Origin of the sequence: Delftia sp. WY8 (assembly GCF_018437695.1) — a bacterium.
Lineage (GTDB): Bacteria > Pseudomonadota > Gammaproteobacteria > Burkholderiales > Burkholderiaceae_C > Comamonas > Comamonas tsuruhatensis.
The window spans coordinates 1,824,089-1,881,759 of the sequence record NZ_CP049795.1; the positions used below are offsets into that span (position 1 = coordinate 1,824,089).

The 57,671-nt window shown below is 68.6% G+C and carries 44 protein-coding genes and 1 tRNA gene (2 of these 45 running past the window's edge); 31 read left to right on the forward strand and 14 right to left on the reverse strand.

What is annotated here, in order from left to right:
- Positions 1 to 976: the 3' portion of a gamma-glutamyltransferase gene (ggt, locus tag G4D77_RS08385; protein ID WP_154835135.1), read on the forward strand. It extends 845 nt beyond the left edge of the window; the window shows 976 of its 1,821 coding nt (coding positions 846–1,821); its start codon lies beyond the left edge, outside the window; it ends in the stop codon at positions 974 to 976.
- 96 nt (positions 977 to 1,072) lie between these two features.
- Here ggt and glxR read toward each other — a convergent pair whose 3' ends face one another.
- From glxR to gcl, 3 genes are all read right to left on the reverse strand, one after another.
- Positions 1,073 to 1,987 (reverse strand): 2-hydroxy-3-oxopropionate reductase, encoded by a 915-nt coding sequence (glxR, locus tag G4D77_RS08390; protein WP_016449780.1) that lies wholly within the window; start codon positions 1,985 to 1,987, stop codon positions 1,073 to 1,075.
- 51 nt (positions 1,988 to 2,038) lie between these two features.
- Positions 2,039 to 2,839: a hydroxypyruvate isomerase gene (gene hyi / locus G4D77_RS08395; protein ID WP_012204041.1), complete on the reverse strand. Its 801-nt coding sequence runs from the start codon at positions 2,837 to 2,839 to the stop codon at positions 2,039 to 2,041.
- 241 nt (positions 2,840 to 3,080) lie between these two features.
- On the reverse strand, positions 3,081 to 4,871 hold the full coding sequence (gene gcl, locus G4D77_RS08400; protein ID WP_016449782.1) for a glyoxylate carboligase: 1,791 nt from the start codon (positions 4,869 to 4,871) through the stop codon (positions 3,081 to 3,083).
- A 121-nt stretch (positions 4,872 to 4,992) separates the two neighbouring features.
- Here gcl and G4D77_RS08405 point away from each other — a divergent pair, with 121 nt between their 5' ends.
- From G4D77_RS08405 to G4D77_RS08415, 3 genes are all read left to right on the forward strand, one after another.
- Entirely contained in the window at positions 4,993 to 5,910 is a 918-nt protein-coding gene (locus tag G4D77_RS08405) for a LysR family transcriptional regulator (RefSeq protein ID WP_154835137.1), read from the forward strand.
- A 95-nt stretch (positions 5,911 to 6,005) separates the two neighbouring features.
- Entirely contained in the window at positions 6,006 to 6,344 is a 339-nt protein-coding gene (locus tag G4D77_RS08410) for an antitoxin VbhA family protein (RefSeq protein WP_227740815.1), read from the forward strand.
- Positions 6,334 to 7,257: a Fic family protein gene (locus tag G4D77_RS08415; protein ID WP_154835139.1), complete on the forward strand. Its 924-nt coding sequence runs from the start codon at positions 6,334 to 6,336 to the stop codon at positions 7,255 to 7,257. Before G4D77_RS08410 ends, G4D77_RS08415 begins: the two co-directional genes overlap by 11 nt.
- Before the next feature lie 42 nt (positions 7,258 to 7,299).
- On the opposite strand, the gene G4D77_RS08420 is transcribed toward G4D77_RS08415, so the two are convergent.
- From G4D77_RS08420 to G4D77_RS08430, 3 genes are all read right to left on the reverse strand, one after another.
- Positions 7,300 to 8,622, reverse strand: coding sequence for a glycerate kinase type-2 family protein (locus tag G4D77_RS08420; RefSeq protein ID WP_154835141.1), 1,323 nt, complete (start codon positions 8,620 to 8,622; stop codon positions 7,300 to 7,302).
- Positions 8,623 to 8,726: 104 nt separating this feature from the next.
- Positions 8,727 to 9,707 carry a tripartite tricarboxylate transporter substrate binding protein gene (locus tag G4D77_RS08425; RefSeq protein WP_154835142.1) on the reverse strand — a complete coding sequence of 327 codons (981 nt, stop codon included), beginning with the start codon at positions 9,705 to 9,707 and terminating at the stop codon, positions 8,727 to 8,729.
- 52 nt (positions 9,708 to 9,759) lie between these two features.
- Positions 9,760 to 10,872, reverse strand: a complete 1,113-nt coding sequence (locus tag G4D77_RS08430; protein ID WP_154835144.1) for a tartrate dehydrogenase — start codon at positions 10,870 to 10,872, stop codon at positions 9,760 to 9,762.
- 124 nt (positions 10,873 to 10,996) lie between these two features.
- Between G4D77_RS08430 and G4D77_RS08435 the strand changes: the two genes are divergently transcribed.
- From G4D77_RS08435 to G4D77_RS08470, 8 genes are all read left to right on the forward strand, one after another.
- Complete coding sequence (locus G4D77_RS08435) at positions 10,997 to 11,920, forward strand: LysR family transcriptional regulator (protein ID WP_012204035.1); 924 nt, start codon at positions 10,997 to 10,999, stop codon at positions 11,918 to 11,920.
- Between the two features lie 86 nt (positions 11,921 to 12,006).
- The gene (locus G4D77_RS08440; protein ID WP_012204034.1) at positions 12,007 to 12,684 is read left to right on the forward strand and encodes a GntR family transcriptional regulator; all 678 of its coding nucleotides are present in this window, start codon (positions 12,007 to 12,009) and stop codon (positions 12,682 to 12,684) included.
- Positions 12,681 to 13,637 (forward strand): allantoinase PuuE, encoded by a 957-nt coding sequence (puuE, locus tag G4D77_RS08445; protein ID WP_016452629.1) that lies wholly within the window; start codon positions 12,681 to 12,683, stop codon positions 13,635 to 13,637. Before G4D77_RS08440 ends, puuE begins: the two co-directional genes overlap by 4 nt.
- Positions 13,638 to 13,643: 6 nt before the next feature.
- Positions 13,644 to 15,419 carry a 2-oxo-4-hydroxy-4-carboxy-5-ureidoimidazoline decarboxylase gene (uraD, locus tag G4D77_RS08450; RefSeq protein WP_017406411.1) on the forward strand — a complete coding sequence of 592 codons (1,776 nt, stop codon included), beginning with the start codon at positions 13,644 to 13,646 and terminating at the stop codon, positions 15,417 to 15,419.
- The gene (locus G4D77_RS08455; protein WP_213757943.1) at positions 15,416 to 16,708 is read left to right on the forward strand and encodes a M20 family metallopeptidase; all 1,293 of its coding nucleotides are present in this window, start codon (positions 15,416 to 15,418) and stop codon (positions 16,706 to 16,708) included. The genes uraD and G4D77_RS08455 overlap by 4 nt, the downstream gene beginning before the upstream one ends.
- A 396-nt stretch (positions 16,709 to 17,104) precedes the next feature.
- On the forward strand, positions 17,105 to 18,592 hold the full coding sequence (locus tag G4D77_RS08460) for a nucleobase:cation symporter-2 family protein (protein ID WP_016449790.1): 1,488 nt from the start codon (positions 17,105 to 17,107) through the stop codon (positions 18,590 to 18,592).
- A 185-nt stretch (positions 18,593 to 18,777) separates the two neighbouring features.
- Positions 18,778 to 21,075 carry an NADP-dependent malic enzyme gene (locus G4D77_RS08465; protein WP_154835146.1) on the forward strand — a complete coding sequence of 766 codons (2,298 nt, stop codon included), beginning with the start codon at positions 18,778 to 18,780 and terminating at the stop codon, positions 21,073 to 21,075.
- Positions 21,076 to 21,189: 114 nt separating this feature from the next.
- Positions 21,190 to 21,277: transfer RNA gene (locus G4D77_RS08470), tRNA-Ser, on the forward strand.
- A 107-nt stretch (positions 21,278 to 21,384) separates the two neighbouring features.
- On the opposite strand, the gene G4D77_RS08475 is transcribed toward G4D77_RS08470, so the two are convergent.
- The 5 genes from G4D77_RS08475 to G4D77_RS08495 form a co-directional block, all read right to left on the reverse strand.
- Complete coding sequence (locus G4D77_RS08475; RefSeq protein ID WP_154835148.1) at positions 21,385 to 22,362, reverse strand: VOC family protein; 978 nt, start codon at positions 22,360 to 22,362, stop codon at positions 21,385 to 21,387.
- A 76-nt stretch (positions 22,363 to 22,438) separates the two neighbouring features.
- Entirely contained in the window at positions 22,439 to 23,275 is an 837-nt protein-coding gene (locus G4D77_RS08480) for a fumarylacetoacetate hydrolase family protein (protein ID WP_017405613.1), read from the reverse strand.
- A gap of 77 nt (positions 23,276 to 23,352) precedes the next feature.
- Positions 23,353 to 24,477, reverse strand: coding sequence for a porin (locus G4D77_RS08485; RefSeq protein WP_154835152.1), 1,125 nt, complete (start codon positions 24,475 to 24,477; stop codon positions 23,353 to 23,355).
- A gap of 145 nt (positions 24,478 to 24,622) precedes the next feature.
- On the reverse strand, positions 24,623 to 26,293 hold the full coding sequence (locus G4D77_RS08490; RefSeq protein ID WP_154835154.1) for an FAD-dependent monooxygenase: 1,671 nt from the start codon (positions 26,291 to 26,293) through the stop codon (positions 24,623 to 24,625).
- 16 nt (positions 26,294 to 26,309) lie between these two features.
- Positions 26,310 to 27,278, reverse strand: coding sequence for a Bug family tripartite tricarboxylate transporter substrate binding protein (locus tag G4D77_RS08495; RefSeq protein ID WP_154835156.1), 969 nt, complete (start codon positions 27,276 to 27,278; stop codon positions 26,310 to 26,312).
- Positions 27,279 to 27,504: 226 nt separating this feature from the next.
- On the opposite strand from G4D77_RS08495, the gene G4D77_RS08500 reads away from it, so the two are divergent.
- Positions 27,505 to 28,422 (forward strand): LysR substrate-binding domain-containing protein, encoded by a 918-nt coding sequence (locus G4D77_RS08500; RefSeq protein WP_154835157.1) that lies wholly within the window; start codon positions 27,505 to 27,507, stop codon positions 28,420 to 28,422.
- A 191-nt stretch (positions 28,423 to 28,613) separates the two neighbouring features.
- Positions 28,614 to 30,146 (forward strand): ArnT family glycosyltransferase, encoded by a 1,533-nt coding sequence (locus tag G4D77_RS08505; RefSeq protein ID WP_227740816.1) that lies wholly within the window; start codon positions 28,614 to 28,616, stop codon positions 30,144 to 30,146.
- A gap of 215 nt (positions 30,147 to 30,361) precedes the next feature.
- Here the strand turns inward: G4D77_RS08505 and G4D77_RS08510 are convergent, their stop codons facing one another.
- The gene (locus G4D77_RS08510; protein WP_013803729.1) at positions 30,362 to 31,021 is read right to left on the reverse strand and encodes a TetR/AcrR family transcriptional regulator; all 660 of its coding nucleotides are present in this window, start codon (positions 31,019 to 31,021) and stop codon (positions 30,362 to 30,364) included.
- Between the two features lie 60 nt (positions 31,022 to 31,081).
- On the opposite strand from G4D77_RS08510, the gene G4D77_RS08515 reads away from it, so the two are divergent.
- The 12 genes from G4D77_RS08515 (at position 31,082) to G4D77_RS08570 (ending at position 42,967) form a co-directional block, all read left to right on the forward strand.
- Complete coding sequence (locus tag G4D77_RS08515; RefSeq protein WP_154835159.1) at positions 31,082 to 32,290, forward strand: arabinose transporter; 1,209 nt, start codon at positions 31,082 to 31,084, stop codon at positions 32,288 to 32,290.
- Positions 32,283 to 33,056, forward strand: a complete 774-nt coding sequence (locus G4D77_RS08520) for a siderophore-interacting protein (protein WP_154835161.1) — start codon at positions 32,283 to 32,285, stop codon at positions 33,054 to 33,056. The genes G4D77_RS08515 and G4D77_RS08520 overlap by 8 nt, the downstream gene beginning before the upstream one ends.
- A 137-nt stretch (positions 33,057 to 33,193) precedes the next feature.
- The gene (locus tag G4D77_RS08525; RefSeq protein ID WP_154835163.1) at positions 33,194 to 34,630 is read left to right on the forward strand and encodes an amidase; all 1,437 of its coding nucleotides are present in this window, start codon (positions 33,194 to 33,196) and stop codon (positions 34,628 to 34,630) included.
- A gap of 16 nt (positions 34,631 to 34,646) precedes the next feature.
- A complete protein-coding gene (locus tag G4D77_RS08530) occupies positions 34,647 to 35,522 on the forward strand; it encodes a polysaccharide deacetylase family protein (RefSeq protein WP_016449802.1) in 876 nt (291 codons plus the stop codon).
- A 28-nt stretch (positions 35,523 to 35,550) separates the two neighbouring features.
- Positions 35,551 to 36,996, forward strand: a complete 1,446-nt coding sequence (locus tag G4D77_RS08535; protein WP_154835165.1) for an MFS transporter — start codon at positions 35,551 to 35,553, stop codon at positions 36,994 to 36,996.
- Positions 36,997 to 37,003: 7 nt separating this feature from the next.
- A complete protein-coding gene (locus G4D77_RS08540; protein ID WP_154835167.1) occupies positions 37,004 to 37,780 on the forward strand; it encodes an SDR family NAD(P)-dependent oxidoreductase in 777 nt (258 codons plus the stop codon).
- A gap of 11 nt (positions 37,781 to 37,791) precedes the next feature.
- The gene (locus tag G4D77_RS08545) at positions 37,792 to 38,550 is read left to right on the forward strand and encodes an SDR family NAD(P)-dependent oxidoreductase (protein ID WP_017405599.1); all 759 of its coding nucleotides are present in this window, start codon (positions 37,792 to 37,794) and stop codon (positions 38,548 to 38,550) included.
- A 182-nt stretch (positions 38,551 to 38,732) separates the two neighbouring features.
- Entirely contained in the window at positions 38,733 to 39,026 is a 294-nt protein-coding gene (locus tag G4D77_RS08550) for a hypothetical protein (protein WP_154835169.1), read from the forward strand.
- Entirely contained in the window at positions 39,023 to 40,066 is a 1,044-nt protein-coding gene (locus G4D77_RS08555; protein ID WP_154835171.1) for a CobW family GTP-binding protein, read from the forward strand. The genes G4D77_RS08550 and G4D77_RS08555 overlap by 4 nt, the downstream gene beginning before the upstream one ends.
- A 13-nt stretch (positions 40,067 to 40,079) precedes the next feature.
- Positions 40,080 to 41,270 (forward strand): ABC transporter substrate-binding protein, encoded by a 1,191-nt coding sequence (locus G4D77_RS08560; RefSeq protein ID WP_154835173.1) that lies wholly within the window; start codon positions 40,080 to 40,082, stop codon positions 41,268 to 41,270.
- A 63-nt stretch (positions 41,271 to 41,333) separates the two neighbouring features.
- Positions 41,334 to 42,386, forward strand: a complete 1,053-nt coding sequence (locus G4D77_RS08565; RefSeq protein WP_154835174.1) for a GntR family transcriptional regulator — start codon at positions 41,334 to 41,336, stop codon at positions 42,384 to 42,386.
- Positions 42,387 to 42,577: 191 nt separating this feature from the next.
- Positions 42,578 to 42,967 carry a hypothetical protein gene (locus G4D77_RS08570; protein ID WP_016449810.1) on the forward strand — a complete coding sequence of 130 codons (390 nt, stop codon included), beginning with the start codon at positions 42,578 to 42,580 and terminating at the stop codon, positions 42,965 to 42,967.
- Positions 42,968 to 42,979: 12 nt separating this feature from the next.
- Here the strand turns inward: G4D77_RS08570 and G4D77_RS08575 are convergent, their stop codons facing one another.
- Together G4D77_RS08575 and G4D77_RS08580 are read right to left on the reverse strand one after the other, a co-directional pair.
- Complete coding sequence (locus G4D77_RS08575; RefSeq protein WP_154835176.1) at positions 42,980 to 44,488, reverse strand: L,D-transpeptidase family protein; 1,509 nt, start codon at positions 44,486 to 44,488, stop codon at positions 42,980 to 42,982.
- The gene (locus G4D77_RS08580) at positions 44,488 to 45,825 is read right to left on the reverse strand and encodes a L,D-transpeptidase Cds6 family protein (RefSeq protein WP_227740817.1); all 1,338 of its coding nucleotides are present in this window, start codon (positions 45,823 to 45,825) and stop codon (positions 44,488 to 44,490) included. The genes G4D77_RS08575 and G4D77_RS08580 overlap by 1 nt, the downstream gene beginning before the upstream one ends.
- A gap of 480 nt (positions 45,826 to 46,305) precedes the next feature.
- Here G4D77_RS08580 and G4D77_RS08585 point away from each other — a divergent pair, with 480 nt between their 5' ends.
- From G4D77_RS08585 to G4D77_RS08605, 5 genes are all read left to right on the forward strand, one after another.
- Positions 46,306 to 51,267: a hypothetical protein gene (locus tag G4D77_RS08585; RefSeq protein ID WP_154835180.1), complete on the forward strand. Its 4,962-nt coding sequence runs from the start codon at positions 46,306 to 46,308 to the stop codon at positions 51,265 to 51,267.
- A gap of 82 nt (positions 51,268 to 51,349) precedes the next feature.
- On the forward strand, positions 51,350 to 51,874 hold the full coding sequence (locus tag G4D77_RS08590; RefSeq protein WP_016450685.1) for an OmpA family protein: 525 nt from the start codon (positions 51,350 to 51,352) through the stop codon (positions 51,872 to 51,874).
- A gap of 136 nt (positions 51,875 to 52,010) precedes the next feature.
- Entirely contained in the window at positions 52,011 to 55,172 is a 3,162-nt protein-coding gene (locus tag G4D77_RS08595; protein WP_154835182.1) for a UDP-N-acetylmuramoyl-tripeptide--D-alanyl-D-alanine ligase, read from the forward strand.
- Positions 55,173 to 55,271: 99 nt separating this feature from the next.
- Entirely contained in the window at positions 55,272 to 57,134 is a 1,863-nt protein-coding gene (locus G4D77_RS08600) for a peptidase domain-containing ABC transporter (RefSeq protein ID WP_154835184.1), read from the forward strand.
- Positions 57,131 to 57,671, forward strand: the start of a protein-coding gene (locus G4D77_RS08605; protein ID WP_154835186.1) for an HlyD family type I secretion periplasmic adaptor subunit. Its footprint extends 836 nt past the window's final position; only the first 541 of its 1,377 coding nucleotides appear in the window; the start codon lies at positions 57,131 to 57,133; its stop codon lies beyond the right edge, outside the window. The genes G4D77_RS08600 and G4D77_RS08605 overlap by 4 nt, the downstream gene beginning before the upstream one ends.

Consider the following 57,671-nt stretch of genomic DNA (forward strand, 5'->3'; position numbering starts at 1 on the left):
GGCGCCGCATGCGGGCGCCCTGTCGCTGCAGGATCTCAAGAACTACAAGGTGGTCGAGCGCGAGCCCGTGCGCGGCACCTATCGCGGCTACGAGATCGTGACCATGCCGCCTCCGTCCTCCGGCGGCGCCCACCTGATCCAGATCCTCAACATGATGGAACGCTGGCCCATGAACCAGTGGGGCGCCAACAGCGCACAGAGCATCCACTACATGGCCGAAGGCATGAAGCTGGCCTATGCCGACCGGGCCGAATACCTGGGCGACCCGGACTTCGTGACCGTGCCGCTCAAGGGCCTGACGTCCAAGCGCTACGCCGAGGCGCTGGCCGCCGGCATCGACCCCTACCAGGCGCGCGCCGGCAAGGACATCAAGCCCGGCAAGCCCCAGCCCTACGAGAGCGACCAGACCACGCACTACTCGGTGGTGGACAAGGCGGGCAACGCCGTGGCCGTGACCTATACGCTGAACACCAACTTCGGCAGCGGCATCGTGGCCAAGGGCACGGGCATCCTGCTCAACAACGAGATGGACGATTTCTCGGCCAAGCCCGGAGTGGCCAACGCGTATGGACTGGTCGGCGGCGATGCCAACGCGGTGGCCGCAGGCAAGCGCCCGCTGTCGTCGATGACGCCGACCATGGTGCTCAAGGGCGGCAAGCCCGTGCTGGTCACCGGCAGCCCCGGCGGCGCACGCATCATCACCACCGTGCTGCAGACCGTGGTCAATACCATCGACTTCGGCATGAACCCGGCCGAGGCCGCCGCCACGCCGCGCTTTCACCACCAGTGGACGCCCGACGAGCTGCGCGTGGAAAAGGGCATCAGCCCCGACACCGTGGCCCTGCTCAAGTCGCGCGGCCACAACGTTGCCGTGAAGGCATCCATGGGCCGCACGCAGACCATCCAGCTGCGCGACGGCATGCTCTACGGCGCCTCCGACCCGCGCAACCCCGACGGACAGACACTGGGCTATTGAAGCAAGAAAAAGCCGCGCCCGTTGCCGAGCGCGGCTTTTCACAACAGGGCGGCGCAAGGCCGCCCTCCCACCAATCGCGTTGTCAGTTGCGCGGCATCAGGCCGGGACCTTCTGGCCGACCTCGAAGTTGGCCTGGATCTCCAGCGCACGCACCATGCCCGAGTGGTCCCAGTTCGCGCCGCCGTGGGCCACGCAGCTGTTGAACAGCTCCTGGGCCTGGGCGGTGTTGGGCAGGGACACGCCGAGCTGGCGCGCGCTGCTCAGGGCCAGGTTCAGGTCCTTCTGGTGCAGCGAGATGCGGAAGCCCGGATCGAACGTGCGCTTGATCATGCGCTCGGCATGCACCTCCAGGATCTTGGACGAGGCAAAGCCGCCCAGCAGCGCCTCGCGCACGCGGGCCGGGTCGGCACCGGCGCGCGACGCGAACAGCAGGGCCTCTGCCACCGCCTCGATGTTCAGCGCCACGATGATCTGGTTGGCCACCTTGGCGGTCTGGCCGTCGCCGTTGCCGCCCACCAGGGTGATGTTCTTGCCCATGCGCTCGAACAGCGGCTTGACGCGCGCGAACACGTCCTCCGGGCCGCCGACCATGATGGACAGCGTTGCGTTCTTGGCGCCCACCTCGCCGCCGGAGACCGGCGCATCCAGGTACTGGGCGCCGATGGCCTCGATGCGGCGAGCGAAGTCCTTGGTGGCCACGGGCGAGATGGAGCTCATGTCCACCACCACCTTGCCGCTGCTGCCCTTGAGGCCGGCGGCCACGCCGTCCTCGCCGAACAGCACCTTCTCGACATCGGGCGTGTCGGGCAGCATCAGGAAGATGATGTCAGCCCGCTCGGCCACGCCGCGCGCGGTGGTGCACTGGGTAGCGCTGCTCTCGGCGATCTGCGCCGGGATCTTGCCCAGGGTGTTCACGAAGAGCTGGTGGCCAGCCGCCAGAAGGTGGCCTGCCATGGGCGCGCCCATGATGCCCAGGCCCACGAAACCAAGCTTGAGAGAGGATGCATTCATGCTGTGTACTCCTTGTCGTTTTTGAAAAGCTGAGAAAAACTCCGGCGGCGCTCAGGCGGCGACTGCCGCGCGCACGCTGGTGTGGGCGTCCAGCCAGCCCAGGCCCGATTCGGTATCGCGCGCAGGCTTGTACTCGCAGCCCACCCAGCCCTGGTAGCCGATGCGATCCAGGTGCGCGAACAGGAAGGGGTAGTTGATCTCGCCCGTGCCCGGCTCGTTGCGGCCCGGGTTGTCGGCCAGCTGCACGTGGCCGATGCGCGCCAGGTGCTTTTGCAGCGTGGCCGCCAGCTCGCCCTCGGTGCGCTGGGCGTGGTAGATGTCGTACTGCACGAAGGCGTTGGGCGCGCCCACCTCGTCGAGGATGGACAGGGCCTCGTCCGTGCGGTTCAGGTAGAAGCCGGGAATGTCGAAGGGGTTGATGGGCTCGATCAGCAGGCGCAGATTGGCCGCGCTCAGCGCCGATGCGGCAAAGCGCAGGTTGTCCACGAAGGTGCGGCGCAGCAGCGCGGCATCGGCACCGGCAGGCGCCTTGCCGGCCAGGCAGTTGAGCTGGGGCACGCCCAGCGCATGGCCATAGGTCACGGCCTTGGCCACGCCGGCGCGGAACTCGTCCACGCGGTCGGGGTGGCAGGCAATGCCGCGCTCGCCCGCATCCCAGTCGCCGGCAGGCAGGTTGTGCAGCACGATCTGCAGGCCGTGGGCGTCCACGCGCTCCTTGATCTCTTCGACCGTATGGGCGTAGGGAAACAGGAATTCCACGGCCTCGAAGCCGGCGCGCGCCGCGCGCTCGAAGCGGTCGAGGAAGGGCACCTCGGTGAACAGCATGCTGAGGTTGGCAGCAAAACGGGGCATGTCAGAAGTCTCCGGTTGTCGTTTGGTGGGTTGGGAGCGGCAGGGTACGCAAGGCGCCCCGCCGTTAAAAATGCCCAAGGGGCAATGGAAATCGGAACCCCCGAGTGCCTGCACCGCCCGCAATGCAGGCATTGGCGCAGCGCCAGCCAGGGATGCCAGGCAAGGGCCGCCCCGCAGCGATGGCGTCGTCCCCCTCCGAAGAGAGGGGGAAGCGGCGCAGCCGCTCAGGGGGTGCCTTGCGTCAATCCAGCAGGGCCAGGGCGCTGGGCACGTCGGCAGGCGCTGCGGCCAGATCCTCGAACTCGATCACGTTGTCGATCTCGGCGCCCATGGAGATGTTGGTCACGCGCTCCAGGATGACCTCGACGACGACCGGCGTGCGGTGCTCGGCCATCCAGGCCTCGGCCTGCTGCATGGCGGGCGCGAAGTCCTCGGGACGGTGCACGCGGATCGCCTTGCAGCCCAGGCCCTCGACCACCTTGACGTGGTCCACGCCATAGCCCTTGGACTCTTCCTTGTCGTCGACATTGATGTTGTCGAAGGCCAGCTGCACGCAGTAGTCGATGGAGAAGGCGCGCTGCGCCTGGCGGATCAGGCCCAGGTAGCTGTTGTTGACCAGCACATGGATGTAGGGCAGCTTGAACTGCGCCCCCACGGCCAGCTCCTCGATCATGAACTGGAAGTCATAGTCGCCCGACAGCGCCACGATCTTGCGGGCCGGGTCGGCCACGCGCACACCCAGGGCGGCCGGCACGGTCCAGCCCAGCGGGCCGGCCTGGCCGCAGTTGATCCAGTTGCGCGGCTTGTAGACATGCAGGAACTGCGCGCCGGCAATCTGCGACAGGCCGATGGTGGAGACGTAGCAGGTGTCCTTGTCCAGGCTGCGGTTCATGCACTGGTAGACACGCTGCGGCTTCATGGGCACGTTGTCGAAATTGGTCTTGCGCAGGTACTCCACATTGTTCTTGCGGGCCTGGCATTCGGCCACCCAGCCGCTGCGGTCCTTCAGGCGGCCAGCCGCCTTCCACTCGCGCGCCACCTCCACGAAAAGCTGCAGCGCCGCGCCGGCATCCGAGACGATGCCGTAGTCGGGCGCGAACACGCGGCCGATCTGCGTGGGCTCGATGTCCACGTGCACGAACTTGCGGCCCTTGGTGTAGACCTCGACCGAGCCCGTGTGGCGGTTGGCCCAGCGGTTGCCGATGCCCAGCACGAAGTCGGAGGCCAGCATGGTGGCATTGCCGTAGCGGTGGCTGGTCTGCAGGCCGCACATGCCGGCCATCAGGCGGTGGTCGTCGGGAATGGTGCCCCAGCCCATCAGCGTGGGGATCACGGGCACGTCCAGCAGCTCGGCGAACTCCACCAGCAGCTCGGACGCATCGGCATTGATCACGCCGCCGCCCGACACCAGCAGCGGACGCTCGGACTCGTTGAGCATGGCGATGGCCTTTTCCACCTGCTTGCGCGTGGCGGCAGGCTTGTAGACAGGCAGGGGCTCGTAGGTATCGATGTCGAACTCGATCTCGGCCAGCTGCACGTCGATGGGCAGGTCGATCAGCACGGGGCCGGGGCGGCCCGAGCGCATCAGGTGGAAGGCCTGCTGGAAGGCGCGCGGCACCTGGGCCGGCTCCAGCACCGTGGTGGCCCACTTGGTCACGGTCTTGGCGATGGAGGCAATGTCCACGGCCTGGAAATCTTCCTTGTGCAGACGCGAGCGCGGCGCCTGGCCCGTGATGCACAGGATCGGAATCGAATCCGCGCTGGCCGAGTACAGGCCCGTGATCATGTCCGTGCCGGCCGGGCCGCTGGTGCCGATGCACACGCCGATGTTGCCGGCCACGGCGCGGGTGTAGCCCTCGGCCATGTGGCTTGCGCCTTCGACGTGGCGCGCCAGGATATGGCCGATGCCGCCATGGTCCTTGAGCGCTGCGTACAGCGGGTTGATGGCGGCACCGGGAACGCCGAATGCGACGGTGACGCCTTCTTTTTCCAGCACGCGGACTGCGGCTTCGATTGCTTTCATTTTTGCCATGGGAGGTCTCCTTCAAATTGGAGTCAACTCTAGGCAGACAGGCCGATTGGCGGAACGCCTGCGCAGACCATAAAATTTATTCCGCACAGGAATAACTACCAATGAAAAAGGAGACAGCGCCATGGACAGACTCGATGCCATGCACATGTTCGTGCGCGTGGTGGAGACCAGCAGCTTCACCAAGGTCGCGCACGAATTCGCCACCACGCAGCCCACGGTCACCAAGCAGATCGCAGCCATGGAAGCGCGCCTGAAGGTGCGCCTGCTCAACCGCAACACGCGCGGCGTGAGCCTGACCGAAGCGGGCGCGCTGTACTACGAGAAATGCAAGGCCATCGTCAACGACGTGGCCGAGGCCGACAAGGTGGTCCAGGTGCGCCAGACCCAGGTGCAGGGCCAGTTGCGCATTGGCAGCTCGGTGGCCTTTGGCCGGCGCGTGCTGATACCGCTGGCGCTGGAATTCATGGCGCACAACCCCCAGGTGCAGGTCGACCTCAGCTTCGAGGATCGCTACACCGACCTGGTGGCCAACGGCATCGACGTGGCCCTGCGCCTGGGCAAGCTGGCCGACTCCAGCCTGGGCGCACGCACGCTGGGCGTGAACCCCTGGGTGCTGGTGGCCTCGCCCACCTACCTGCGCAAGCGCGGCACGCCGCGCCGCCCCTCCGACCTCAAGGAACATGCCACGCTGATCTACAGCAGCGTGCAGGGCAACGACATCTGGCGCCTGCGCAACGCCAGCGGAGAACCGGTCTCGGTGGCGGTCACGGGCCGGCTGCGCTCCAACAACCTCTCGGCCCTGCTGGCGGCCTCACGCTCGCACATGGGCATTGCCGCCCTGCCCCGCTACGTGGCCCATGACTCGCTGCAGGCCGGCCGCGTGGTAGAAGTCCTCAAGACCTGCCGCCTGCCCGAGCAGGAAATCCACGCCGTCTATCCCTCGCCGCGCCTGGTGCCGCAGAAGGTGCAGTCCTTCATCGCCTTCCTGCAGGGGCGGTTCGATGCCGAATGGTGGGAGACGCTGCCGCGCGGGGCGTGAGGCCAGGTGCTGCGCATTGGCAATGCAATGTATGTACATTGAGAAGAATGCCGCCCGAACGGCATGTCTGATTTCCGTCTTGCGAGGTGCCCGCCATGTCCAAAGAAGTGCAAATGACATTTCGTGTCGAGCCCGAACTGCGCTCGGAGTTTGCCGACGCTGCCTTGCTGGAAAACCGCCCTGCAGCACAGGTGCTGCGCGAGTTGATGCGCGCCTATGTCAACCAGTCGCGTGAGCGTGTCAGCGGCCCTGTAAACGCCGCCATTTCCGCAACGGAGAAACGTCGGCGCGAAGCAGCCGTCAACTTCGCCCGCGCGTCCATCGGACTGGAAGGCTTCACGCCTTCCGAAGCTGCTGAGACCGGCGCACGCCAATTTATCCGGGGTGATATCCAGCTTGCCGATTTCGTCCAGGTGAAGGTCAATGCGCGATGAGTTCCCGCCTGCATCCGCGAGCGCGTTGACTGCAGCGCAGCGTCAGCAACTCGAAGCCGATCACACATTCAAACGGCTTGTCGAGCTGGAGCTGGAGCCTGTGCGCGGCAGCTTCGACGCTGCCCACCTGAAGGCAGTCCACCATCGCATCTTCCAGGACTTGCCGGACGCCGGCTTCCACGAGGTCACGCCTGGCGAATTCAGAACACAGGTGCCCCATGGCCAGGACTGGATGAAGCAGCGCGGCCTATCGACCATGGGAGGCACTTTCCATGTCGTCTATTCACGCATGGACGACGCGGCCATGGCCAGACTCGACAAGGCCCTCGAAGAAGCCAGCCCCGACGAGCTGCGCGGCTTGAAGACTGCTGAATTCACGGCACGGCTTGCCAGGATGTACATCGAGTTGGACTACGCCCATCCATTCAGCGATGGCAACAGCCGAACGCTTCGCACCTTCACCAGGCAGCTCGCCAGGGAAGCTGGATATGAGGTCGATTGGGCACGATTCGGACACAGTGAGACCGGGCGTGATCTTCTCTATATCGCCCGCGACCGCAGCGTGAACGAGCTGGCGAAGCCGCACGTGCAGCACGAAAACACCATGCGAAAAATCCTGCGCACGCAGGACCGGCTGAAAGTCCATCCCGCCCTGCCCGACTTGCTGCGCGACGCAGTACGTCCGAGCCGCGCAGTGGCCTTTGAGCAACTGAACGAGCGGGAAGCGTTGAGCGAGCATCCCGAGCTGGAAGCGGCATACAAGACCGTGCATGCAGCAGCGACCCGCCTGGCCTCGCAGATGCCGGGCCATCCCGAGGCGCAGAAAGTCGGCATTCAGTCAGTCATGAACCATGTTCAGAACTGCCTGAACGCCGGGGAGACCGTCGACTTCGGCCATAGCCAGAAAAGGTAAAAGCGAACGCCAATGCACCTAATGGCTACGGCCCGGACCTCCTCAAAGAACCAGAATCGCCCGGAAGTCATTCACGTTGGTATGCGTGGGCCCGGTCACCACCAGATCCCCCAACGCATCAAAGAACCCATACGCATCATTGCGATCCAGGTACTCGGCAATCCGCATTCCCTGGGCCTGGGCCCGCGCCAACGTATCCGGTGACACGCGCGCCCCCGCATTGTCTTCCACGCCATCGATGCCATCGGTATCGGCCGCCAGCGCCCAGACCTTCTCCTGCCCCTGCAGGGCCTGGGCCAGCCCCATGCAGAACTCGCCCGCGCGGCCGCCGCGCCCCTTGGGCGTGCCGGCCGGGCGCTGCCGGATGGTGACCGTGGTCTCACCGCCGGACAGGATCACGCAGGGCTTTGCAAACGGCTGGCCGTGGCGGGCCACGGCGCGCGCCAGGGCGGCGTGGACCTTGGCGACTTCGCGCGATTCGCCCTCGATCTCGTCGGACAGCACGTGGGTGCGCAGGCCCGCCGCCTCGGCCACGCGTGCGGCCGCCTCCAGCGAGTGCTGGGGCGTGGCGATCATGTGGACCTCGTGGCCGTCGAAGCGCGCGTCGCCGGGCTTGGGGGTTTCCAGCTCGCCTGCCTCCAGCGCGCGGCGCACGGATTCGGGCACGTCGATGCGGTAGCGCGCGAGGATGGCCAGCGCGTCGGCGCAGCTGCTGGCATCGGGCACGGTGGGGCCGCTGGCGATGATGGAAGGGTCGTCGCCCGGCACGTCGCTGATGGTCAGCGTGACCACGCGCGCAGGTGCGCAGGCCGCGCCCAGGCGCCCGCCCTTGATGCGCGACAGGTGCTTGCGCACGCAGTTCATCTCGCCGATGGCGGCGCCGCTTTCCAGCAGGGCGCGGTTGATGCGCTGCTTTTCCTCCAGGTCGATGCCTTCGGCCGGCAGGGTCAGCAGAGCCGAGCCGCCGCCCGAGATCAGGCACAGCACGAGGTCGTCCTCGGTCAGCCCTTCGGTCAGCGCGAGGATGCGTTCGGCGGCGGCCAGGCCTGCCGCGTCGGGCACGGGGTGGGCGGCCTCGACCACCTCGATGCGCTGCGCCAGGCCTTCGGGGCGCGGCGGGATGTGTTGGTAGCGCGTGACCACGAGGCCGGACAGCGGCGCGTCCGCCGGCCACAGCGCCTCCAGCGCCTGGGCCATGGAGCCGCCGGCCTTGCCCGCGCCCAGCACCAGGGTGCGGCCCTTGGGAGGCTTTGGCAGGCATTGGGCCATGCTGTACAGGGGCTGCGCATCCTTGACCGCAGCGCGGTAGAGGTCGAGCAGAAAGGCTTGGGGATCGGTGAGGTGCAGGTCCGTGGTGCTGGTCATGGTGTGTTGTCTCCGCCGGGCATTATGGAATTTCCTGCACCGGCGGTGGCATGCGGTCAAGTCACAACTGATTCGCCCGGCCTCGTTCCTCGTGCCAACTCAACTCAATCCAGGGCCACCTTGGCATCCTTCACCAGCCTGGCAAAGCGGTCGGTGTCGTCGCGAATCTGGCGCGCCATCTGCTCGGGTGATCCGCCGATGGGCTCGGCGCCTATCTCTTCCATCTTCCTGCGGAACTGCGGGGACTCGATGATGCGGTTCATGTCAGCGCCCAGCCGCGCCAGTACCTCCCTGGGCGTGGAGGCCGGCGCCAGCACGCCGAACCAGGTGCCCATGTCGAAGCCCTTGAGCCCGGCCTCGTCCAGCGTGGGCACATCGGGCAGGGCCACCGAGCGCCTGGCCGTGGTCACGGCCAGCGCGCGCAGCTTGCCGGCCTTGATGTGGGGCAGCACAGGCGTGACGGTATCGAAGGACATGGCGATCTGCCCGCCCAGCAGATCAGTGGTCAGCGGCCCGCTGCCCTTGTAGGGCACGTGCAGCAGTTCCACGCCGCCCATGGACTCGAACTGCGCGCCGATCAGGTGCTGGCCCGTGCCCGCGCCATTGGAGCCATAGGCCAGCTTGCCGGGCTGGGCGCGGGCCTGGGCCAGCAGCTCCTGCACGGTTTTGGCGGGCACCTGCGGATTGACCACCAGCACATTGGGGACCACGGCCACCACGGTGATGGGCGCCAGGTCCTTCTGGAAGTCATAGCCCAGCCTGCGGTAGACGCTGGTGGCAATGGTGTGGTGCACGGCGCCCATGAGCAAGGTGTAGCCGTCAGGTTTCGCCTTGGCCACATGGTCGGCGCCCAGGGTGGCGCCCGCGCCGGGGCGGTTTTCCACGACCACGGGCTGGCCCAGACTCTTGGACAGCTCCTGGCCCAGCGCACGTGCCAGCACATCGGTGGTGCCGCCTGCGGGAAACGGCACGATGAGGTTGACGGGGCGCGCCGGCCAGGCCTGGGCCCAGGCAGCTGGGATGGTGGCAGGAATGGCGGCGGCCAGCGCGCACGTGGCGGCGGCAACCCTGGTGATGCGGTTCATGGCTTGTCTCCTGTCTGTTCTTTTGTGGGTTATCGGACCATGCAGCGCGCGCTCAGGCAGGCACGGGCACGGGCTCGGCCTGGGCCTCGGCGGTCTGCGCGCGCAGCCGTGCGCAGACCGCGTCGGTGACCTGGCGCGTGGTGGCCTTGCCGCCCAGGTCGCGCGTGTGCAGCGCGGCATCGGCCGTCACCTGCTCCACGGCCTGCATCAGCCGCTGCGCGGCGCGGTGCTCGCCCAGGTGCTCCAGCAGCATCACGCAGCTCCAGAAGGTGCCCACGGGATTGGCCAGGCCCTGGCCCATGATGTCGAAGGCCGATCCGTGGATGGGCTCGAACATGCTGGGGTAGCGGCGCTCCGGATCGATGTTGCCCGTGGGCGCAATGCCCAGGCTGCCGGCCAGCGCGGCCGCCAGGTCGCTGAGGATGTCGGCATGCAGGTTGGTGGCGACCAGGGTGTCCAGCGAGGCGGGGCGGTTGACCATGCGCGCCGTGGCCGCGTCCACCAGCTCCTTGTCCCAGCGCACGTCGGGGAACTCGGCGGCCACCTGCACCGCGATCTCGTCCCACATCACCATGGCATGGCGCTGGGCGTTGGACTTGGTGATCACCGTCAGCAGCTTGCGCGGCCGCGACTGCGCCAGGCGGAAGGCAAAGCGCATGATGCGCTCCACGCCCGCACGGGTCATCATGCTCACGTCGGTGGCCACCTCGATGGGATGGCCCTGGTGGGCGCGGCCGCCCACGCCCGCGTATTCGCCCTCGGAGTTCTCGCGCACGATGACCCAGTCCAGGTCCTCTCGCGCGCAGCGCTTGAGCGGCGCATCGATGCCGGGCAGGATGCGCGTGGGCCGCACATTGGCGTACTGATCGAACCCCTGGCAGATCTTCAGGCGCAGGCCCCACAGCGTGACATGGTCGGGAATGTGCGGGTCGCCGGCCGAGCCGAACAGGATGGCGTCCTGGCCGCGCAGCGCGTCCAGCCCGTCGGCCGGCATCATCTCGCCGTGCGCGCGGTACCAGTCGCCGCCCCAGCCGAAACTGGTGAAGGCAAAGCCCAGGCCGGGCTGGGTTTCGGCCAGCGCCTGCAGCACCTCCTGCCCTGCGGGCACCACTTCCTTGCCGATGCCATCGCCGGGAATGCAGGCGATGCGGTATGTCTTTGTCATGAGGGCTCCTTGGCTTGCGGTGGATGAAGCGCCATGCGGATCCATGGCCTTGTCCGTGAATCTATCGATGGAACAACGCCGCGCGCGCCTCTAGAGTGATGGCATCGTTCACTTTGATTCAACAATGAGCACACCCGTCTCAGCGCCATCGGAGATGGCCTTCTTCTGCCTGCTGGCCCGCAGCGCCAGCCTGTCGGCCACGGCCCGCGAGCTGGGCATCACCACGCCGGCGGCCAGCAAGCGCCTGTCCCAGATGGAGGCGCGGCTGGGCGTGCAACTGGTCAGCCGCACGACGCGGCGCCTGGGCCTGACCGATGAGGGCCAGACCTACCTGGCCCATGCGCGGCGCATCCTGGACGACATTGCCGCCATGGAGCAGGCCGTGGCCGGCATGCCCGGGCAGCCGCAGGGCCTGCTGCGCATCAATGCCACGCTGGGATTCGGGCGCAGCCATATCGCGCCGCTGATCGCCAGCTTCGTGCGCAGGCACCCGCAGATCCAGGTGCAGCTGCAGCTGTCGGCCTCGCCGCCGCCCCTGGTCGATGACAGCTTCGACCTGTGCATACGCTTTGGCGAGCCGCCGGACGCGCGCGTCATCGCGCGGCGCCTGGCGCCCAACCGGCGGCTGCTGTGCGCGTCTGCCGCCTACCTGGCACGGCGCGGCACGCCGGCCACCCCGCGCGAGCTGATGCAGCACGACTGCATCGACATCCGCCAGGGCGACGACACCCACGGCGTCTGGCGCTTCACCCACAACGGCCCCGGCCGCAAGACCGAGGCCATCCGCCTGCGCGACAGCCTGAGCACCAACGATGGCGAGATCGCCGTAGGCTGGGCCCTGGCCGGCCTGGGCATCGTCATGCGCGCCGAATGGGATGTCGCCCGCTACCTGCGCAGCGGCCGCCTGGTGCAGGTGCTGGCCGACCATGCCACGGCGCCGGCCGACATCCATGTGGTCTATCCGCAGCGGCATGCGGCAACCCAGCGCGTGCAGCGCTTTGTGGAGCACCTGGCACGGCACTTCGATACGGCCGCGCCCGGTTTCTGAAAAGGGATGCCGTATGCGGGGAAACGCCAATAAGCAGTAGACAGAAACTGTATACAACTCTTGTGGCCAGCCGCTATGATGGCCGGATGGAGACTTCCACCACCAGTTTCATTGTCGAGAGCCTGACCCGGGCCATCGTCGAACACCGTCTTCTGCCCGGCACCAAGCTGGCCGAGCAGAAATTGGCAGACCATTTCGGCGTCTCGCGCACCCTGGTGCGCCAGGCGCTGTTCCAGCTGTCGCAAAACCGCCTGATCCGGCTCGAACCCGCGCGCGGGGCCTTCGTGGCCACGCCCTCGGTGGACGAGGCGCGCCAGGTCTTCGCCGTGCGCCGGATGCTCGAGGCCGAGATGGTGCGCGCCTTCATCGCCCAGAGCACGCCGGCCAAGATCCGCGCGCTGCGGCAGCACGTGGCGGCCGAGAAAAAGGCCATGGACGGCAACGACGTCGGCCAGCGCACCGAGCTGCTGGGCGACTTCCACGTGCGCATGGCCGAACTCATGGGCAACGAGGTGCTGGCCCAGCTGCTGGGCGAGCTGATCTCGCGCTGCGCGCTGATCACGCTGATGTACCAGTCCAGCACGGCCGCCGAGCATTCCCATGACGAGCATGCCGAAATCGTCACTGCCCTGGCCGGCGGCGACGCCGACCACGCCGTGCAGCTCATGCAGCAGCACCTGGACCACGTGGAAGCCGGCCTGACCTTCGACCGCGACATGCCGACCAGCGATCTTTCGATGGCCCTTTCCTCCGTATCCGCATGACCTACGACGCCACTGCCCCCTATCCCCGCGACCTGATCGGCTACGGTCGCACGCCCCCGCACGCCCGCTGGCCCGGCCAGGCCCGCGTGGCCGTGCAGTTCGTCCTCAACTACGAAGAGGGCGGCGAGAACTGCGTGCTGCATGGCGATGCCGCCAGCGAGCAGTTCCTGTCCGAAATGTTCAATCCGGCCGCCTACCCCGAGCGCCACATGAGCATGGAAGGCATCTACGAGTACGGCTCGCGCGCCGGTGTCTGGCGCATCCTGCGCGAGTTCGAGAAGCGCGGCCTGCCGCTGACCGTGTTCGGTGTGGCCACGGCCCTGCAAAAGCACCGCGAACTGGCCGCCGCCTTCCACGAGCTGGGCCATGAAGTGGCCTGCCACGGCCTCAAGTGGATCCACTACCAGAACATTCCCGCCGAGGTCGAGCGCGAGCACATGCGCCAGTGCATGGAGATCTTCGGCGAGCTGTATGGTCACGATGGCGACCACGGCCTGGGCTGGTACACGGGCCGCGACAGCCCCAACACCCACCGCCTGGTGGCCGACGACGGCCGCTTCGCCTATGACAGCGACTACTACGGCGACGACCTGCCCTTCTGGATGAAGGTCGGCAAGAGCGACGGCAGCACCCGCAGCCAGCTCATCGTGCCCTACACGCTGGACTGCAACGACATGCGCTTCGCCCTGCCCCAGGGCTACTCGCACGCCGACCCGTTCTTCCAATACCTGAAGGACACGTTCGACGCCCTCTACGCCGAGGGCGATCCGGCCGGCGATGACTCCCCCAAGATGATGAGCATTGGCATGCACTGCCGCCTGCTGGGCCGCCCCGGCCGCATCACGGCACTGCAGCGCTTTCTGGACCACATCCAGCGGCACGACAAGGTCTGGGTCTGCCGCCGCATCGACCTCGCGCGCCACTGGGCGCACCACCATCCCGACAAGGAATAACGCAGCATGGCTCTGACGCTGGAACAACTCAATGCCGCCGACTTGGCCACCGCCACCGGTCTGCTCGACGGCCTGTACGAACACTCGCCCTGGATTGCCGAGGCCGCGCTGGCCCAGCGCCCCTTCCGCTCGCTGGCACAGATCAAGTACGCCATGGCCCAGGTGCTGGACAAGGCGCCGGTGCAGGCCAAGCTCGACCTGATCCGCGCCCACCCGGAGCTGGCCGGCAAGGCCATGGAGACCAACACGCTCACGGCCGAATCCACCAACGAGCAGAACAAGGCCGGCCTGACCCGCTGCACGCCCGAGGAGCTGGAGCACATCCGCAAGCTCAACGCCGAGTACGGCAAGCGCTTCGGCTTTCCCTTCATCCTGGCCGTGCGCGGTCCGCGCGGCGCGGGCCTGGCCAAGGCCGAGATCATCGAGACCTTCGAGCGCCGCCTGCACAACCACCCCGACTTCGAGCTGGGCGAGGCGCTGCGCAACATCCACCGCATTGCCGAAATCCGCCTGAACGACAAGTTCGGCTACACGCCCGAGCTGGGCAACGATGTCTGGGACTGGCAGGAAAAGCTGGCCCAGCACAGCGACCCGGGGTATGCCGAAAAGGGCCAGCTCACCGTCACCTACCTCACCGATGCCCACCGCGCCTGCGCCCAGCGCATCAGCCACTGGATGCGCGACTGCGGCTTCGACGAGGTAGAGATCGACGCCGTGGGCAACGTCGTGGGCCGCTACAAGGCGGCCACCGACGATGCCAAGACCCTGCTGACCGGCAGCCACTACGACACCGTGCGCAACGGCGGCAAGTACGACGGCCGCCTGGGCATCTTCGTGCCCATGGCCTGCGTGCGCGAGCTGCACCGCCAGGGCAGGCGCCTGCCGTTCCACATCGAGGTCGTGGGCTTTGCGGAAGAGGAGGGCCAGCGCTACAAGGCCACCTTCCTGGGCTCGGGCGCGCTGATCGGCGACTTCAAGCAGGAATGGCTGGAGCAAAAGGATGCCGACGGCATCACCCTGCGCGAGGCCATGCAGCATGCCGGCCTGTGCATTGACGACATTCCGAAGCTGCAGCGCGATCCGGCCCGCTACCTGGGCTTCATCGAGGTGCACATCGAACAGGGCCCGGTGCTCAACGAGCTGGACATCCCGCTGGGCATCGTCACCTCCATCAACGGCAGCGCGCGCTACATCTGCGAGATGATCGGCATGGCCAGCCACGCCGGCACCACGCCCATGGACCGCCGCCGCGATGCCGCCTGCGGCGTGGCCGAGCTGGCGCTGTACATCGAAAAGCGCGCCGCGCGCGACGGCACCTCGGTGGCCACCATGGGCCAGCTCAATGTGCCCAGCGGCTCGGTCAACGTGGTTCCCGGCCGCTGCCAGTTCAGCCTGGACCTGCGCGCGCCCACCAACGAGCAGCGCGACGCCATGGTGGCCGACATCCTGGCCGAGATCGAGGCCATCGCCCAGCGCCGTGGCCTGCGCTACAGCACCGAGCTGGCCATGAAGGCCGCCGCCGCTCCCAGCGCCCCCGAATGGCAGCAGCGCTGGGAAGCCGCCGTGGACGCCCTGGGCGTGCCCCTGTACCGCATGCCCAGCGGCGCCGGCCACGACGCCATGAAGCTGCATGAAATCATGCCCCAGGCCATGCTGTTCGTACGCGGCCTGAACGCCGGCATCAGCCACAACCCGCTGGAAAGCTCCACCGCCGACGACATGCAACTGTCCGTCGATGCCTTCTCCCACGTACTGAACCAACTGGCCCAAGAGCAGCAATGACCAACATGAACCAAGACAAGCAAGCCACCTACGCCGCCCTGGACGCCTGGATCGACCAGCATTTCGATGAAGAGGTGCAATTCCTGCAGGCCCTGGTCCAGGTTCCGACCGACACCCCGCCCGGCAACAACGCCCCCCACGCCGAGCGCACGGCCGAGCTGCTCAAGACCTTCGGCTACGAGGCCGAGAAGCACACCGTGCCCGAGGCCGAGGTCAAGGCCTACGGCATGGAATCCATCACCAACCTGATCGTGCGCCGCCCCTACGGCAGCGCAGGTGACGCCGGCGGCGGCCTGACCATTGCGCTGAACGCCCACGGCGACGTGGTGCCGCCCGGCGAGGGCTGGACCCAGGACCCCTATGGCGCCGCCATCGAGGACGGCAAGCTCTACGGCCGCGCCGCCGCCGTGAGCAAGAGCGACTTCGCCACCTTCACCTACGCCGTGCGTGCGCTCGAAGCCGTGGCCCGGCCCTCCAAGGGCGCGGTGGAACTGCACTTCACCTATGACGAGGAATTCGGCGGCATCCTGGGCCCCGGCTGGCTGCTGGCCAACAACCTCACCCAACCCGACCTGATGGTCGCGGCCGGCTTCAGCTACGAAGTCGTCACCGCCCACAACGGCTGCCTGCAGATGGAAGTGACCGTGCAGGGCAAGATGGCCCACGCCGCCGTGCCCCACACGGGCGTGGACGCGCTGCAGGCCGCCGTGGTGCTGATGAATGCGCTGTACGCCGAGAACACCAAGTACCAGCAGGTGACCTCCAAGGTGCCGGGCATCAAGCACCCCTACCTGAACATCGGCCGCATCGAAGGCGGCACCAACACCAACGTGGTGCCCGGCAAGGTCGTGCTCAAGATCGACCGCCGCATGATCCCCGAGGAGAACCCGGCCGAGGTCGAGGCCAGCATCCGCGCCGTCATCGCCCAGGCTATTGCCGACTTCAACGCCAAGGGCGGCTACACGGGCGAGGATGCCGTGCGCGTGGACATCAAGCGCCTGCTGCTGGCCAATGCCATGACGCCGCTGGCCGGCAACAAGCCCCTGGTGGACGCCATCCAGGCCCATGGCGAAGCCGTCTTCGGCGAAAAGCCCCCGGCCGTGGGCACGCCTCTGTACACCGACGTGCGCCTGTACGTGGAGCGCGGCATTCCCGGCGTGATCTACGGCGCCGGCCCGCGCACCGTGCTGGAGTCCCATGCCAAGCGCGCCGACGAGCGCCTGGTGCTGGAGGACCTGCGCCGCGCCACCAAGGTCATCGCGCGCATGCTGTGCGACCTGACCGCCTGACGGCCCGCATCAAGGCCTGACACCCAAGCCCGGCGCCGCCGGGCTTTTTTGCGTCCGGGCACCGCATCGGGGCGCGTGCACCTCCGCAGCCCATGCCGTGCACCCGAGCCGCGCCCGAACCACGCCCGAACCACGCCCGAGCCGCGCCACAGCGGCCGCCAGGCACCAGCACGGTGCCTGGCGCTTGCCTGGCGGCTGGCATCCATCTTGCAATGCACCATGGCACTCCCGCCCTGGCAGGCGATGCGCACCAAAACGGGTTGGCGCGGCTGCCGCAACAGGGTTTACCGGGAGCAGAAATTTCCCATGATCTGTATACACTTTTTGTATGGATGTTGGTGCCAAACCCTGTCACGCCGGCGTCCGTTCCCATAAATCCCGAGGAGACAAATCCCCATGCAATCTTCCGTTCATCCCGTCGATGAGATGCTGCCCGCAGGCAAGCTCACGGCGCTGGGCCTGCAGCACGTTCTCGTGATGTATGCGGGCGCCGTGGCCGTGCCCCTGATCGTCGGCCGCGCACTCAACCTGCCGCCCGAGCAGGTGGCCCACCTGATCTCGGCCGACCTGTTTTGCTGCGGCCTGATCACGCTGATCCAGGCCATGGGCGCGACCCAGTGGTTCGGCATCAAGCTGCCCGTGATGATGGGCGTGACCTTCGCCAGCGTGGCGCCCATGGTGTCCATGGCGCAGACCACGGGCGGCTCGGCGGGCGCGGGGCTGATCTTCGGCTCGGTGATCGGGGCGGGGATCGTGTCCATCCTCATCGCCCCGCTGATCAGCCGCATGCTGCGCTTTTTCCCGCCCGTGGTGACCGGCACCATCATTGCCGTCATCGGCATCAGCCTGATGCGCGTGGGCGTGAACTGGATCTTCGGCAACCCCGTCGGCCCCACCGCGCCCAGCGTGCCCAACCCCGAGCACCTGAAATGGCTGGCCGACGCCCAGGCCACGGCCGGCGCGCCAGGCTCCTCGCTGCCGCCCGTGCCCAAGGGCTTCGCGGTCGTGCCCACCATTCCCAACCCCAAGTACGGCGACCTGACCGGCGTGGGCATCTCGGCCATCGTGCTGTTGTCCATCCTGCTGATCGCGCGCTTTGCCAAGGGCTTCCTGGCCAACGTCTCGGTGCTCATGGGCATCCTGATCGGCGGCGTGCTGTCCGTGGCCATGGGCCTGATGGACTTCAGCAAGGTCGCCAAGGCCGAATGGTTCACGATGGTGCTGCCCTTCGAGATCGCCACGCCGGTGTTCGACCCCATCCTCATCCTCACCATGAGCCTGGTGATGGTGGTGGTGATGATCGAGTCCACCGGCATGTTCCTGGCCCTGGGCGACATGACCGATCGCAAGATCAGCCAGGACGAGCTGACCCGCGGCCTGCGCACCGACGGCCTGGGCACGCTGATCGGCGGCATCTTCAACACCTTCCCCTACACCAGCTTCTCGCAGAACGTGGGCCTGGTCGCCGTCACCGGCGTCAAGAGCCGCTGGGTCTGCGTGGCCGGCGGCGTGATCCTGATCGTGCTGGGCGTGCTGCCCAAGATGGGCGCCCTGGTCGAGTCCCTGCCCACCGTGGTGCTGGGCGGCGCGGGCCTGGTGATGTTCGGCATGGTGGCCTCCACCGGCATCCGCATCCTGAGCAACGTGGATTTCCAGACCAACCGCAACAACGCCATGATCGTCGCCGTGTCCATCGGCGTGGGCATGATTCCGCTGGTGGCGCCGAATTTCCGCCAATGGATGCCCCACGGCATTCATCCGTTGATCGAATCCGGTATCCTGCTGGCCTCGATTACCGCGGTGGCATTGAACATTTTCTTCAACGGAGCCAGCAGCGACACCTCTGCTGCCGTCCGGGCCGCACGCCAGGCAGACGCCCACTGATGAAACAGTGCCCGCCCTGGCGGGCACGCCCAACAACCGCCCGGCCTACCCGCCGGGCCGTGCGCCCCCTGCCGTCCATAGGCGCCAGGGGGCTTGTTGTCGAAATCCCTGAGGCAAAACTGTCCTGACCCTCATAGGCTGTAGCTATCCGGTAAGCTCCGAGAGCATTTGCAGAGAATTCCTGTATGACCCAAAACCTGTCCAACGCCGAACAAGCCCTGCGCGACGCAGCCCGCGAATACCATCGCAGCCCCAACAAGGGCAAGATCTCCGTCACGCCCACCAAGCCCTTGTCCAACCAGCGCGACCTGTCGCTGGCCTATTCGCCCGGCGTGGCCTACCCCTGCCTGGACATCCAGGCCGCCCCCTCGCTGGCCGCCGAATACACGGCGCGCGGCAACCTGGTCGGCGTCATCACCAACGGCACGGCCGTGCTGGGCCTGGGTGACATCGGCCCGCTGGCCGGCAAGCCGGTGATGGAAGGCAAGGGCTGTCTGTTCAAGAAGTTCGCCGGCGTCGACGTGTTCGACATCGAACTGGCCGAGCGCGATCCGGACAAGCTGATCGAGATCATCGCCTCGCTCGAACCCACGCTGGGCGGCATCAACCTCGAGGACATCAAGGCGCCCGAGTGCTTCTACATCGAGCAGGAGCTGTCCAAGCGCATGAACATCCCCGTGTTCCATGACGACCAGCACGGCACGGCCATCATCTCCAGCGCCGCCCTGCTCAACGGGCTGGAGCTGGTGGACAAGCAGATCGGCAACGTCAAGATCGCCGTCTCCGGCGCCGGCGCCGCCGCCATCGCCTGCGTGAACGTGATGGTGGGACTGGGCGTCAAGCGCGAAAACGTCTTCATGTGCGACTCCAAGGGCGTGATCTACGAAGGCCGCCCCGGTGGCCTGGACGCCTCCAAGGCCCAGTACGCGCAAAAGACGGACGCCCGCACCCTGGCCGATGCCGTCAAGGATGCCGACGTCTTCCTGGGCTGCTCGGCTCCCGGCGTGCTCACTGCCGACATGGTCAAGACCATGGCCGACAAGCCCATCATCCTGGCCCTGGCCAACCCCGAACCCGAGATCCGCCCCGAGCTGGCCAAGGCCGTGCGCCCGGACTGCATCATGGCCACGGGCCGTTCTGACTACCCCAACCAGGTCAACAACGTCCTGTGCTTCCCCTACATCTTCCGTGGCGCGCTGGACTGCGGCGCCACCAAGATCACCGAAGCCATGAAGCTGGCCTGCGTGCGCGAAATCGCCGCACTGGCCAAGCAGGACGTCAGCGATGAAGTCGCCGCCGCCTACCAGGGCAAGGAGCTGAAGTTCGGCCCCGACTACCTGATCCCCACGCCCTTCGACACCCGCCTGATCCTGCGCATCGCGCCGGCCGTGGCCAAGGCCGCCGAAGAGTCCGGCGTTGCCACCCGCCCCATCGCCGACTACGACGCCTACCGCGAGAGCCTGACCCGCTTCGTCTACCAGACCAGCATGTTCATGCGTCCGGTGTTCGCCGCTGCCAAGGCCAACCAGCAGCGCGTGGCCTATGCCGAAGGCGAAGACGAGCGCGTGCTGCGCGCCGCCCAGGTGGCCGTCGATGACGGCCTGGCCAAGCCCATCCTGATCGGCCGCCCCGCCGTGATCGAGGCCCGCATCGCCAAGGCCGGCCTGCGCCTGGTGCTGGGCAAGGACGTGGAGATCTGCAACCCCGAGGACGATCCGCGCTTCCGCCAGTACTGGGAAACCTACCACCGCCTGATGGGCCGCAACGGCGTCACGCCCGAGACCGCCAAGGCCGCCGTGCGCCGCTCCAACACGCTGATCGCAGCGCTCATGGTCCACCTGGGCGATGCCGACGCCATGCTCTGCGGCCTGGTCGGCAAGTTCGACAGCCACCTGGCCCATGTGCGCGACGTGCTCGGCCTCAAGCAAGGCGCTGGCGAGTTCGCCACCGTCAACGCCGTGATGCTGGACAGCGGCACGCTGTTCATCGCCGACACCTACATCAACGAGGCGCCCAACGCCACCGAGCTGGCCGACATCGCCCGCCTGGCGGCCGAGGAAGTGGCCCGCTTCGGCCTGCCGCCCAAGGTGGCCTTCCTGTCGCACAGCAACTACGGCTCGTCCAGCCGCCCCTCGGCGCTGAAGATGCGCGCCGCGCGCGACCTGTTCGCCGCCGCCAACCCCGACGTGGAATGCGATGGCGAAATGCACGGCGACTCCGCCCTGTCCGAAGCCATCCGCGACCGCGCCCTGCTCGAGTCCTCGCTGCACGGCGAGGCCAACGTGCTGATCTGCCCCAACCTGGACGCCGCGAACATCCTGTTCAACGTGCTCAAGACCACGGGCGGCCACGGCACGACCATCGGCCCCATCCTGCTGGGCGGTGCTGCCGCAGCCCATGTGCTGACCCCCTCCGCCACCGTGCGCCGCGTGGTCAACATGACGGCCCTGGCCGCAGCCCAGGCCATCGCTGCCCGCGGCTGATCCGCTGCGCCCCCCGAAAGGCGCCCCTGCGAAGGGGCGCCTTTTTGATTGCGGGTCGTGCATCGGCACGCATCCCTCGGGACCCACGCAAGCCCGGCTAGAATACGGAGCTTCGGAGACTTGGGTGAGCGGTTTAAACCAGCAGTCTTGAAAACTGCCGACGGGCAACCGTCCGTGAGTTCGAATCTCACAGTCTCCGCCAGATCCTTGTATCAACCGACAGGCGGCCAAAGAGCCGGCCCTGTTGCACAGCGCCCCGATGCCGCAAGGCAGCGGGGCGTTCCTGCGTCTGGGGCATTGGCGGGCGCCTCAGCGTGGCGGCTCGTGGTTGGTGACGAAGTCGGCGGGCACGTCCGGCCCCCAGACGTAGAGCGAATCCTCGGGAGGATGGTCGGCCGCAGGCCACACCGCGCCCGCCTCGACAAAGTCGATGTCGCAGGAGTACTCGGCGAAGCTGCCCCAGGGATCGCGCACATAGCGAAAGAAGTTGGAGCCCAGCACATGCCTGCCCACGCCCCAGCCCTGCGCATAGCCCGCCTCGGCCATCTGCCGGGCGCCGCTGCCCACGGCGTCGACAGAAGGCACGCACCAGCTGCTGTGGTGCAGGCCGGGTCCATGCGATGCGGCCAGTGCCAGCAGGTGGTGGTCGCTGCCGTGCGGGCTGTGCAGGAAGGCGATGACCGAGCCCGAGCGGTCCGAGAGCCTGAGTCCCAGCACCTCGGTGTAGAACGCCAGCGCGGCATCCACGTCGGCGCAGAACAAAAGCACATGCGACAGGTGCAGCGGCCGGATCTGCGGCATGAGGCTGCGAGCCGGCGCGCGGCCGGCATTGCGGCAGGCCGGCGGCAGCACGTGCGGTGCGGGCACCGACGGAGAGCTCTTGGCGGCTGCACGCAGCTGGATGGGCACCCCGTCGGGGCTGGCGATCCAGATACCGTCGGTCTGCGCACCGGCCGGCGCAGGAATGCGTGCGATCCCCGCGCCGTCGATCCGGTGCGAGAAGGCATCGAGATCGGCCGCATGGATGCCCAGGCTCAGCCACTGCAGCCTCTTGTGCGTTGCGGCCTCCAGCACCCGCGCCCAGCGGTGGGGATGCCCGTAGGTGTGCAGCGCCAGCGCGCCGTCGATGTCGCGCACCTCGAGCCCGAAACTGGCGTAGAAATGCCGCGCCGCTTCGAGATCGGGCACGCTGAAGACAAACTCATCGATCGAATGCACGGCCGGCTGCCCGGCCGTGCCGGACGGCGTTCCAGGTGTCGTTCCAGATGGCGTGGGAAGGCTGTTCATGGTGTCCCCTCCTTTGCATGTTCACTGTGCGAAGACCGGCGGGCAGCGCCACGCGGCCGGTGGGCGGGCGAGGCCATCACCGCACCCGCTGGAGCTGCCGCCCAAGAACCCCGCCGTCCAGCGTCATGACATCGCCGGACTTCAGGAAGCGGGGCGGCTTCATGCCCAGGCCGACACCTGCGGGCGTGCCGGTGATGACAAGGTCGCCGGGCAGCAGCGTCATGAACTGGCTCAGATAGGACACGAGACAGGCCACCGGAAAAATCATGTCTGCCGTGCTGCTGCGCTGCATGACCTCGCCATTGACGGACAGCGTCAGTTCGATGGCCTGAGGGTCGGGCAGCTCGTCGGCCGTGACCAGCCACGGCCCGACCGGGCCGAAGCCATCGAAGCTCTTGCCCTTGCCCCACTGGCCGTTGCGCTTGATCTGCCAGTCACGCTCGGAGATGTCGTTGGCAAGCAGGTAGCCGGCCACATGCGCGAGCGCACCTTCCACGGGGATGCGGCTTGCGCGCGTGCCGATCACAAAGCCCAGTTCGATCTCCCAGTCGGTGGCAACCGACGCTTCGGGCAGGCGCACCTCGTCGTCCGGCCCGGCCAGCGATGAAAGCGCCTTGTGAAAGACCACGGGCTCCTTCGGAATGTCGAGACCCGACTCCTCGGCATGCCGCCGGTAGTTGAGCCCGATGGCAACGAACTGCCGCGTGCCGGCGACAGGGGCGCCCAGGCGGCTGCCATGCGCCACCAGCGGCAACCGCTGCAGATCGACGGCGGCCAGCGCGGCCAGCCTGCCGGGCGCCATCCACTCGGGCGTGAAATCGGGCACCAGGTCCGACAGGTCGCGCGCCTGGCCTTGGGAATCGATGGCGCCGGGCTTCTCGCAGCCGCTGGCGCCGTGGCGTATCAGTTTCATGGTCTGTCTCCTGGAACGGGAAGTGGAAAGTGGGAAGGAAATGGATCGGGACGCGGACCCCGCATGCGGGTTGAGCCTCAGAAGCTATGCCGCACGCCGGCAGCGAAGCCGTTCTGCGAACGCCCGGGGGCGGGCGCGGCGCCTGGCGCCGCATTGCTGACCGACAGCGCAAGTGCTCCCTCGTTGGACAGATGCCCTGCGGTCGCATACAGCGTGGTGCGCTTGGACAGCGAATACCGGGCCCGCAGGGCAAAGAGCCGGGCCCCGTCGTCGCTTCGCCTGAAACGCAGATCCAAGGCCTGCGCATCGAGGGTCAGGGCCGGTGTGGCGGAGAAACTGGCGCCCAGATACCAGAGATCGCTGCGTGGCGCGTCGGGACGGCCGTCGTTGTGGCGGGCAATGACCCCGGCGCCGAGCTTCCATGCTCCCCAGCGCACCCATCCCGCGGCGGTGGAGCGACGGTCCTTGCGCGCGCTGCTGGTCAGGCCTGCGAACGCGCCGGGGCCTCCACGGATTTCATCGACGGCCAGCGCGATGCCCCAGGCCTTGGCCTCGTACTTGAGCATTGCCGACCATTGCCGGCAGGCGCTGGAGTCGCCCGGCTGCTCGCCGGGGCAGTTGGTTCCCGCGGGACCGGGGCCCGAGTTGACGGCATCACGCCCCAGGCTGTAGGTCGCGCCGACGGTGAAGCCGCCAAGGCCGGCGCGCCACGCAAGCGCGTTGTCCGCGCGCGCATTGGGCAGGTAGCTGTCCAGCGATGCCGCACCGTAGGCATTCGGGCCGAGGGTGTCCGCATCGAGCTGGGACCAGTACAGCATGGTGTACTGGCGCCCCAGTGTGAGGCTGCCCCAGTCGCCGGACAGGCCGACAAAGGCCTGGCGCCCCCAGGCGCGCCCGCCCTGGTTCAGCACGCCCGCGTCGAGCGCCAGGCCCTGCTCCATCGTGAACAGGGCACGCAGGCCGCCGCCCAGGTCCTCCGAGCCGCGCAGGCCGATGCGCGACGGCACGCTGCCGGTGAGGCCCGGCATGCGGTTCAGCGAAGCGCCTCCCTGGCCCACATCGGTCAGGTGCTCGACGGATGCATCGAGCAGGCCATAGAGCGTGACGCCCTGGGCCAGGGCGGGTGCCGAGGGCACGGCAGCGGCACCGGCCAGGCATAGCGCGGATAGCGCGGCGCGAACAGGAAAGGAGGGATGTGGCATGTTGTCTCCTGAAAGTGATGGATGTCGGCAAGGACGGCGAAGGCTCAGACCCAGGCGCAGGCCGGCGTCCCCCGGCCGGACTGGCCAGGGTCACGAAAGCGCAAGGCCGGACGGCCCGGGGAGCAGGCGGCCGGATGGGCCGGGGCTAGCCGGGCCCCACCGGCGGGGTGCGATGGCCCAGCGCCAGCGCCATGACCTCGGTCGGCTGCGCCGCACCGTCGCCGCGCCAGGCGATGTGGTGGTCCGGGCGGATCAGGACGCGGTCGGCGCCATATAGCGCACGCGTCTGCCCGTCTTCGCTCATCACCACATCCAGCCGGATGCCGTATTGCGCAGCAGCCTGCCTCCAGGGCTCCAGCCCGTCCGGGCCGTCCGGGCTGAATGCGAGCAGTGTGAAATCGCGTCCGAAGTCATCGAGCAGGGACCGGTCCGGCCCCGTTGCCACATGCGGAGCGCGCGTGCCGGGATAGCCGCCAGGCAGGTAGCGGTTGGGCTCGTCCGGCGGGGGCTCGGCCAGCTCCCGGGCGACGACGGGGCTGTCGGCATAGCGCAGGCCCAGTTGCAGCCCCGGGATGTTGAACTCGCGCGCCACATGCTCCGAAAGTGCCTGCCCGAGCGCATGGCGGGCGCCGTCGCCCTCGGGCCCCTCCTGCTCCACTGCGGCCGTGACCGGCAGGCATCCGATGCTGTCGGCCATGCTGCGTGCAAAACTGGTGTTGCGCTGGGCGATCGGCCGCCGCTCGGCCTCATAGCTGTCCAGCAGCGCCGGGCCGGCCGCCCCCTGGATGGCCGCCGCCAGCTTCCAGCCCAGGTTCACGACGTCGTCCACGCTGGTGTTGTAGCCCATGCCGCCCGTGGGCGTGAACAGGTGCGCCGCATCGCCGGCGATGAACATCCTGCCGTGCCGCAGGCGCTCGGCCACCAGGGCATAGCCCGCGTTCCAGGGGGTCAGCGCGATCAGCTCGTGCGCAAAAGGCCGGCCGACGACGGCCTGCAGCGCCTGCTGCGGATGGAAATCGGCAGGCTGGGTGCCTTGGGGCAGCTGCACGATCAGCACGAACCGGTCCACGCCGTCGATGGCGCACAGCAGGCCGCGCTGCCCGGGACCGACGGCCCAGTACTGCCAGGCCCTGGGCTTGCCGATCAGCCCGTACAGACCGGGAGCCCGGAAGTAGATGGACATCATCGGGCCGCCCAGGAAGTCCCGCCGCTCGCTGCCATGGCCTGCGTAGACGACGCCCATGGCCTGGCGGACCAGGCTGCGCGGCCCGTCGCAGCCGACCACATAGGCGGCCTGCAGCAACTCTGTACGGCCCGTGTCCGGCTCGCGGCATTCGATCTGGACTGCGCAACCGGTGTCCCGCACCGCCTCGGCCCTCAGGCCAAAACGCAGCACGGCGCTGGCATGGCGTTCGGCCTGCGCCCTGAGCACGGGCTCGATGAACATCTGCTGCGCCCGATGCGGCAGCTCGGGCGTGGGCCAGGCCTGTTCCCCGTAGTCGCCATAGGCCGTGCCCGAGGCGGCCTCCTCGGCCGAGGGAATGCGAAAGCGCGCCAGCTCGGGCCCCGTGAGCCGCGTGCAATAGACGACGTCCTGGGGGTGCGAGGGCGGCAGGCCCAGCCTGCGCACCTGGTCGGCAAAGCCCCGGCGGCGGTAATGCTCCATGGTCCGGGACGAGGTGGCATTGGCCTTGGGCAGCGTCGGCGGCCCGCTGCGCTCCTCGATCAGCACGCACGGTATGTCCCTGCAGCCCAGCTCGATGGCCAGCATCAGACCCGCAGGCCCTCCTCCGATGATCGCGACTTCGGTCTTCATGGCGTCTCCCCGGGGCTCAATCGACGGTCACCTTGACGCGGCGCAGCACTTGGGCATAGCGCTCGCGGTCGGCCTGCATGAGGTCAGCGACCTGCCTTGCGGGGCCGATGCTGGTGAAGAAGCCAAAACCGGCCAGGCGATCCCTGACGTCAGGCGCGGACAGGGCCCGGTTCACCGCCTCGTTGATGCGCTCGGCGACGGCCGGCGCCGTGCCCTTGGGCGCCATGAGCGCAACCCAGGTCAGCGCATCGATGCCGGCCGGACCACCGGCCTCCTGCACGGTCGGCACATCGGGCAGCGCCGGGGAACGCTGGCTGTCCGCCACGGCAAGAAAGCGCAGCTTGCCGGCCTGCTGCAGGGGGCCGGACGTCGCAATGCTGCCGTAAGCCCAGTCCACCTCGCCCGTCGACACGGCGGCGTACAGCTGCGAAGTCTCCTTGTAGGGGACATGCATCATTTCGGCACCCATGGCGGTCGCGGCCCGGGCCGCGCCCAGATGCAGCGGCCCGCCCACCGCATTGGAGCCATAGGTCATGCCGGGCCTGCGCCGCGCCGCCGCCATCAGTTCGGCCAGGCTGTGGAACGGGCTTTGCGCGCCGACCACGACGAAGAAGGCGGTCTTGTAGAGCAGCGCCACCGGCGTCAGCTCGCTTTGCGGGTCATAGGCCAGCTTGCGCAAGACCAGCGGATTGATGGACAAGTGGCCTACGTCCACCACCACCAGGTCGTTGCCCGTGGGCGGCGCGTTCTTCATCGCATTGATGGCCACCACGCCGGCCCCACCCGGCCTGGGGTCGACGACGACCGGCTGCCTCCATTGCGCCGAGAGCTTGTCGGCGACCAGCCGGGCCACCACGTCGGGGCCGCTGCCCGCGGGAAAGGCGCTGGTGATGCGCACCGTTCCGCCGGCGGCCGTCTGCGCGGCGACGGAGCCCGCCGCCAGGGTTGCCAGCGCACAGGCGCCGGCCCATTTCCTCATGCTCATGCTGCTTGTCTCCTATGGGTCGCCGGGCTGCGCCGACGTTATGGAGGGCATGCTAGGTCTGGCAGGCCGGCTGCGGCAGAGGGCAGAAACGCCTCAGCGATGCATGGCTGTTATCACTGGAGCGTTCCGCAGCGGCTCAGGCGCGGCGGAGCCCGCGTGCACGGCCCCTGCGGGAAATCCCCTGGCCTTGGCGCGCTCGGAAACGGGCATAAACACGCTCCGACCGATGCCCAAACTTCATCACCTTCGCAATTTCGTCGCCGTTGCTCGGGCACGCAGCCTGCGCAGCGCCGCCCGCAGCCTGGGCCTGACCCAGCCGGCACTGACGCGCAGCGTGCGCGAGCTGGAAGCCGAGCTCGGCGTGGCGCTGTTCCAGCGCCATGCGCGCGGGGTATCGCTGACCGTGGCGGGCGAGCGATTCCTGCTGCGCGCGCAGGCCGCGCTCGAGGAACTGCGTCGCGGCAGCGAGGAGGCCGCCCAGGCGCGCGGCGAAATGCAGGGCCATGTCGCCGTCGCTCTGTCCAGCGCCCCCGTGCTGTCGCTGCTGGCCCGCGCCTATGCCCAGTTCCGGCGCGACTGGCCGGATGTGCACCTGCGTTTCGTCGAAGGCCTGTTCCCGGCCGTCGAGCCGGCGCTGCGCGACGGTCGGCTGGACTTCTATCTGGGCCCCCGGCCCGAGAGGCAATTGAGCGCCAGCTACCAGGTGGCCCTGGTTCACCGCAACGAGCGTGTCGTGCTGGCCCGCCGCGGCCATCCGCTGCGCACCGCCGGCAGCCTGCAGGCGTTGCTGGAGGCGGACTGGATCGTCACCGGCCTGCGCGAGCGCCGCGAGGAAGAGTTCGAAGAGCAGTTCTCCGCGCTCGGCCTGCGCAGCCCGCGCGTGGTGACGGTCGCCGAATCGTTGATGGCCCTGCTGGCGCTGTTGGCCAGCAGCGACGCCCTCGCCTTCTTGCCGCGCCAGTGGGCCGATACGCCCCTCTTCAACGGTGTACTGGAGCCCATTGCCGTGCGCGAGAGCCTGATGGCACCCGACATCGTGCAGGTCACGCGTGCTGCGCTGCCCCTGACGCCCGCCGCGGAACGCCTGTCGAAGCTGCTGCTGCGCGCGGCAGTCCACGACTTCGGCGAGCCGGCCGGCGCCTGAGCCGCGGCCGGCGCCTCCACAATATCTTCATACAATCTTTACATTGCATTGACCAGGCAGACATATTCTGCCGGACTCATAGCGCCTCGCGTAAGCCAAGAGTCCGTAGCCAACGCTGAAGCTCCCGTTCGACCGCCTTCCTGGGAATTTCCCCTGTGCCAGCGCACTTGTCATCGCCGCTGGCATTTCCTATGACCCATCCCGTCCCCTCACAAGCAGCGAGCACGATCACGCGAAGCGCTCCGCTGGCCATGCCCGCACCGTCGCTTTCCCTGGACATCAAAGTCCTCATTGGCCTCCTTCTCTTTACGGTGGTCTGGCTGCTGCAGATCGACAGCTCCAGCCTCACGGCACCCAAGGACAACCTCGAGCAGCTGACCTGGGTGCACAGCCTGGAATGGGGCTACTACAAGCATCCACCGCTGCCGACCTGGATGTTCTCGGTGCCGGTCAATGTGTTCGGACTGTCTGCCCGCACCAGCTATGTGACGGGCGCGCTTTTCACGCTGGCCGGCCTGCTTGTCTTCTGGAAGCTGATGCAGACCTTGCGCGGCAGCCGCCATGCCACGCTGGCCCTGCTGGCGGCCCTGTGCATCACCTACTACAACGAGCGGCTGCACTTCTTCAACCATGAAGTGGTGCTGATGCCCTTCTTCGTGGCCAGCGCCCTGCTGGTGTGGCGTGCGGTGGGCAGCAGGCAACTGCACTGGTGGGCGGCCCTGGGCTGCTGCCTGGGCCTGGGCGCACTGGCCAAGTACCAGATGATCCTGGCCGCCGTGGCGGTATTCCTGTTCTGGCTGGCGTCAGGCGCCTGGCGCGAGCGGGTCCATGTCATCGGCCTGGCCCTGGCCGCTGCCATTTCGCTGGCCATCATCTCGCCGCACCTGTACTGGCTGTTCCTGAACGACTTCGGCCCCATCCGCTATGCCACCGAATCCTCGCTGGGCGCCAGCCTGGGCGGCGGCGCAAGACTGCTCAATACCTTGCACTGGCTGGCCGACCAGCTGTTCAACCGCGCATTGCTGGCCTGGGTGCTGCTGGGACTGGTAATGGCATTGCACCGCCGCAGCCGCCTTGCGCCGCAGGACACACCGCAGCGTCCCGGGACAGCCGATGCATCGCGCGCGCTGATCCTGTGCTTTGGCCTCACGCCCATCGTGCTGACCTGCGCCATCGGCATCTTTGCGGGCTCGTCGCTGCAGCTGCACTGGGGCACGCCCTTTCTGCTGCTGGCCGTTCCCGTCGCCATGGAGCTGGCCGGTGCCAGGCTGCAGCCGTCGCGCATATCGATCACCACCGCCATCAAGTGCTTCGTGGCGCTTCAACTGGCCTTGCTGCTCGTGGCCCAGATGACCTCGGCGCGCAGTGAATTGCGGCTTAACAGCCGGCACTGGAGAAACTTCGATTCAAAGGCCTTGAGCCAGGCGCTTGCCGAACCCGCGCGTAAGGCGCTGGGAGGCGACATCCGCGTGATCTCAGGCCCCACGGCCGAGGCCAAGGCCCTGGCCCTGAAGCTGCGCGAAAAGCCGCTGGTGCTGATCGATGGCCGCATGGACATCAGCCCCTGGATTTCCCAGCACATGGTGGATGCCTGCGGCGTGCTGCATCTGCAGCTGGCGGCATCGCAGCCGCCCGGCCACCAGCCGGTGGGCGAAGGCTTTCCCTCCCTTTACTGGCGTGTCACCCCGCCGCAGGAGGATGCGGGCGGCTGTGTCGAAAGCTGAACGAATACGCTGCTTGCCGGCCGCGCCCGTCGGCATTGCGTGATTGCACCCAGTGCTGAGAACCTCCTCCGTGCCCATGAAATCCCCTTGCGAAGAACTCATGGACATGCTGGGCCAGCCCTATGACGCCGGCGAAGTGGCCCGACTGCTTGGCCCATTCGATCCGGAGGTCTTCGCGCCCTGAGGACCTGGCGGCCAAATCGCTCCTTGCATCCTCAACCCAGGGCAGGCGCTCGCAGATACCCCATCAGCACCTGCACGATGCCATCCTCCAGGGCCTGGGGGGTGAACATGGCAGGCGGATCGATGACGGCGGCATGCACCAGGGACTCCATGGTCTGCAGCAGCATCCAGGTGGCCAGGTCCAGATCGCGGTGGGCGAGCTGACTGCGGTGCAGCTCCAGGAGCTGGCGCACCTGGCGGAAGATGCCGCCGTCCGCCGCGCTTTGCTCGCGCGGCGCGTCGAAGAAGGGGAATTCCTTTTCCAGCACCCGGTGCAGATCGGGCTCGACCCGATGCGCCGCCAGCAGCGCCCGGACCATGGCCTGCACATGGCCTTGCAGGCCCTGCGGCCGCTCTGCCGCAAGCACGGCGGCAATGGCCGCGTACATCTGCGCGGCGTGGCGCTCGTGCAAGGCCGTGATCAGCGAGTCCTTGTTGGGAAAGTACTGGTAGAGCGAACCCACGCTCACGCCTGCGCGCTCGGCCACCAGATTGGTGTTGGTGGCGGCATAGCCGCGCTCGGCCAGAACGCGAGCCGCAGCTTCCAGAATGGCCTCGACCGTGGCAAGGGAACGCGCCTGCCGTGGCTGCTTGCGGGGCTGGGGCGGCTGGCGCTGCGCCGCCTGCGAATGCGAGTTTTCAATGCGAGCCATGGCTCATATTCTCCTGGACATGTGATCTGAGTTTTTACTCGTATTTGAAAGGGAATGCACATGTCTTCCGGAATTTCGCCATCTGCGGCCGCGTCGCCGCCGGTGAATGCATTCGCGCGGCTGCTGCCGCTGACGCTGGCGGTCTTCGTCAGCTTTCTCTGCCTGGGCATGCCCATGCCCGTGCTGCCCCTGCACCTGAGCCAGACCCTGGGACTGGGCACGCTGGGGGTGGGCACGGTGATGGGCTGCCAGTTCGCGGCCGCCCTGCTGTCGCGGGCCTGGGCCGGGTCGCTGGCCGACACGCGCGGCGCCAGGCAGGCCGTGGTGCTGGGCATGGCGCTGGCGGCCGTTTCGGGCCTGGCCTACCTGATGTCACGCGCCTTCGAGGGAGGGCCGGCCGCAGTCTGGGTGCTGGCCGCCGGCCGCGTGCTGCTGGGCTGCGCCGAGAGCCTGATCATCACCGGGGCCTTGAGCTGGGGCGTGGGCATGATCGGTCCGCAAAACGCCGGCAAGGTCATGGCCTGGGTGGGCATTGCCATGTACGGCGCCTATGCGGCGGGCGCGCCGGCCGGCGTGGCGGTGCAGGCGGCCTGGGGCTTCTCCGGCATTGCCGTGGCCACCATCGTGCTGCCGCTGGCCGCCCTGGCCATGGTCTGGGGCCTGCGCGCCACGCCGGCTGCGGCCCAGCGCCGCACGCCGTTCTACAAGGTGCTGGGCACGGTATGGCTTCCCGGCCTGGGGCTGGCCCTGTCCAGCGTGGGCTTTGGCGTGATCACGACCTTTGCAGCGCTGCTGTTCGCATCGCGGGGCTGGGGAGCGGCCTCGCTGGCCTTCACGGCCTTCGGCCTGGCCTTCATCGGCGCGCGCCTGCTCTTCGGCCATCTGCCGGACAAGCTGGGCGGCGTGCGGGTGGCACTGGCCAGCATTCCGCTGGAAGCCGCCGGCCTGCTGCTGATCTGGGGCGGCGGCGATGCGGCCTGGGCCTACGCGGGAGCCGCACTCACCGGCTTCGGCTATTCGCTGGCCTTCCCGGCCTTCGGCGTGGAGGCCGTCCGCCGGGCGCCTGCCCAGGCGCGCGGTGCGGCCATGGGCGCCTATGTGGCCTTCTTCGACCTGTCCATGGGGCTGACGGCCCCTGCCGCCGGGCTGCTGGCCAGTGTCACGGGCGTCGGAGACGTGTATTTCGCCGCCGCCGTGAGCGTGGCGCTGTCCATCGCCGTGGCCTTGCTGCTGCGCTTGAACGCAGCCCCGGGAGCCACCCATGGCTGAGCCGATTCACATGCCTGCCGGCACGCAGCGCGCGCTGGGCACCGTGTTGAAGGCGCAATCCGTCACGCCGCGCATGCGCCGCATCACGCTGGGTGGCGAGCAGATCGCCGCCTTCTCGCGGGCGCCTGCCGTGGATACGCCCGCCGCCTGGGTCAAGCTGTTCCTGCCCACGGGCGAGGGCCGGGCGTACACGCTGCGCAGCGTGGACCGTCAGGCCGGCACGCTGGACATTGACCTGGTACTGCATGGCGATGCGTTCAATGCCAAGCATGAGAACAGCACCTCCGCTGGCGGCGACGGCCCCGCCTCCCGCTGGGCCGCCCAGGCCCGCGTGGGCGAGCAGGTGGCCATTGCCGGCCCGCGCAGCGGCGGCTTCGCCCCGCCGGCCGGCACCGATTGGCTCATGCTGGCGGGCGATGGCTCGGCACTGCCGGCCATGCAATCGATCGCGGCGCGCCTGCCAGCCTCCGCGCGGGTGAAGGCCTACGTGGAAATCACCGATGACGGCGAATGCCAGCCCATGGACAGCGCTGCCCGCTGGCGCACCGAGTGGATCACCGCCGCGCCGGGCCAGCCTGGGCAGAGGCTGTGCCAGCGGCTGATGTACCGGCCGCTGCCGCCGGGCAACGGCTATCTGTGGATGGCGGGCGAGTCCGGCGCCATGCGTGCGCTGAAGCGGCATTTCCTGGACCGTGGCATCGCACCCGGCCAGCTGAGCGCCAAGGGCTACTGGAAGTGCGGCGAAGCGGACCACAAGGACCGCTAGAGCGGCGCAAGCGGCACAAAACGGCCTCCTTCACAGATCAACACAGAGCGCCTCATCCCCCGGGTAATCACCCGGACACGGGATGGAGGCGCTCACTAGAATTCAAAAATGAACTTTGACAACAACATTCAAATTCAATGAAAAACAGCGGCCTCCGGACAGCGCCTGCCTCGGCTTGCGAACTGCATGCAGCCTATGCGGCCGGCACGCTGACGCCCACACAAGCCACCGAGCATTGCCTGCAAGCGGCCTGTGAAAGCCCGTCCGTGTTCACGCGCATCACGGCGGAGCGCGCGCTGGAAGAGGCCAGGCAATCCACGCAGCGCTGGCGTACGGGCCGCCCGCTCGGGCCGCTGGACGGCGTGCCCATCAGCTGGAAGGACCTGTTCGATGTGCGTGGCACGCCCACCACGGCGGCATCGGCCCTGCTTCGCTCTGCCCCGCCAGCCCCTGCCGATGCCCCCGTGGTGGCGCGGGCCGCGGCGGCCGGCATGGTCTGCCTGGGCAAGACCAACCTCAGCGAGTTCGCCTATTCGGGACTGGGCCTGAACCCCGGCTTCGGCACCCCCGCCAATCCCCGCCTGGGTGGGCGCGCACGGGCGCCTGGCGGCTCCTCCAGCGGCGCGGCCCTGGCCGTGGTGCAGGGCTGCGGGCCGCTGGCCATGGGAACGGACACGGCAGGATCGGTGCGCATTCCCGCAGCCTTCAACGGGCTGGTGGGCTTTCGTGCCAGCCGGGGGCGCTATCCCATGCAAGGGGTCTTTGCGCTGTCACCTTCCCTGGACACGCTGGGGCCGCTGGCCCTGGGCGTGGCCGACTGCATGGCCCTGGACCAGGTGCTGCGCAGCACCGTGCCTGCCGGCGATGCCGCTGCAGGCCCTGCCGTCCCAGGCCCTGTCATAGGCCTGCAGGGACAGGTGTTCGTCATCGACCCCGGCCTGCTGGACGACGACCGCGTGCAGGCGCAGGTGCGCGACGCGATTGCAGCCGGCCTGGCCCTGCTGCAGCGGCAGGGCGCCCGCGTGCAGCGGCGCCGGCTGCAAAGCCTGGACACGGTGCAGACGCTGACGCAGCGCCATGGCTGGCTGGGCGCGCATGAGGCATTGGCCACGCACCGCGAGCGCCTGGATGCCCCGGAGCAGGCCGCGCGCATGGACCCGCGCGTGCGCAGCCGGCTGGCGGCCGCAAGGCATCTGGACCATGGCGGCTACCTGCAACTGCTGGCACGGCGCCAGCCATTGATGGAGCTGTTCGCGCAGGAGCTGGGCAGCGCCACCCTGGTGCTGCCCACGGTGGGCCATCCGGCGCCGCTGCTGCAGCCCCTGCTGGAAGACGACGCGCTGTTTGCCCAGACCAATCTCGCCACGCTGCGCCTGACCATGCCCGGCAGCTTCCTGGATGCGCCGGCCGTGGCCCTGCCCTGCGGCGCCCTGTGCCTGCAAGGCCCTGGCGCGAGCACCGAACGGCTTCCCATCGGCCTGCAGCTGATGCGCCCGCAGGGCGATGACGACCGGCTGCTGCGCATTGCCCTGGCCGTCGAACAGGCGCTTTCTTCCCTCAACCGTTCCCAGTGAAAAAGGAGTGCATGCAATGAGCAAGGACATACAGATCACGTTTGGCGTGGACGTCGATGCCGTCGGCGGCTGGCTCGGCTCGTATGGCGGGGAGGACTCGCCCGACGACATCTCGCGCGGCATGTTCGCGGGCGAAGTCGGCTCGCTGCGGCTGCTCAGGCTGTTCGACAAATACGGCCTCAAGACCACCTGGTTCATCCCGGGCCACTCCGCCGAGACCTTTCCCGAGCAGATGAAGGCCGTGGTGGACGCGGGCCATGAGATCGGCATCCACGGCTACAGCCACGAGAACCCGATTGCCATGACGCCCGAGCAGGAGGAAGCGGTGCTCGACCGCAGCATCGAGGTCATCACGCGGCTGGCCGGCCGCGCACCCACGGGCTATGTGGCGCCCTGGTGGGAGTTCAGCCCCGTCACCAACGAGCTGCTGCTCAAGAAAGGCATCAAGTACGACCACAGCCTGATGCACAACGACTTCCACCCGTACTACGTGCGCGTGGGCGACCAGTGGACCCGCATCGACTACAGCAAGCATCCCGACACCTGGATGAAGCCCCTGGTGCGCGGAAAGGAGACACGGCTGGTCGAGATCCCCGCCAACTGGTACCTGGACGACCTGCCGCCCATGATGTTCATCAAGAAGTCGCCCAACAGCCACGGCTTCGTCAACCCGCGCGACATAGAGCAGATGTGGCGCGACCAGTTCGACTGGGTCTACCGCGAGCACGACTACGCGGTCTTCCCCATCACCATCCACCCCGATGTCTCCGGCCGCCCCCAGGTGCTGCTGATGCTGGAGCGCCTGATCGAGCATTTCCAGTCGCACGACGGCGTGCGCTTCATGACGTGCGACCAGATCGCCGACGACTTCCTGCGCCGCCAGCCGCGTTGATGCCGCATCCCACCTCAGCGAGGACACCATGAATACCTCCGCCATTGCCTCCGACGCCCCAGGCGCCGGCCATCCGGCCCCGGCCGGGACCGATGCCCCCTGGACCGCGCCCACCGTGACGCGCAGGCAGGTCAGCTACGCCACCTGGGTCTGCTTTTTCGCCTGGGTGTTCGCCGTCTACGACTTCATCCTCTTCGGCACCCTGCTGCCGCAACTGGGCGAGCACTTCCAGTGGAGCGCCGAGCAGCAGGCGCGGCTGAACACCTGGGTGACGCTGGGCACGGTGATCGTGGCCTTCGGCATCGGCCCCATCGCCGACCGGCTGGGCCGGCGCAAGGGCATCATCATCGCCGTGGCGGGCGCAGCGCTGTGCTCGGGCCTGACGGCGCTGGCCGGCTGGGTGATCGGGCTGTCGGCGGGACTGGGCTTCGTGCTGCTGATCGTGGTGCGCTCGCTGGCGGGCCTGGGCTATGCAGAGCAAAGCATCAACGCCACCTACCTGAGCGAGCTGTTCTCCCTGGTCTACACGGACCCGGCCTCCCTGCGCCGGCGCGGCTTCATCTACTCGCTGGTGCAAGGCGGCTGGCCCGTGGGCGCCGTGCTCACCGCCGTGCTGGTGGCCCTGCTGTATCCGCTGGGCGAGCGCTGGTTCGGCCAGGGCGGCGGCTGGGCGCTGTCCTTCGTGTTCGCCATGTTCCCGGCCCTGGTGATCGCCGTGCTGGGCCGACGGCTGGTGGAAACACCCCAGTTCCTGACCGCGCGGCGCGTGGCCGATCTGCGCCGCGCCGGGCGCGAGGCAGAGGCCATGCGCCTGGCGCAGGAGCATGGCGCCAGCCCACAGCAGGAGCAGCACACCGGCCTGTCGGCCATGTTCCGGGGCGCCTCGCTGCGGCCCACGCTGTCGCTGGCCCTGGGCTTTTTCCTGAACTGGTTCGCCATCGTGATCTTCGCGGTGCTGGGCACCTCGGTGCTGGGCGGCGCCGGTGGCACGCCGGGCAAGGGCGTGGATTTCTCCAGCGCGCTGCAGGTCCTCATCATCTCCAATCTCGCGGGCTTCCTGGGCTATGTCTTCCATGGCTGGCTCGGTGACCGCATAGGCCGGCGCAACGCCGTGGCCATAGGCTGGATGCTGGGTGGCCTGGCCTTCGCACTCATGCTGAACGCGCCTTCGGGCGACTTCTGGCGCATCGTGCCGCTGTACTCGCTGGGGCTGTTCTTCCTGATCGGCCCCTATGCAGCGGCCCTCTTCCTGATCGGCGAGAGCTTTCCCAGCCACATACGCGCCACGGCCAGCTCCTTCGTCAACGCCATGGGCCAGGTGGGCGCCATCGCGGCAGGCTTCGGCGTGACCTGGACGCTGTCGCAGGGGGCGGACTGGGCACAGGCGGCGCTGTACTGGGGAGCCATTCCCTGCGCAGCCTCGGGACTGCTGATGTTCCTGGCACCCCATGTCGATCCCCAGACCGTGAAGTGAGGCCGCCATGCACCCGCAGATCGACAGGAACAAGGTCGCCCTCATCACCGGCGCTGCCAGCGGCATCGGCCAGGCGCTGGCCCTGGCCTATGCGCAGGCAGGCATTGCCGTGGCCGGCAGCTACTACCCCCGGGATCCGCACGATCCCGGCCAGACCCTGGAACTCGTCGAACGCGCGGGCGGGCGGTGCGTCATGGAGGCGGTCGATGTGGGCGATGCCGAGCAGGTCGAGCACCTGGCCCGCGTCGCCGTGGACCGCTTCGGCCGGCTGGACTTCGCCGTCGCCAATGCAGGTTTGCTGCGCCAGGCGGCCCTGGCCGAGATGAGCGATGCGCAGTGGCAGGAGGTCATCAACATCGACCTGGGCGGCGTCATGCGCACCTTCCGGGCCAGCGCGCGCCACATGGCGGCGGGCGGGGCCATGGTGGCCGTCTCCTCCATTGCAGGCGGCGTCTACGGCTGGGAGCAGCATGCCCACTATGCGGCCGCCAAGGCAGGCGTGCCCGGGCTGTGCCGCGCCGTGGCCATGGAGCTGGCACCGCGCGGCATACGCTGCAACGCCGTGATTCCGGGCCTGATCGAGACGCCGCAGTCGCTGGACCCGGTCAACTCGCTGGGCCCGGCGGGCCTGGCGCAGGCGGCAAAAAGCATTCCGTTGGGGCGTGTCGGGCAGGCCCGAGAAATCGCAGCCCTGATCCGTTTCCTGACCAGCGACGAGGCCTCCTACATCACCGGCCAATCCATCATTGCCGACGGCGGCGTGACCGTGCGCTGGCCCAGTTGAGGACATCCGACATGAGCACATCCAAGCCACTGGACGGCCGCCGCGCCGTCGTGACAGGCGCCGGCAGCGGCATCGGCGAGGCCATTGCCCTGGCCTATGCGCAGGCCGGCGCGCGGCTGCTGCTGGCCGACATCGATGCCGCGCGGGCCGAGGACGTGGCCCGGCGCTGCCGCGCGCTGGGCACGCAGGCCGAGACCGTCATCGGCGACGTGGGCGACGAGTCCACGGCCCACCGCATCATCGACCGCTGCGTGCAGGCCTTCGGCGGCATCGACATCCTGGTCAACAACGCCGGCATGCTCACCCAGTCGCGCTGTGCCGACATGTCCACCGCGATGTGGGACGAGATGCTGCGCGTGGACCTGCGCAGCGTCTTCCTGTGCGCGCGGCGCGCAGTGCCGCACATGCAGGCCCAGCGCTGGGGACGCATCATCAGCATCGCCTCGCAGCTGGGCATCAAGGGCGGCGTGGAGCTGAGCCACTATGCGGCGGCCAAGGCCGGCGTGATCGGCTTCACCAAGTCGCTGGCGCTGGAAGTGGCACCCGACAATGTCCTGGTCAACGCCATTGCCCCCGGCCCCATCGCCACGCCGCTGGTCGACGGCATCAGCGCGGACTGGAAACGCGCCAAGGAGGCCAGCCTGCCGCTGGGCCGCTTCGGCCGCGCCGACGAGGTGGCTCCCACGGCCGTGCTGCTGGCCTCCGACCCCGGCGGCAATCTGTATGTGGGGCAGACGCTGGGGCCCAATTCCGGCGATGTCATGCCGTGAAAAGAAGCACCCCCTGAGTCGCTTCGCGCCTTCCCCCTCTCTTCGGAGGGGGGCGTACGGGCAGCCGGCGACACCCTCGGTGCGGGGCGGCGCGGCCGGCATAGGCCCTTCCTCGGTGTCTCTGCTCTTTGGCTGTGCCAGTTTCGCAGGCGGCTCCATTCGCAACCGAAAGGTTTTCAGTCATGTGTGGAATGTGCGGTTTGCTGCAGGGCTCCGGCCACTGGAGCCAGGCGCCGGCCGGATCGGCCGGGCGACGCCAGCGGCTGATTCAGATTGCGCGCGCCAACCGGCTGCTGGCGCTGTGGCGGCTGCGGCTCAGCGACTTCCACGGCCAGTCCTACCTGCTGCAGGGGCCTACGGGCGCCAGCGTTCTGGTGCCCGACTTCGGTGCGTTGTGGCCTGCGGCCGAGCGGCTGCTGGCCCGCGAGCTGGATCTGCTGGCCATGCCCTGGCCGCAACCGGAGCAGGCGCCATGACCGGCGATGCACGCCTGCCCGTGGGTGTGCTCACGGGCTCTCTGGGCAGCGGCAAGACCACGCTGCTCAGGCAATGGCTGCAGGACTCTCCCGCTGCCGAGACCGCCGTGCTGATCAACGAATTCGGCGCCGTGGGGCTGGACCATCTGCTGGTGGGCCGCATCGACGCCGACACGGTGCTGCTGGACAGCGGCTGCATCTGCTGCGCCATCCGCGGCGAACTCAAGGAGGCGCTGTGGCGGCTGCACCAGCGCCGCGAGCGCGGCGAGCTGCCTGCGTTCCAGCGCGTGCTGATCGAAACCACGGGCCTTGCCGCGCCCGGCCCGGTGATCGCCACCCTCATAGGGGATGCGCAATTGCGCCAGGTCTTCAGGCCCGCCCATGTCGCCACCGTGGTCGATGCCCTGCACGCGGCCACGCATGCGCAGCGGCCCGAATGGCAGGCCCAGGTCGCCGCCGCCGACCGGCTGTACCTGAGCAAGACCGACCTGGCCCGGCCGCAGGACGCCGAGGCGCTGCGCGCGCAGCTTGCCAGGCTCAATCCGCTGGCCGTGCTCGGCAACAGCCGCCAGGCGCAGCCGGCCTGGCAGGAGCAGCCCGTGCAGGAGAGCAGTTGGCTGGCACGCGCCATTGCAGGCACGCCTCGCAGCCGCAAGGGCCAGGAGCCGCACGGCAGCATCCAGGCCTTCTGCCTGGAACTCGACGGCCCCGTGGACTGGTGTGCGCTGACGCTGTGGCTGACCTGGCTGCTGCACCGCCATGGCGAGCGGGTGCTGCGGCTCAAGGGGCTCGTGGCCGTGGCCGCCGAAGGATGGCCGCAGGGGCAGCCGACGGTGCTGCACGGCATGGGCCATCTGATGCATGCGCCCGAGCATCTGGCCGAATGGCCCGGTGGCGACGGCCGCTCGCGCCTGGTCTTCATCGCCTCGGGGCTCAACGGGCAGCAGGTGGACGACTCCTGGCAGTCGTTCCAGCGTTTCTTCGCGCAGGACAATGGGGCGCAACCCGGCGCCGCCCCCGGCCCGGCCGCCTTCCATTGACAAGGAACACCCCATGCGCAAGAACATGCCTGAACTGCGGGTACTGGGCACCTCGGTGACGCTGACCGAGGCCATGCGCCGCCGCGCCGAGCAGGACCTGGGCCTGCGCATCCGCTTCGAGGTGCTCGACGGCTTCGACGCGCAGCGCCAGGCCGTCATGCGCCAGGACAGCTTCGATCTCTACGACCAATGGTTCCACAGCCTGGACTGCCTGTGGCCGACAGGGGCGCTGCAACCCATAGACATCGGCAGGCTGGCGCATTGGGACGAGGTCAACGCCCTGCCCAAGACCGGGCGCATCACGCCGCAGGCGGCCCTGGGCGCGGGCTGCAACCCGGCCATGCGCCTGTACGTGCAGGCCGATGGCACCCTGGGCGGCACGCCCGCATCGCGCATTAGCATGCTGCCGCTGACGCACAACGCCGACAGCTTCGTCTACCTGCCCGCCGCCGTGCCAGAGCTGTTCGCGCAGACCGAGGAGAGCTGGTCGTGGCTGCTGTCTCCCGCCTGCCGTGGCCGTGCGGCCCTGCAGGCGGATGCGGCCATCGGCGCGCTGGATGCGGCCCTGGCCCTGCAGGCCGGCGGCGACATGCGTTTTGGCGACATCAGCAACCTGGGACTGGAGGAGATCGACCAGATGATGGCCCTGCTGCTGCAGCGGCAGGAGTCGGAGCAGTTCCGGGGCTTCTGGGGCAACTACGCCGATGCGGCGCGGCTGATGATCGATGCCGGCGTCGCCATACAAAGCCACTGGTCGCCGGCCATCGCCCACTACCGCGCGGCGGGACTGGACTACCGGCTGGCCTGCCCGCGCGAAGGCTACCGGGCCTGGTACGGCGGCCTGGGCATCTCCAGCCAGGCCAGGGGCGACACGCTGGATGCCGCCTACCGCTACCTGAACTGGTGGCAGTCCGGCTGGCCCGGTGCGGCGATGGCACGGCAGGGCTACTACATCTCCAACCCGCTGCGCAGCCGCGAGCACCTGCGCGCCAGCGAATGGGACTACTGGTACGCCGGCCTGCCTGCCGCCGAGGACCTGCGGGGCACCGACGGACAGATCTTGATCCCGCGCGGCAGTGTGCGCGACGGCGGCTCCTACGAGCAGCGCCTGGGCCACATCGCCGTCTGGAACACCGTCATGGACGAGCACAACTACCTGGTGCGCCAATGGGCCACGCTGCTGCGCCGCGCCCGCCCCTTATAGTCCTGCCGGATACCGGCCCCCTTTGCGGCGGCCAGTGCACAGGTACATGCAGATGAAGCAGGAATGACAAGAGCCACCCCAGCACCCACGCAGCTTGCCCGCGACGAGGAAGCAGGCCCCGGCGAATCCGGTGAATCCGGCGATCCCGGCGAACGCCGGCTGCGCTATGAACTGATACGCCAGCGCCTGCGCGGGGCCATCGTCGAGCAGCGGATCGAGCCCGGCCTGGTGCTGCTGGAGGGGCCGGTGGCCAAGGTCTTCGGCACCAGCCGCATACCCGTGCGCAAGGCCTTCGAGCTGCTGCATGCCGAAGGGCTGCTGTGCACCTTCGACGGACGCGGCTACCTGGTGGCCCGGCCCGGGCAGGCCGTGCAGCCCCAGCGCCTGCCGCTGGACGCGCGGGCCCTGGGCCTGGAGGAGGGCAACGCCACCATCCACATCCCCTCGGAAAGCGAGCGCATCCACGACGAGCTGGAGCAGACCATCTCCATCGCCATGATCTTCGGGCGCTTCCAGATCGACGAAAGCGCGGCCATGGAGCACTTCAACGTGAACCGCGTGGCCCTGCGCGAGGTGCTGAGCCGGCTCGTGGACCGGGGACTGGTGGACAAGAGCACCTATGCCTCCTGGCGCGTGGCGGCGTTGACGGCACGCGCGGTGAACCAGGACTTCGAGCTGCTGGCGCTGCTGGCGCCCGCGGCGCTGCGCGAAAGCGGCCCGCGCCTGGACAGGGACATGCTCGCTGACCTGCGCCGCCGCCTGCACGCCCCTACCGCACCGCAAGCTCAGGAGCTTTTGCGGCTGGAGCAGCACCTGCACGGCGCCTTGCTGGCACGGCATCCCAACCACAAGCTGGTGGGCATGCTGCAGCAGTGCCAGATGCCGTGGCTGATCCACAGCACCTTTGACCGCATGTTCCCGCAGTCGCCCAACCCGCCCCTGCTTGAGAACTGCCGCCAGGTCATCGACGCCCTGTGGGATGGTGAGTACGAGCGGGCCGCGCAGGCGCTGCAGGACTACCTTGCCCAGGCACGCAAGCGCGCCCAGCTGCAGCTCAAGGTCCTGTCCGTGCTGCCCGAGGCGCAGCTGCCGGCCTATCTGGTGCGGCAGTCGTGACCCCCTGAGGGACGCATCGGGCCAGGCAGGGCCGGGGCGGACAAGACTGCGACCGGTGCGCCTGGTTGCATGTGCAACCACCGGTTTGCGCCGGGTTCACCGGGCGTTTACGCAAGCGCGGCATATTGGGCGGCCGAAGGGAACCGCAGGAACCCACAGGTACCGAAGGACCGCACCGAAAGACCGCACCGATGAATGCCCTGCGCATCAGCACCACCGTCTTCACCGAAGCCAGATTCTGGAGCCTGGTGGTTTTCTCGGTCGTTCTTCCCTGCGCCATCTACGCCGCCCTGCTGGCCAAGCGCAGCATCTCGCGCACCACGGTGCTGCTGTTCGGGCTGGCCCTGGTGGCCATGGCGGGGGTGGATGTCTACCTGCTGCAAAGCCTGGCCTCGGCGGCCAAGGCGACGCCTTCGCTGTCCGACAACACCCTCTTCGTCTCCGAGCTGTCCACGGCGCTGTACCTGCTGCCGGCCATGATTGGCGGCATCGGCGTGAACATGACCTCGCATGTGCTGATACAGCACCTGTTCGATGCGGAGCGCCGCTTCGACAGCAACCGCCACAACGAGAACACCTGAGCTGCGCCGGGCTCAGCCCATCACGTCCTCGGAGAAAAGCTGCCAGCGCCCGCCCGTCTTGCGCCAGTACTGGCGCAGCGGCAGGCCTTCGGCAAAGGACTTGCTGCTGGCGCGCAGGTTGACCACGCGGATCTCGCCCTTGGCGTCCTTCCAGGAATAGATGGACAGGTCCTGCAGCGTCACGCCGGGGCGGTTGAGGTAGGCGGCCAGCCGCTCCTGTGATGTGCGCGAGGCCGGCGACTGCAGCAGGTCGGGCGCGTAGAGGGCGGCCAGCTTGCGCGGGTCCGCACCGTTCCAGGCGCTCTTCCAGTCGTCGATGACGCGCACGAAGGCGTCTGCCGCCTTCTGCTGGGCCTGGGCCTTGGGGGCCACCCATTGCAGCTTTTCGCGGATCAGCACCGGCGTCTGCCGGTCCACGGTCTGCATGAGCAAGGTGAGATCGGGGTTGGCCAGCACCAGGCAGCCATCGCTGGCCTCGGGCGCCCGCGAGAACTGGTCGGGCGGCGAGCCATGCAGCCAGATGCCGCTGCCCGAGCGGCCCACGGCCTTGTCCCAGTCATTGGGAAAGTTCACCGTGAGCGCACCCTTGCCATAGAACTCCGGCAGACGGGGCCCGGGGATGTGGCGGCCCACGAAGTAGATGCCCAGCGGCGTGCGCTGGTCGCCTTCCTGCCATTTGTCGGTGCCCAGCTTGCCCACGGAGACATAGAAGTCCCCCAGCAGCCGCAGCCCGCCTGCCTCATGGGCGAACAGGTACAGCCGCGACTTGCTGGCGTCGATGGCAATGGCATGCCGCACGGATGCGCCCAGCATCAAAAACTCGCCGGGAACGGAACCCGCAGGCGGCGCGCCGCTGTCCGCCTGCAGGCGGCGCTTGAGTTCGTTTTGCAGATCCTGCAGCTGGGCCTGCGCGGGACTGGCCGGACCCTCGAGCCGTGTGACGCTGCCCACGGACAGGTTGTGCCGCACCAGCACGCCCTGGCCCGGATGGCTGGGGGCGGCGGACGCAGCCACGGGCGTGCCCGCCAGCACCTCGCCGGCACGGCCGGTCTTGAAGCGCAGCAGGTCTGCATACACCAGCTGGGCTGCGCGGAAATTGGGGACTTCGGCGGTGAGATCGGCGGCCGCCTTCAGGGCGCCATCCAGATCCCGCTGCTCCACCTGGCGGATGATGGCCAGCAGGCGGGCCTCCGCCTGGCTTTGCGAGCCGGCCGCCGCCTTGGCCTGGCCTGCCGTGGCAGCAGCGCCGCCTGCCGTGGCCGCCACCGCAGCAGCGGCCACGGCCGTCTTGCCCGACGCCGAGCGCAGCCTGGCTGCGCCGGCCTTGCCGGTCTTGCTGGTCTTGCCCGTTGCGGGCTTGGCGGATGCCGTCTTGGAGGCCTTGGCCGGCTTGGCGTAGGCCGCCGTGCCGAACGACATCGTGGACAGAGCGGCCAGCAGCACGGCCACGCCGGCGGCCCGCGCATGCAGGCGCAGCAAGCCGGCGGATGACCGTGCCAGGGGGCGCGCTCTTTCAGGCATCAGGAACCGGTTCCTTCGTGGGTGATGCGCCATTGTCCCTTTTCGCGCTGCATGCGCAGGGTCTTGCGGGTCGTGGTCTTGAGCGCGCCCGATGCGTAGTACTGGCGGAACTGGGCCGTGGCCTTGTCGCCGTCCACCGTCACCTTGAGGTCGCGCACGGTGACGACGATGGTGGTGCGTCCGACAATGCGCTGGCGGCGCTGTTCCTTCCACTTGGCCAGGCTGCTGCCATCGGCCGGGGAGAAGTGGTCGCTGTAGGCGTCCAGGTAGCGGTCCATGTCCTGTCCGGCCCAGGCGGTGGACCAGGCCTTGACGGCGGCCTCCACTTCCTGCGCTGCGGCCGACTGGGCCGCCTTCTTCTCGTCGACGGCAGGCGCTGCCTTGGCGGGCTCGGCGGCGGCCACAGCGGCGGCGGCAGGGGCCGCAGCGGTGGTGGTCACGGCGGCGGCCTTGGCCGCAGCCTGCCTGGCTTCCTCGGCAGCGCGCGCCTTGTCCTGTGCGGCCTGGGCAGCCTTCTCCTGGGCCAGCCTGGTCTCGGCGGCCTTGGCTTCCGCTGCCTTGGCCTGGGCCAGCTTGGCCTCCGCTGCCTTGGCCTCTGCGGCCTTGGCTTCCGCCGCCTTGGCTTCTGCGGCCTTGGCCTGCGCTGCCTTGGCATCGGCGGCCTTCACTTCAGCGGCCTTGAATTCGGCGGCCTTGGCCTCTGCCGCCTTGGTCTCGGCGGCGCGGGCCTCGGCCAGCTTGGCGTCGGATTCGCGGGCCTTGGCATCGGCCGCCTTGGCATCGGCGACCTTGGTCGAGGCAGCTGCAGCCTGGACCGTCTTGCCCTGGGCGCCACCTTGCTTGGGGAAGATCTGCGTGATCAGGGCCAGCTTGGGCTGGATGGCCTGGCGCGATCCGTCCAGCTGCAAGGCCTTGGCATAGGCATCGCTGGCCATGCGCGCATACAGGTCGCCCAGGTTCTCATGCGCCGTGGCGTAGCTGGGGTTGGTGCGAATGGCCTGCTCCAGCACTTCCGAGGCCTTGCGTTCCTGGCCTTCGGCAGCGTACAGCACGGCCAGGTTGTTGTAGGGCTCGGGCAGGCTGGGGTAGTCACGGGTCAACGCCGTGAAGATCTTGATGGCCTGGGCGTTCTGGCGCTGCTCCGCGGCGATCACGCCCTGCAGAAAGCGCATCTGCACATCGGCCGGGTTTTGCTTGAGGTAGGCCTCGGCCTGCTTGGCGGCCTGGGGCGCCTTGCCCTGCTCCAGCAGCCGTGAGACCTCGTCCACCGCCTCCTGCGATGCATGGGCAAACGCCCCGCACAAAGCCGCCCCCAGACTGAAGGCGGCAATGGCCACGGGCCGGGCTATCCGCAAATAGGTACGACCCGGCACTCGCGACGGAACTCTGGACGAAATCAGCATATGGGCGCTCTCTACGCAATGAAAGTTGGAAGACGGGCCTGTTCGCTTTTGGGCTTACTGCATGCGCCGATACACGCCTGCAGCCAAAAGCCAGCGATTTTATAGGCGAAAGCCATCTTGCCCCGCTGCATGGGCCCGCGAGTCAAGGGCCATGAAACATGGCGCGGCACCGGCGCCCGAGTAACGGAGCAGACCCGGCAGCGTTACGTAACGTGTGCCGTAACAGACCCTTGATGAGACATTGTGATCAATAGATAAATCCATACAAATCAATATCTTAGGATGATTCCTAGGCCATCCGGACCTGCAGCGTGCACGTGGCATGCATGTTGCACAAAAGGGCTCGACAGATTTTTCACGGCTTCCAAGCCACCGTCTGACCTTGTCGTCTCAACCCTTGTCTGGAGAGAGTAAATGACCGCCCAATCGATGCAGCCCACCGGCAACACCACCGTCAGCCCCGTGCAGTTCGGTGACCCGCAGCCCTCCAGCGTTGTGCTTGCGCAGCTCAATACGTCGAACATGCAGCCCGGCGCAGCCGCAGCGGTCATGCCCCGGGGCACGCCTCCCGCCACGCTGTCCCAGGTCAGCCCGGGCGTGCAGATCGTGCGCAATGGGGAAACCCTGATGGCCCAGCCGGGCAGTGCCCTGCAGGTCGGCGACAAGATCATCGTGCCCGCCGATGGCAGCGCCAAGGCGCTGTTCCAGGGCAAGGACGGCCAGACCCTGGTCGGCACCTTCGAGGGCGGCACCCAGGCCACGCTGGCCCAGCGCGAGGGTGATGGCGCAGGCGCCATGGTGCTGGACCTGGCATCTGGCAACGTCCAGGTGGCGCCCGCCAGTGACGGTGACGCCGTGGGCCTGATCGTGACCAAGGAAAGCGCCGCAGCCGCAGCCGGCGGCTCCGTGCTCAGCGACTTCCTGCTGGCCGGCCTGATCGGCGCGGGCGGCGTGGGCCTGATCGCCGCAGCCAGCAACGACGACGACGACCCAGCCCCCCCGGTGCCGACCGATCCCACGAATCCGACCAACCCCACGGATCCCACGAATCCGACCAATCCCACGAACCCGACCAACCCGACCAATCCGACGGATCCCACCAACCCGACGAATCCTACGAATCCTACGAATCCCACGGATCCGACGAACCCTACGAACCCTACGAACCCCACCAATCCTACGAACCCCACCAATCCGACCAATCCCACGGATCCCACGAACCCGACCAATCCTACGAACCCGACCAATCCGACCAACCCCACGGATCCCACGAACCCGACCAACCCCACGAACCCGACCAATCCGACCAACCCCACGGATCCCACGAACCCGACCAACCCCACGAATCCGACCAATCCGACCAATCCCACGGATCCCACGAACCCGACCAACCCCACGAATCCGACCAATCCGACCAACCCCACGGATCCCACGAACCCGACCAACCCTACGAACCCCACCAATCCGACCAACCCCACGGATCCCACGAACCCGACCAATCCTACGAACCCCACCAATCCGACCAACCCCACGGATCCCACCAACCCGACCAACCCCACCAATCCCACGGACCCGACGAACCCGACCAATCCGACCAATCCCACGGACCCCACCAATCCGACGGATCCCACGGACGGCCACGGCCTGATCACCTCCGTGCAGGACGTGGTGGGTGCGCTGTCCGGTGGCACGGTCGCCGGCCCGGTGGGCAACCTGATCGATACGCTGGTCAATCCCGGCAGCGGCACGCTGTCCGGGGTGACAGGCCTGCTGGAGAGCCTGACCAGCACCAATGGCGGGCCGCTGGGCGTGCTCACCGAGCTGGTGGACGGCCTGGTCAACATCCAGAACCAGGGCCTGGAGCCCCTGATCAGCACGCTCAATGAGCTGCTCAAGGGCCTGGATGAAGCGGGCTCCGGCGGCTCCATCGGCACGGTAGTGGACAACGTGCTCGGCGGCCTGCTCGACGAAGACGGTGCGCTGGGCGGCCTGCTCGCCGGCGTGGGTGGCCTGCTGGGCGGCCTGGTGGGCGGCGGAACGGGCAACCCGCCCGGCACGCCTGACAGCGGGGTGGTCACGTCCGTGCAGGACGTCGTGGACGGCCTGCTGGGCGGCACGGTGGCAGCGCCTGTGGGCCAGTTGCTGGACGCCCTGGCCAATCCCACGGACGGACTGCTGTCCACCGTGACCGGCGCGCTGGAGAACCTGACCAATGTCGAGGGCGGCCCCCTGGGTGTGCTGACCGAACTGGTCAACGGCCTCACCCAGGTGGACGGCGAAGGCCTGGCCCCGGTGATCGGCACGCTCAACGAGCTGATTGCCGGCCTGGGCAACGGCCTGGACGAAGATGGGCTCGGCGGACTGGTCGGCAGCCTGCTGGGTGGATTGGTGCCCGGCGGCGGCACGGGTGGCGGCACGGGAGAAGGCCTGGTCACCACGGTCCAGGACGTGGTGGACGGCCTGCTCGGCGGCACCGTCGCAGCCCCTGTGGGCCAACTGCTGGACGCGCTGGCCAATCCCACCGATGGAACGGCCTCGGTCGTCACCGGCCTGCTGGAAGGCCTGACCAGCGTGGACGGTGGCCCCCTGGGCGTGCTGACCGAACTGGTCAACGGCCTGACCCAGGTGGACGGCCAGGCCCTGCAGCCGGTGATCGGCACCCTCAACGGCCTGATTGCCGGCCTGGGCAGCGGCCTGGGTGAAGGCGGCATCGGTGAACTGGTCGACGGCCTGCTGGGCGGCCTGATCCCGGGCGGCACGGGAGGCGGCAGCGGTGACGGCCTGGTCACCACGGTCCAGGACGTGGTGGACGGCCTGCTCGGCGGCACCGTCGCAGCCCCTGTGGGCCAACTGCTGGACGCGCTGGCCAATCCCACCGATGGAACGGCCTCGGTCGTCACCGGCCTGCTGGAAGGCCTGACCAGCGTGGACGGCGGCCCCCTGGGCGTGCTGACCGAACTGGTCAATGGCCTGACCCAGGTCGATGGCCAGGCACTGCAGCCCGTGATCGGAACCCTCAACGGCCTGATTGCCGGCCTGGGCAGCGGCCTGGGTGAAGGCGGCATCGGCGAGCTGGTCAGCGGCCTGCTGGGCGGTGACAGTGGCCTGCTGGGCGGCGTCCTTGGCGACGATGGCCTGGTCGGCGGCTTGCTGGGCGGTGACGGTGGCCTGCTGGGTGGCGTCCTTGGCGACGACGGCCTGGTCGGCGGCCTGCTCGGCGGTGACGGCGGCCTGCTGGGTGGCGTGCTTGGCGAAGACGGCCTGGTCGGCGGCCTGCTGGGCGGCCTGGTTCCGGGCGGCGGCACAGGCAGCGGCGACGGCCTTGTCACCACGGTGCAGAACACCGTTGGCGACCTGCTCGGCGGCACGGCCGGAGCGCCTGTGGGCCAGGTACTGGATGCGCTGATCGACCCCGGCACCGGCGCCCTGTCCGTGGTCACGGGTCTGGTGGAAGGCGTGACCCAGGTCAACGGCGGTCCGCTGGGTGTGGTGACGGACCTGGCCAACGGCCTCACGCAGGTCCCGGGCCAGGCACTGCAGCCGGTGATCGGCACCGTCAATGGCGTGCTGGCCGGTCTGACGGGAGGCGACGGCCTGCTGGGCGGCGTGGTCGGCGGTGACGGCGGCCTGCTGGGCGGCGTGCTCGGCGACGACGGCCTGGTCGGTGGCCTGCTGGGCGGTGACGGCGGCTTGCTGGGTGGCGTGCTTGGCGACGACGGCCTGGTCGGTGGCTTGCTCGGCGGTGACGGCGGCCTGCTGGGTGGCGTCCTTGGCGACGACGGCCTGGTCGGCGGCTTGCTCGGCGGTGACGGCGGCCTGCTGGGCGGCGTGCTTGGCGACGACGGCCTGGTCGGTGGCTTGCTCGGCGGTGACGGCGGCTTGCTGGGTGGCGTCCTTGGCGATGACGGCCTGGTCGGCGGCCTGCTCGGCGGTGACGGCGGCCTGCTGGGCGGCGTCCTTGGCGACGACGGCTTGGTCGGTGGCTTGCTCGGCGGTGACGGCGGCTTGCTGGGTGGCGTGCTCGGCGAGGACGGCTTGGTCGGCGGGCTGCTGGGCGGCCTGGTTCCGGGTGGCGGCACAGGCAGCGGCGAAGGCCTGGTCACCACGGTGCAGAACACCGTCGATGACCTGCTCGGCGGCACGGCCGGAGCGCCTGTGGGCCAGGTGCTGGATGCGGTGATCAACCCCGGCACCGGCGCCCTGTCCGTGGTCACGGGCCTGGTCGAAGGCGTGACCCAGGTGAACGGCGGCCCGCTGGGCGTGGTGACGGACCTGGCCAACGGCCTGACGCAGGTCCCGGGCCAGGCACTGCAGCCGGTGATCGGCACCGTCAACGGCGTGCTGGCCGGTCTGACGGGAGGCGACGGCCTACTGGGCGGCGTGGTTGGCGGCGTGGTCGGCGGCGACGGTGGCCTGCTGGGCGGCCTCACGGGCGACACCGGACTGGTCGGCGGCCTGCTCGACACCGTGGCTGGCGACAACGGCATCGTTGGCGGCCTGCTCGGCGGCGACGGTGGCCTGCTGGGCGGCCTCACGGGCGACACCGGCCTGGTCGGCGGCCTGCTCGACACCGTGGCCGGCGACAACGGCATCGTTGGCGGCCTGCTCGGCGGCGACGGTGGCCTGCTGGGCGGCCTCACGGGCGGCACCGGCCTGGTCGGCGGCCTGCTCGACACCGTGGCCGGCGACAACGGCATCGTTGGCGGCCTGCTCGGCGGCGACGGTGGCCTGCTGGGCGGCCTCACGGGCGGCACCGGCCTGGTCGGCGGCCTGCTGGAGACCGTGGCCGGCGACAACGGCATCGTTGGCGGCCTGCTCGGCGGCGACGGTGGCCTGCTGGGCGGCCTCACGGGCGACACCGGACTGGTCGGCGGCCTGCTCGACACCGTGGCCGGCGACAACGGCATCGTTGGCGGCCTGCTCGGCGGCGACGGCGGCCTGCTGGGTGGCCTCACGGGCGGCACCGGCCTGGTCGGCGGCCTGCTGGAGACCGTGGCCGGTGACAACGGCGTCGTCAGCGGCGTGCTGGACACGGTGGCCGGCGACAACGGCATCGTCAGCGGCGTGCTCGACACCGTGGCCGGCGACAACGGCATCGTCAGCGGTGTGGTCAACACGGTCGTCGGCGACAACGGCATCGTCAGCGGACTGCTGGGTGGCGGCAGCAGTGGCGGCGGCCTGCTGGGCGGGCTGCTGGGGGGATCGTCCGGTGGCGGACTGCTCGGTGGCCTTCTGGGCGGCACTTCGCAAGCGGCAACGGCCTCTGCGGCCGAGCTGGATCCGATTGCCACCTCCATCAGCAGCCATGCCAGCAGCACGGCCGATGCAGCAGCCAGCGTGTTGACGCAGCAGTTGCACCACAACGCCCTGCTGTGAGCTGCAGCGGCGCCTGCGGGCGCCGCATTCCTTCCCTGCGCCGCCGCCTCGCGGTGGCGGCGCACGTCCCAGGAGATTTTCCATGTCACACACTCTCAGGCTGTGCACCATCGTGCTGCTGGCCGCAGGCCTGGCCGCCTGCGGTTCCACCGCCACCACCAGCACGCAGCGTTCCGAACACCACTACGCCTTCGGCAAGGCCCCGGCGCCTGCGCCGGCCAGCTCCGGCGTCGCACCCGTGGTGGCCACGAGCCAGGCCGACCAGCGCGGTCCCGCCAATGTCGCCCACATCGTCTACTTCGACTTTGACGCCTACACCATCCGCAGCAGCGACCGGGCCATCGTGGAAAGCCATGCGCAGTGGCTGCGCAGCAATCCCGGCCGCTCGGTGATGCTGCGCGGCCATACGGACAGGCGCGGCGGCATCGAATACAACCTGGCGCTCGGCCAAAAACGTGCCGACGCGGTGCGCAACAGCCTGCAGCTGCTGGGAGTGAATCCGGCCCGCGTGGAGTCCGTCAGCTACGGCAAGGAGCGGCTGGCCGACGAAGGCACGAGCGAAGACGCCCACCAGCGCAACCGGCGCGTGGAATTCGACTACCGCTGAGCCGCCGCGCTCCGCACTCGCCTGCCGCCGGGCCGCCATGAAAGAACAGATCCGTACGCGGTCAGCGCACCGCAGCCCGGCGTCCCGTCCCCACGGGAAGCGCAGCCTCCCACTGACCTTGACCGAGGCCGAGAGCATGTTGTCGCAGCAATTGGCAAATGGCCTGGAGTACCTGGCACGGCACATGGTGTTGCTGCCCGAGCCCTACCCCGGCTGCATTCTTTTCTTCACGGTGGCGGCCGAGAACAAGGCCGCCTCCGTCTTCCATGTACGCGCCACCACGCTGGAGGCCGCCTGGCGCGAGGGGGCGACCCGCGTGCGCCAGTGGGCCTGGGCCCGCAAGCGCGATGAGGTCGATCTGCGCATCGACTGGGTCCAGGACATCACACCCCTGGAGGCGGACAGTCCCCTGCCCGATTGCCGTGCCTGGACCGAGATGCCCCTGCGCTCCCTTGCCCTGGCCGATGCCAGCCTGGAGCGCGCGCAGTTGCTGCACCCCTTGCTGCCCGATCCGCCCCAGGGTGGGGCTGCCGACGCACCCGACGATGAGCCCCCCCTCCCACGCCCCCTGCATCCCCCCTGCCTGCTGCTGCACCTGCGCGGCATGTACATCAGCGGTGAGCATCCCGCCTTGGCCGTGCCGCGAACCGACCCGCCGCAGCAGCGCCTGTGGCCACACCTCGTGCCCGTGCACGCCGCGGTCCAGCAGCTGCTGGCGCAACAGGGCAAGGAAGGGAGCTGGCCCGGTTGCGAAGACGTGTGCGACCACCTGGGCGTGACCTACGCCCTGCTGCAGGCCCAGCGCCATGCGGGCAGCGCCGCACTGGCGCAGGCCATTGCGCTGGCCATGGGCCACGTGGAGCAGCGGCTGCAGCCGCTGCCCGGCGACTGCCTGTCCGGCGCGCTGGCCATGCTGGTGCTGGCCCGCCACCTGCGCAACAGTTTTGTGCTGGGGCCGGGGGCCGACAGCCAGGCCCGCGCCCGCATTCCGGCGCTGATGGACCCGCTGGCGGAAAGCCTGCTGTCCACCGCGGCCGCGTCGGCCAGCGCCACCAAGGCCGAGGCTGCGGCCCACGCCGATGCATCCCGCAGCGGCCAGCCCCTGCTGAGCTGGGCCGAACTGGCCATGCATGCCTATGCCAGCTCCCGCCCGCCCACCAGCGACAGCCCCACGCTGCGTGCGGCGCGCAGCGCCCTGCCCGAGACGGCCGTCCTGCCCGCCGCCTTCCTGCAGGCCGCGCTGCCGCCGCTGCTGCGCATGCCCGGCAGCCCCGATGACCGCCCTGGCGGGCAGGCCGACGACCCCTGCGCTCGCTGGATAGGCATTGCACTGGTCGAAAGCCTGCAGCTCGACGCTGGCCTGGAGCCACAGCCCACGGACCTGCTGCGCCAGTGGCAGATCGGCCTGCAGCGCCATCTGCAGGCCCTGGCCCAGCGCGCCATCTGGCCGGAACAGGCGCTGTACCTGCCGCCCGCCCGGCGCCGCCATGCCGCCTTTGCCGACGCCAGCCTGCGCCAGGTGCTGCAGTCCCCGCGCGAAATCGCCTGGCTGCTGGCATCCAGCCTGGCCGGCCTGGAGCTGCTGGACGCGCTGGCCCAGGCACTGCGCTCGGCTGCCAGCCACGCAGTGGCCGAAACCGAACCGGAGCACGAAACCGAAGGCGAAGGCGAAGGCGAGGCCGTGCCTGCGCAGGCCGGCAATGGCCCGGATGCGGACGGCAGCCCTGCCAGGGCCTGCTTGCCGGGGGCGCGCGACGGCGAGGCCGCGGGCCGGCCGGCTTTCTCGCCCGCGGCCGGGACCCTGTACCCGTCCATGTCCTGGGAAGGCCATGCACTGGCCGAGCTGATGAACGGACGCTGGCTGGATGCCCCGTCAACGCAAGGCAGAGGTACCGGCACCTGCTGCGCGGGGCTGGACGCCAGCCGCCTGCACCATCAGCCCGGCGCCGCCGTGCTGGTGCGGCGTGCCGGCATGGCCCTGGGCGTGCAGGCCGCCGCGCTGCCCACGCTGCGGGCCTCGGCCCTGATCAGCAGCAGCCCGCAGGGCCTGCTGCACCATGGCGTGCCCGTGCTGCATGTGCCCGACATACAGGAAGGGTTGCGCAGCCTGGCGCAGGCCGCCCGGCGCCGCATCCAGGCGCCCGTGATCGCGGTCAGCGGCTGCGTGGGCAAGACATCCACCCTGGGCATGCTGCGCCAATGCCTGCAGGACGGCGGCGATGCACGGGGCGACGCCCTGCTGTCCCAGGGCACGGCGCTGCAGATGATCAACTGGAGCGAGGCAGCGCCCTGCGCCCTGCTGGAGTTGCCATTGCAGGCACTGCGTGGAGATCTGCCGCTGATTGATCCGGACATTCTGGTTATTACTAATCTTTCAATTAATGACATCCCCAGTACTGGTGATTCCGAGCAGTGCGGACCGGCCGGTCTGTCCGCCTGCCGCAAATACGAGGCGCTGCAGGAAGTCGTGGAAGCCATGCAGCACATGCACAAAGGCAGTGCATTGGTGATCGAACAAGACATAGGTGAAAACCCGTGCATTATTGAGAATGCCCAACGCATAGGAATGCGTCTCATCACCTTCGGTCCGCATTCCAATGCGCAGGTCCGTGAAATGGGGTTTCACAATGGAAATCTGCAAATAAGCATAGACAACCGGCGCCTCGGGATTTCCCTGCAATCGGATGGCCACCACATGGCCCGCAATGCTCAGGCCGCGCTGGCCGCCATGCATGCGCTGGGCTATGCGCCTGCACAGGTCCAGGCCTCGCTCGCGCACTGGCGGCCGCTGATCGGCGCCGGCCAGCCGCAGCTGCTGCCCAGTGGAATCTGCCTGCTGGACCACAGCCTGAGCAACCACTTACTGTCCATGCATGCTGCTTTTTCCCAGCTGCAGGAGCACGCCCCCCATGTCAGCCGCAGGCTGATCGTGCTGGCCGGCATACAGCCGGGCCAGGTCAGCATGGACACTGCACAGCTGGCGCTGGAGCCGCTGGTGCGCGCGGCCCAGGCCCGGCGCGTGCTGCTGTACGGCGAGCCGCTGCGGCAGCTGGCGGCGGCACTGGCAGATCTTCTGCACGTCAATTGGTATGACGATCTCAATCAATTGATCTGTTCACTTCTTCGTACAACCCATAAAGGCGACACGGTTTTGTTGGCAGGCCGCGCCACTACCAATCTGGCCCTGGCCGCAGATGCCATACGAGACAGTTTCAGTGGACACGGGGCCCACCTAATAGCATCCAGCCCCGCCATCCGCTTTGATCCACATCAAAATCAAATGAACATGCATTATTGATTGAATAAAACTTATAGAGGACTGTATATAACTCGCTACAGTATTTGGGAAACGAGCGCCTTTACATTTTGTAAAGACGTTTACTAAGCCCATCAGAACATGATCCGATACCTTCTTCCCCGCCAGTTGGCCAAGGCCACGGCGATGCCGTCGGGAACGGAGACGGTGGGGGCTTTTGCAACTGCCATCGCCGAGTCCTTCGACCGGGCCGCTCACCAGCTGCGCCGTGCCGCGTGGCTGTCCCTGCCCATCAGTGTGCTGGGCCTGTTGCCATCCATCTTCCTGCTGCAGGTCTACAACCGCGTCATTGCACGCGGCGGCACGGCCACGCTCACGGCCATGGTGGCCGGCGTGCTGTGCTTCCTGGGCCTGGAATGGTGGCTGCGCCGCCGGCGCGCCCGCGCCCTGCGCGAAGCCGGCGCCATGATCGACCGCGATGTCTCCCAGGCGCTGATGCATTCCATGCTGCGCCACCCGCTGGCCGCGCTGGAGCAGCGCTCTTCCAGCCAGTGGCTGCAGCTGTTCCGCGACGTGAGCGCCATGCGCTCGGGCATGTCCGGGGGCCTGGCGACCTCGCTGCTGGACCTGCCCATGGCCCTGCTGGCCCTGGTGGTCATCGGCATCATTGCCTGGCCCGTGCTGCCGGTGATCCTGGTGGCCATGCTCATCATGGGCGTGCTGGCCTGGTGGTGGGCCGACGAGGTGCGCAGCGGCCGCGTGGAGGAAATCGCCCAGGCCCGCATGCTGGACCGGGGCACGGCCGAAGTCTGCAACGCCCGCGCCACGCTGAAGGTGCTGGGCTACGACGCCGCCGCGCGCCAGAACTGGCAAAACGGCTATGACCGCTGGCTGGCCGAGAGCTTCGGCAAGAACGGCGAGATGGAAAACGCACGCGAGGCCAGCACCGTGCTGCTGACGCTGTTCTCCATTGCCGTGATCACCGTGGGCGCCATTGCCATCAATGCGCAGTGGATGAGCATCGGCAGCCTGATGGCCGTGAACCTGCTGTCGGGCAAGGCGCTGGGCCCCATCTCGCAACTGGCCAGCAACTGGCGCTCGCTGGCCCATGCCAACGAGGCCGCACGCCGCCTGCAGGCCGTGCTGGAGGAACCCGTCGAGGCCATGACCGACACCGTGGACCTGCCCCGGCCCCAGGGCCGGCTGCGCCTGGACCAGGCAAGCTTCCACTACCCGGGCGGCCATGTGGCGCTGGAGCAGGCATCGCTGGAGATCGGCCCCGGCGGGCTGCACGCCATCGTGGGGCGCAACGGCGCCGGCAAGTCCACCCTGGCCAAGCTGCTGGCCGGCCTCTACCAGCCCACGCAGGGGCGCATCTTCATCGATGAATACGACATGGCCCAGTTCCCGCGCGCCGAACTGGGCCGCTGGATAGGCTGCCTGGCGCAGCAGGTGTACTGGTTCAGCGGCCCCATCGTGGACGGGCTGCGCATGGTCAACCCCGATGCCGACGACCACAAGATCGTGACCGCCTGCCAGATCTCGGGTGCGCACGGCTTCATCAGCCGCCTGCCCCAGGGCTACCAGACCGTGCTGGGCGAAGGCGGCGCGGGCCTGTCGGCCGGCGAGCTGCGCAAGCTGGCCCTGGCCCAGCTGTTCCTGCGCAACCCCTCGGTGCTGATCCTGGACGAGCCCAGCAACGACCTGGACTTCGAGAGCGAAACCGCGCTGCTGCAGACGCTGCGGCAGATTGCGCTCAAGCACACGGTCATCGTCGTCACGCACTCGCTGCGCGTGGCCTCCATGGCCCAGCATCTCTACCATGTGCGCGGCGACGGCGGCATCGAGCATGGCTCGCCCCAGCTGCTGCTGCCCCAGCTGTTCGGCTCGGCGCGCGAGCCTGCGGCTCCCCCAGCACCCGCAGCGTCCGCAGCCCCCGCAACGCCGGCCGACCCGGCCCCGCATGCCGACCACCCCGCCGTGGCGCAGGAGCTTGCCTCATGAGGGCCGGGCGCTACGACGACCTCCCCCTGGTGCTGCGCCAGTCGAGCGAAGCGCAGGCGGCCGTGCACGGCCAGCCGCCTGCGGACGCGTCCGGCACAACGCCCCCCACCCCTGGCCGCACCGCCCTGGCGCGGGGCAAATGGCTGCTCGTCATTCCCGTCGCCGCCCTGGTGGTCACCGGCCTGTTCTATCCGGTGGAGAACGTGGTGGTCGCCAGCGGCCAGGTCATCCCTTCCGACCGCGTGCAGACCGTGCAGCATCTGGAAGGCGGCATCGTCACCGCCGTCCATGTGCGCGAAGGCCAGGCCGTGACCCAGGGCCAGCCGCTGCTGGAAATCGACCTGGGCAGCAACAGCCTCAACCTCGAGCAGCTCACGGCGCGCATGGCCACGGCCCAGGCGGTCAAGGTACGGCTGGGCGCGGAAAGCCAGGGCAGGCCGCTGCAGCGCACCAGTTTCCCGGCCGACCTGGACCCGCAGGTGGTCCAGGCCGAGCTGGGCGCCTTCTCGGCCCGCGCGCTGGAACACCAGGGCAGCA

What these genes read in the sequence shown, in the direction of transcription:
- glxR (WP_016449780.1), bottom strand. Translation starts at nt 1,987, where the DNA reads ATGAATGCATCCTCTCTCAAGCTTGGTTTCGTGGGCCTGGGCATCATG.
- hyi (WP_012204041.1), bottom strand. Translation starts at nt 2,839, where the DNA reads ATGCCCCGTTTTGCTGCCAACCTCAGCATGCTGTTCACCGAGGTGCCC.
- gcl (WP_016449782.1), bottom strand. Translation starts at nt 4,871, where the DNA reads ATGGCAAAAATGAAAGCAATCGAAGCCGCAGTCCGCGTGCTGGAAAAA.
- G4D77_RS08405 (WP_154835137.1), top strand. Translation starts at nt 4,993, where the DNA reads ATGGACAGACTCGATGCCATGCACATGTTCGTGCGCGTGGTGGAGACC.
- G4D77_RS08410 (WP_227740815.1), top strand. Translation starts at nt 6,006, where the DNA reads ATGTCCAAAGAAGTGCAAATGACATTTCGTGTCGAGCCCGAACTGCGC.
- G4D77_RS08415 (WP_154835139.1), top strand. Translation starts at nt 6,334, where the DNA reads ATGCGCGATGAGTTCCCGCCTGCATCCGCGAGCGCGTTGACTGCAGCG.
- G4D77_RS08420 (WP_154835141.1), bottom strand. Translation starts at nt 8,622, where the DNA reads ATGACCAGCACCACGGACCTGCACCTCACCGATCCCCAAGCCTTTCTG.
- G4D77_RS08425 (WP_154835142.1), bottom strand. Translation starts at nt 9,707, where the DNA reads ATGAACCGCATCACCAGGGTTGCCGCCGCCACGTGCGCGCTGGCCGCC.
- G4D77_RS08430 (WP_154835144.1), bottom strand. Translation starts at nt 10,872, where the DNA reads ATGACAAAGACATACCGCATCGCCTGCATTCCCGGCGATGGCATCGGC.
- G4D77_RS08435 (WP_012204035.1), top strand. Translation starts at nt 10,997, where the DNA reads ATGAGCACACCCGTCTCAGCGCCATCGGAGATGGCCTTCTTCTGCCTG.
- G4D77_RS08440 (WP_012204034.1), top strand. Translation starts at nt 12,007, where the DNA reads ATGGAGACTTCCACCACCAGTTTCATTGTCGAGAGCCTGACCCGGGCC.
- puuE (WP_016452629.1), top strand. Translation starts at nt 12,681, where the DNA reads ATGACCTACGACGCCACTGCCCCCTATCCCCGCGACCTGATCGGCTAC.
- uraD (WP_017406411.1), top strand. Translation starts at nt 13,644, where the DNA reads ATGGCTCTGACGCTGGAACAACTCAATGCCGCCGACTTGGCCACCGCC.
- G4D77_RS08455 (WP_213757943.1), top strand. Translation starts at nt 15,416, where the DNA reads ATGACCAACATGAACCAAGACAAGCAAGCCACCTACGCCGCCCTGGAC.
- G4D77_RS08460 (WP_016449790.1), top strand. Translation starts at nt 17,105, where the DNA reads ATGCAATCTTCCGTTCATCCCGTCGATGAGATGCTGCCCGCAGGCAAG.
- G4D77_RS08465 (WP_154835146.1), top strand. Translation starts at nt 18,778, where the DNA reads ATGACCCAAAACCTGTCCAACGCCGAACAAGCCCTGCGCGACGCAGCC.
- G4D77_RS08475 (WP_154835148.1), bottom strand. Translation starts at nt 22,362, where the DNA reads ATGAACAGCCTTCCCACGCCATCTGGAACGACACCTGGAACGCCGTCC.
- G4D77_RS08480 (WP_017405613.1), bottom strand. Translation starts at nt 23,275, where the DNA reads ATGAAACTGATACGCCACGGCGCCAGCGGCTGCGAGAAGCCCGGCGCC.
- G4D77_RS08485 (WP_154835152.1), bottom strand. Translation starts at nt 24,477, where the DNA reads ATGCCACATCCCTCCTTTCCTGTTCGCGCCGCGCTATCCGCGCTATGC.
- G4D77_RS08490 (WP_154835154.1), bottom strand. Translation starts at nt 26,293, where the DNA reads ATGAAGACCGAAGTCGCGATCATCGGAGGAGGGCCTGCGGGTCTGATG.
- G4D77_RS08495 (WP_154835156.1), bottom strand. Translation starts at nt 27,278, where the DNA reads ATGAGCATGAGGAAATGGGCCGGCGCCTGTGCGCTGGCAACCCTGGCG.
- G4D77_RS08500 (WP_154835157.1), top strand. Translation starts at nt 27,505, where the DNA reads ATGCCCAAACTTCATCACCTTCGCAATTTCGTCGCCGTTGCTCGGGCA.
- G4D77_RS08505 (WP_227740816.1), top strand. Translation starts at nt 28,614, where the DNA reads ATGACCCATCCCGTCCCCTCACAAGCAGCGAGCACGATCACGCGAAGC.
- G4D77_RS08510 (WP_013803729.1), bottom strand. Translation starts at nt 31,021, where the DNA reads ATGGCTCGCATTGAAAACTCGCATTCGCAGGCGGCGCAGCGCCAGCCG.
- G4D77_RS08515 (WP_154835159.1), top strand. Translation starts at nt 31,082, where the DNA reads ATGTCTTCCGGAATTTCGCCATCTGCGGCCGCGTCGCCGCCGGTGAAT.
- G4D77_RS08520 (WP_154835161.1), top strand. Translation starts at nt 32,283, where the DNA reads ATGGCTGAGCCGATTCACATGCCTGCCGGCACGCAGCGCGCGCTGGGC.
- G4D77_RS08525 (WP_154835163.1), top strand. Translation starts at nt 33,194, where the DNA reads ATGAAAAACAGCGGCCTCCGGACAGCGCCTGCCTCGGCTTGCGAACTG.
- G4D77_RS08530 (WP_016449802.1), top strand. Translation starts at nt 34,647, where the DNA reads ATGAGCAAGGACATACAGATCACGTTTGGCGTGGACGTCGATGCCGTC.
- G4D77_RS08535 (WP_154835165.1), top strand. Translation starts at nt 35,551, where the DNA reads ATGAATACCTCCGCCATTGCCTCCGACGCCCCAGGCGCCGGCCATCCG.
- G4D77_RS08540 (WP_154835167.1), top strand. Translation starts at nt 37,004, where the DNA reads ATGCACCCGCAGATCGACAGGAACAAGGTCGCCCTCATCACCGGCGCT.
- G4D77_RS08545 (WP_017405599.1), top strand. Translation starts at nt 37,792, where the DNA reads ATGAGCACATCCAAGCCACTGGACGGCCGCCGCGCCGTCGTGACAGGC.
- G4D77_RS08550 (WP_154835169.1), top strand. Translation starts at nt 38,733, where the DNA reads ATGTGTGGAATGTGCGGTTTGCTGCAGGGCTCCGGCCACTGGAGCCAG.
- G4D77_RS08555 (WP_154835171.1), top strand. Translation starts at nt 39,023, where the DNA reads ATGACCGGCGATGCACGCCTGCCCGTGGGTGTGCTCACGGGCTCTCTG.
- G4D77_RS08560 (WP_154835173.1), top strand. Translation starts at nt 40,080, where the DNA reads ATGCGCAAGAACATGCCTGAACTGCGGGTACTGGGCACCTCGGTGACG.
- G4D77_RS08565 (WP_154835174.1), top strand. Translation starts at nt 41,334, where the DNA reads ATGACAAGAGCCACCCCAGCACCCACGCAGCTTGCCCGCGACGAGGAA.
- G4D77_RS08570 (WP_016449810.1), top strand. Translation starts at nt 42,578, where the DNA reads ATGAATGCCCTGCGCATCAGCACCACCGTCTTCACCGAAGCCAGATTC.
- G4D77_RS08575 (WP_154835176.1), bottom strand. Translation starts at nt 44,488, where the DNA reads ATGCCTGAAAGAGCGCGCCCCCTGGCACGGTCATCCGCCGGCTTGCTG.
- G4D77_RS08585 (WP_154835180.1), top strand. Translation starts at nt 46,306, where the DNA reads ATGACCGCCCAATCGATGCAGCCCACCGGCAACACCACCGTCAGCCCC.
- G4D77_RS08590 (WP_016450685.1), top strand. Translation starts at nt 51,350, where the DNA reads ATGTCACACACTCTCAGGCTGTGCACCATCGTGCTGCTGGCCGCAGGC.
- G4D77_RS08595 (WP_154835182.1), top strand. Translation starts at nt 52,011, where the DNA reads ATGTTGTCGCAGCAATTGGCAAATGGCCTGGAGTACCTGGCACGGCAC.
- G4D77_RS08600 (WP_154835184.1), top strand. Translation starts at nt 55,272, where the DNA reads ATGATCCGATACCTTCTTCCCCGCCAGTTGGCCAAGGCCACGGCGATG.